The organism is Silvibacterium bohemicum (genome assembly GCF_001006305.1).
GTDB lineage: Bacteria > Acidobacteriota > Terriglobia > Terriglobales > Acidobacteriaceae > Silvibacterium > Silvibacterium bohemicum.
In genome coordinates this window covers 374,017-431,687 of sequence record NZ_LBHJ01000019.1, presented here as the reverse complement: position 1 = coordinate 431,687, position 57,671 = coordinate 374,017, and the positions used below count along the sequence as shown (strand labels likewise).

Below are 57,671 nucleotides of genomic sequence, written 5' to 3'. Positions count from 1 at the left end.
GGGGCGAAGGATGATCAATGCCTACGGCCCCACCGAATCGACCGTCTGTGCGACCATCAGCGAACCCCTATCTGGGAAACAGACTCCACCCATCGGAAAACCGGTGTGGAACACACGCGTCTATCTCCTCGATAAGGCTTTGCAGCCGGTGCCGATCGGCATCGCTGGAGAGTTGTACATCGCAGGCGCGGGACTCGCGCGTGGATACCTGAACCGGCCCGGCCTGACAGCCGATCGCTTTGTGGCTGACCCGCACAGCCTGGCTCCGGGTGGACGCATGTATCGCACCGGAGATATGGCTCGCTGGGGCTCAGACGGCGTGCTTGAATTCGCAGGTCGCGCTGACCAGCAGTTGAAGATTCGCGGCTTTCGCATTGAGCCGGGCGAGATCGAGGCGGCATTACTGGGACATGACCGGGTGCGGGAGGCGCTGGTCGTCGCCGGCGAGAATTCCGGGCAGCTGCTGGCCTATGTGATTGCACGGCAGGAGGATGCCGAGCGGAGGAGCGCGGGACTCTCGCATGTGACACGCTGGCGAGAGCTCTACGAGTCGACGTACGCCGATGGTGTGGATGTAGGCGGCGATTTCGACATCACGGGCTGGCTCAGCAGTTACACGGGCAAGCCTATCCCTCCACGCGAAATGCAGATCTGGGTCGACGAAACCGTGGTCCGGCTGAAGCGCCTGAATCCCTCGCGCGTCGTCGAGGTCGGCTGCGGAACCGGGTTGCTGCTGACTCGGCTCGCGGGTGATTGCCAGAGCTACACGGGGTTGGATTTTTCCGCAGAAGCCCTCGCGAAGGTGGGCAGATACCTCGTAACTCGCCCGGATCTGGAGCATGTGGAGCTGCGGCAGGGCATGGCGCACGATCTGAGCTTCCTTGAAGATGACAGCGTCGACCTGCTCATCCTGAATTCGATCGTGCAGTATTTCCCGGATGCGGGTTATCTGCTCGACGTGCTGCGAGAGGCAGAGCGCGTGACCCGGCGAGGCGGCCACATCTTCGTCGGCGACGTGCGCAGCCTGCCACTGCTGGGCGCTTATCATGCCTCTGTGCAGATGCACAAAGCGGCTGTCACGACCTCATTGCCCGATCTGCGGCAGCGCGTTACTTATCAGCAGCGGCATGAAAACGAACTGGTGTTAGATCCGCAGCTGTTCAGAGAGTTGGCACGTCGCTCTACCAAGTTGGGACGCGTTGATGCTTCCCTGAAGGCGGGTGCTTACGAAAATGAACTAAGCCGGTTCCGTTACGACGTAACGATAAACGTCGGCGATCGAAAAGAAGAGATTGAGGAGCCTCATCTCTGGGTGAGATGGGATGCAGGCGGCGACTGGCGAGAGGCGGTCGAATCGTTGCTGTCCTCCGAGCCTGCAGAGAGTGCAGGACTTCGCGGCGTGCCTGACGGACGTGTCGCGGGAGCGGTGGAAGCGGCGCGTTCTCTGCTTTCTGCAAACTCTGGCTTGGGAACCGCAGGCAAGCTCCGGACTCTGTGCGCGAACCTGCCGGGAGAAGATCCGGATGCGGTCATTCAGTTCGCCGACCAGCTTTGTGTCGATCTGAGCTGGCGTGGATTTGAGAAATCCGGAATCTATGATGCCGTTTTCCGCCCGCAATGGAATCCCGCCGAGAGATTGCCGGTGGCAGAGCGATCGTTCTACCGGCAGTTTGCCAACGCGCCTTCACAGGCGGCTGTCGAAGGCGAACTGGGACGCGAACTTCAGGGCTACCTGCAGGAACGCCTGCCGGATTACATGGTCCCCTCGACTGTTGTTGTGCTTCCTGCGTGGCCGGTAACTCCCAATGGCAAGTTAGACCACAAAGCTCTGCCCATTCCCGGCGCAGCAGAGCGGATGGGAGGCGAAGGCAAAGACTATCGCGAGCCGCGGACGCAGGCGGAGAAGATCCTGTGCCAGTTATTTGCCGAGATGCTTTCGCTCGACCACGTGGGGCTGGATGATAACTTCTTCCGTCTCGGCGGCGACAGTATTCTGTCCATCCAATTGGTCGGTCGTGCGCGCCGCGCAGGATTGGAGTTCTCTCCGCGGGATGTCTTTCAGCAGCCAACCGTCGAAAGCCTGGCTCTGACGGCGAGAGAGCTCACGGCTCTCGAGCTTGCAGCAGCGGAGCGCGAAGCGAACGCCCGAGCCGCCGAACGAATGTCGGGAACTCCGGCCGACGAGCCGAAAAATCAGAGGTCTGGCGATCACTCGCTTTCCGGCTTCGATCTGGTAGCGCTGACACAAGAGCAGCTCGAAGAGCTGAAAGACGCCTATTCCGATATCGAGGAAGTTCTACCCCTGTCGTCATTGCAGGAGGGATTTCTTTTCCGGGCGCTCTACGACGAGAGCGGACCCGATGTTTACACCGTGCAGTTCGCATTGGAGCTCGAAGGGCCGCTCGATGCAATGGGGATGCGCCGCGCGGCGGAAGCCCTTGTTGACCGCCACTCGAATCTGCGCGCGGTGATAGCACATGGAGGCCTGCCGCACCCCGTCCAGGTCATTCCCCGCGGCGTGCCTCTGGCATGGCGTGAGATCGAGTGGCCTGAAAAGTCCGGGGTCAATGGTTTCCTCGATTCAGACCGCAGCGTGCGCCTCGACGTCAGAGAACAACTGCTGCGCTTCACGCTGGTGAAGATGGCAGCGGAGCGCTGGCTGCTGGTGCTGACTCATCATCATCTGCTGCTGGACGGCTGGTCGATGCCCCTGCTGTTCGGTGAATTGATGTCTTTGTATGCCAACGGTGGCGATGCTCGAGCACTGCCCCAGGTCCGTCCGTATCGTGTGTACTTTGAATGGCTCGCAAAACAGGATCGCCCCGCGGCGCTCAACGTATGGCAGGAGTATCTGGCCGGTCTCGCAAGCCCTACGAAGGTGGCGAGCGGAATTTCTTCGAAGTCCTCGCCGATGCGATGGGAAAAAGAGCTGCCGCTCGAGCTGACGGCGCGGTTGCAGGAGACCGCGCGGGATCGCGGTTTGACGCTGAACACAATCTTGCAGGGATTGTGGGCCGTGCTGCTGGGGCGGCTGACCGGTGCGGACGACATAGTCTTCGGGATCGTGGTTTCAGGCCGTCCCGCGGAGCTGGCGGGAGTGGAACAGATGGTAGGGATGTTCCTTAACGCACTTCCGCTGCGGGCAAAACTGAGGCCGGGAGACAGCTTGTCGGCCCTGTGCGCGGAAATACAGACAAAGCAAGGCGATCTTCTCGGGCATCAGCATCTCGGGCTGGCGGAGATCCAGCGAGCGGCTGGACTTGCCGATCTGTTCGACACTCTGGTGGTCTTCGAGAACTATCCGGAATCCACCACAACGTTTGCGCAGGAGGCGGCGGGAGTTCGGGTGGTTGGGGTTGAGATTTCATCGGCCAACCATCACCCCTTGAGCCTGACCGTAGTTCCCGGGCAACAGTTGTATCTGCGAGTCGACTTCGACGCGGCACACTTCGGTGAACGGCGGGGTCAGGCGATCGCGGAGCAATTCGTGCGGCTGCTCGAAGGCGCGGCGGAAGATCCGGACCGCGCGCTGTGGCAGCTCGAAAGCCTGGGGAGCGACGAACAGCGGCAGCTCGACGGCTTTCATGGCGCCACGCACTCGATCTCCCGGAAGACATTGCCGGAGCTCTTCGAGGCGCAGGTGGCTCTGACTCCGGACAGCGTTGCCGTTGTCTACGGCGAAGACCGGCTGACCTATCGCGAACTCAATACGCGAGCGAATCGCCTGGCGAACTACCTCATTGGTCGCGGCATCGGACCGGAGAGTCTCGTTGGGCTGTGCATCGACCGCTCTTTCACCATGCTGGCTGCGATGCTGGGAGTTCTCAAAGCGGGCGCGGCGTATCTTCCGCTCGATCCGGACTATCCGGTGGCGCGTCTTGCGTACATGCTCGAAGACGCGGCTCCGGTGTGCGTGCTAAGTGTGCGTGCACTGCGCAGCAAGCTGCCGGATATCGCGGTGAGGATCGATCTCGATGCTCCCGAGATGGAAACCGTCCTGGCGCGGGAGCTGACGCATAACCCAAGCAACTCCGATCGCACGGCTCTCCTGCTGCAGCAACACCCGGCGTATGTCCTTTACACCTCCGGTTCCAGTGGTCGTCCCAAAGGCGTCGTGGGCACGACTCGCGGTGTGGTGAACCGCCTCGAGTGGGAGTGGAGGGAACATCCCTTTCAAGCCTCCGATGTTTGCTGCAACAGGACCACGCTGGGCTTTGTGGATCATCTCGCGGAGATCTTCGCACCGCTCTTCCGAGGCGTGCCGCTGGTGATGCTGAGTCATGAGCAGGTTCACGACGTGGAGAAGTTCGTCGATCTGCTGATTCGCGAGCGAGTGACCCGAATCATCCTGGTTCCTTCACTCATTGAAGCCATTCTGCAGCAGGATGCGGAGAAACTGCACCAGCTGCGCGTCGATCATTGGGGTTCGAGCGGAGAAGCACTCAACATTCGCCTTGCCGAAGATTTCTATGCAAAATTCCCGGCGGCGACCCTCTACAACCTCTATGGATCAACAGAAGTCTCCGCAGATGCGACGGTGGCCACCATACCTCGAAACATGTTGGCGGAATCAGGTCCGGCGATGGTCAGCATCGGACCGGCGATCTCCAATTGCCGGGTATACATTCTCGATTCTTCGTTGTCGCGGGTGTCCATCGGAATCGCCGGTGAGTTGTACGTTGCCGGCGCAGGAGTGGCGAGAGGTTATCTCAGGCGGCCGGGACTTACAGCCGAACGCTTCGTGGCTAACCCGCATGCCTCTGAACCGGGCGATCGCATGTATCGCACCGGCGATCTTGCCCGCTGGCGGCAGGATGGCGAGATCGAGTACCTGGGACGAGCCGACGATCAGGTAAAGATTCGCGGAATTCGCCTCGAACTCGGCGAAGTCGAGTCCATCCTGCTGGCTGACCCTGCGGTATTCCAGGCGGCGGTCGCGGTGGGAGAGGATTCCACCGGCCAGCACCTGGTGGCATACGTGGTGGCGGCTCCGGGGGGAACTCCGGATACGGAGGCGCTGCGGAATGCGATTGCCGAACGGCTGCCGGACTATATGGTTCCCGCGGGCATTCTCATTCTGGACAGCCTGCCGCGCACCCCCAATCTCAAGCTGGACCGGCGCGCGCTGCCCGCGCCTGTGTGGAAGACCGGCTCGTATCGAGCGGCGCGCACTCCCGAGGAACAGGTGCTTTGCGATGTTTTCGCCGAAGTCCTCAAGCTCCCGCGCGTAGGGATTGACGATAACTTCTTCCATCTGGGCGGCCACTCTCTGCTGGCGACACAAGTAGCGAGCCGGATACGGCGCGCGCTGAGAGTGGATTTGCCGGTTCGAACGGTGTTCGAAGCGCCGACCGTGGCGCAGTTAGCCGACCGCCTGCGCGATCAACGTCCTGCAGGCAAGCCTCTGCTTCGCCAGACGCGGCCGCTGCTTATCCCGCTGTCATTTGCGCAACAGCGACTGTGGTTCATCGACCAATTGCAGGGCGACAGCCCTGAATACAACATGCCGGACTCGATCCGCATGCGCGGCGACCTGAATCTGTCCGCGCTGGAGCGAGCCATTCGGTGCATCGAGGAGCGGCATGAGGTTCTGCGCACCTGTTTTGCCATGGTTGACGGTGTGCCGGCTCAGGTCATCTGGCCATTGCCAAGGGTCCGGATCGCTCTTGAGGACCTGTCCACATTGGATGGCGAGGTAAAGGATCGAACGCTTGCCGCGGCACTCCGCAAGGAAAGAACCGAGCCCTTCAACCTGGCGTCCGGTCCGCTCCTACGGGTGAGATTGCTGAAGCTCAGCGAGCGAGACCATGTTTTGCTCCGCAGCTTTCACCACATCGTCTTCGATGGCTGGTCAATCGGGGTTTTCAATCGCGAACTGGCGGTTTTGTACGAGGCCTTCTGCGCCGGCAAGCAGAATCCGCTGCCTCCGCTCGCCATGCAGTTCGCGGATTTTGCGTTGTGGGAGCAGAAGCGGCTGGATGCAGCGGCGGAGCAGTCGGGACTCGACTACTGGAAGCGGCAACTGGCAGGGATTCCGGAGCGCCTGGAATTGCCTTCAGCCTTGCGCACGCCGGAAACGCCGCTGCTTGAAGCCGGAAAAGTCCACATCTTTGTTCCCTCCGGCCTGACGGCGCAGCTCGAAAACTTCAGCCGGGACCATCAAAGCACCTTGTTCATGACGCTGCTGTCCGCTTTTTTTGCGGTCATGTCGCGTTATTCCGGTCAGGAAGACATCGTGGTGGGGTCGCCCATCGCCAATCGCCGCGATACGCATGTGGAGCAGATGATCGGCTTCTTCGTGAATTCACTTGCGATGCGGGTTCGGGTGAATCCGGCCGAATCGTTCACGGACTTGCTGGCGAGCGTCAGGAACATGACCCTCGACTCCTATCAGCACCAGGACATTCCGTTCGAGCGGGTGGTGGATCATCTCTCCATCGAGCGCAGCCTGAGCCATACACCGGTGTTCCAGGTGGTTTTCGCGCTGCAGAGCGCGCCCGGAGATCCGATGCGCCTCGAGGGCCTGGAACTCGAGCGCATCGTTCCTGATTCCCTCGGTGCGCGGTATGACCTGGAGGTTCACGCGCTGGAGCGTGAGGGGGGACTCGATCTCTTCTGGCTCTACAAGCGGGACCGGCTCGATCTCCGGCTCATCGAGCAGATGACCAGACATCTGGTTGCACTGCTGGAAGCTGTGCCGCACTCTGCGGATCTGGTCCCCAGCCGGCTTCAGATCCTGAGCGAGACGGAACGCCGGGAGTTGCTCGAACAATTCAACGGCGCGCGGCGGGAGAAGCCCCAGGGCACCTTGGCAGGGCTCTTTGAGCGCCACGCCAGAGAGCATCCCGACGCGCCGGCGGTCACATGCGGAACACAGCGGCTGACGTATAGAGAGCTCAATGCGCGGGCCAACCGCGTGGCCCATCATCTCCGGCATCTGGGATTGAAGCGAGGCGATGCGGCTGCGATCCGGATGGAGCGCGGACCGGAGATGATCGTCGCCATGCTCGGGATCATCAAGGCCGGGGGAGCTTATGTGCCTCTGGACCTCGCTTATCCGAACTCACGATTGATGTGGATGATCAGCGAGTGCGAAGCGGAACTGCTGCTGACGACGTCGGATCTCGCCGCATTGTCCGGGAGCGATGCGAAGCCCGTGTTCGTAGATGAGATGTTCGTGGATGAGATCGGAACTGCCCGCGCTGCTGACGAGAACGCCAGCGAAGCGATGGGCTTGAGCGACCTGGCCTACGTCATGTTCACTTCGGGCTCGACCGGCAAGCCGAAGGGGGTTGGAATCACGCAGGGTGGCGTCATCCGGCTGGTGCAGGATTGTGGCTACTTGGAGTGGTTGCCGGGCGACCGGATTGCCCAGGTGGCAAATGCGTCCTTCGATGCCGCGCCGTTTGAGATCTGGGGAGCGCTGTTGAGCGGGGGGAGCCTCACCATCCTGTCGCGCGAAACAACCCTTTCTCCTCCAGCGCTGGCCAGAGCCTTGCGCGAGCACCGCATCGACACCATGCTGCTGACCACAGCGCTCTTCAATGAAATGGCGCGTGAAGCTCCGGCCAGCTTCACGGAGCTGAAGACGCTGTTCCTGGGCGGGGATGTCGCGGATCCGCACTGTGTGCGCGAAGTCGTCGCGGCAAACCCGCGATGCCGGGTGATCAATGCCTACGGCCCCACCGAGAACACCACCTTGGCTACGTGGCATGACGTGAAAAGCGTTGCGGACGAAGAGCTGTCCGTGCCGATCGGTCGAGCGGTAGGGAATACGCAGCTGTATGTGCTGGACGAGGTTTTGAATCTGGTGCCGGTGGGAGTAACGGCGGAGCTGTATGTAAGCGGAGCCGGTCTGGCGCGCGGATATCTGAACCGTGCGGGATTGACTGCGTCGTCATTCGTGGCGAATCCGTATGCGGAAGAGGCGGGTTCACGGATGTATCGCACCGGTGACCGGGCGCGTTGGAGTTCCGAGGGAACGCTGGAGTTTGTAGGCCGAGTCGATGATCAGGTGAAGCTGCGCGGTTTCCGCGTGGAGCCGGGCGAAGTGGAGGCTGTGCTCAAAGGCCATGCCCAGGTGCAGGACGCGCTGGTGAAAGTGCATCAGGAGGGCGAGCGCAAACAGCTCGTAGGCTATTTCATCGCGCGCTCCCGCCGTGCCCTGGAAGAGGATCTGGAGCTGTCGCTACACGACTATCTGCGGCAGCGTCTCCCCGAATACATGGTCCCGTCCGTGCTCCTTCCGCTTGCCGCATGGCCGCTCACACCCAATGGAAAAATCGATCGCGGCGCGCTGCCTTCTCCGGAAAACGCCGAAACACGGCAAGACAACTACCGTGCTCCACGAACCCCGGATGAGCAGACGCTGTGCGAGCTCTTCGCGGGTGTGCTCGGACTGAAGCGGGTGGGACTCGACGACGGTTTCTTCGAACTGGGGGGACATTCGCTCATGGCCACCCAGCTGGTGAGCAGAATCCGTACTGCGCTGGGTCTGGAAGTTTCCTTGCGCGACATATTTCTCTCGGGAACGGTCTCCAGGCTGTCCGTGATCTGTCAGGCGCTGCGCAGCGAATCAGCCCCGCAGTCAGAGCTGTTGACTCCGCAAGATCAGAACGCGGAGGAGCACGAATTGGAGGAGAGATATCTGTGACGGCGCCTGAACTACTCGCTCAAATCTCTGCGGTCGGCGCCAAGGTCTGGTTAGAAGGGGAACGCGTTCGTGTCAGCGCGGCTCGCGGGACCCTCAGCGAAGAAATCTGGGCTGAGCTAAGCGTTCAGAAAGACGACATTCGCCTGCTTCTACAGCGGCAGTGGCAGGGCACAGCAGCGCGTCCTCCTTTGTCGGCAGAGGAAAGACCGGCGCATATTCCGCTGTCCTATGCCCAGCAGCGGCTCTGGTTCATCGACCAGTTGGAGGGATCGAGCGCGGAGTACAACATCCCGGAAGTTCTGCGCCTGCGCGGCGACCTCGACTATCAGGCCTTGGAGCAGACCATCCGGGCGATAGTTGGCCGCCATGAATCTCTGCGGACCCACTTCGAGGAAGTTGATGGCGTGCCCGCGCAGATCATTGCTGAGACTTTCGATATTGCGATTCCGATGGAGGATTTGAGCTTCCTCGACGAAGAGTCGCGGAAGGAAGCGATTGCGGCGGCCCAGAAACAGGAGTGGCAGCGCCCCTTCGACCTCAACCGCGGTCCCGTACTCCGGCTCAAGCTCCTCAAGCTTGCGGCAAACGATCACATTCTGCTGCGATCCTTCCATCACATCGTCTCGGATGGCTGGTCGGTCGGTGTATTCAACCGCGAATTCGCTCTCTTGTACGAGTGCTTCCGCGAGGGCCGGGAGAATCCTCTGCAGCCTCTGGCCGTACAGTATGCCGATTTCGCTATCTGGCAGCGCAAGTGGTTGAGCGACGAATCATTGGGCGGAGGCCTGAAGTACTGGAGGAAGCAGCTGGCGGGAATTCCCGAGCAATTGTCGCTGCCCTCGGACCGTCCGCGGCCTGCCGTTCCCGTCTGGGATGCGGCAAGCTGGAAGACCAGCTTGTCCGTGGATCAGGTAGCGGCGCTGAACAACCTGGGCCGGCACAATGGCAGCACGCTCTACATGACTCTGCTTGCCGCGTTCGCGGTACTGCTGGAGCGCTGGTGCGGTCAGGACGACATCGTTGTGGGATCGCCGGTTGCGAACCGCCAGGACACACAACTCGAAGCGATGATCGGCTTCTTCGTGAATCCGCTGGTCATGCGCGTTCGCGTGAAGCCGGAGGAGACTTTTCGGCAACTGCTCTCCGCCGTCCAACGCACCACGCTCGATGCCTACGAACACCAGGACGTTCCCTTCGAAAAGATCGTGGACGATCTCGCGCCGGAACGGAGCCTGAGCCACACACCCGTCTTTCAAGTCAGCTTTGCCCTCCAAAACGCGCCCATGGGAACGCAGAAGCTCAAGGGCCTGCAAGTGGAACCTCTGGCCACGCAGCACCTGCAGGTTCGCTTCGATCTTGAGTTGCACTGCTTTGAAGAAGACGGCGGCATCGCTCTGTACTGGGTCTACAAGCGGGAGATGTTCGACGGCTGGCGCATCGAGCAGATGGCCAAACATTACATGACGTTGCTGGAGGCGGTAGTAGCCTCGCCCGATTTGCCACTGCGACGGTTGCATATGATCGCAAGCACCGAACGCGGCCTCCTGCTGAAGGCTGCCACGGGGGCTATTCAGCCGGTGCCCCCGGCGCTTCTGCCGAAGTTGTTCGAAGCCCAGGTGGAACGAACACCAACGGCAACCGCAGTAGTGTTCGGCGAGCAATCATCCAGCTATTCGGAAATCAATGTTCGGGCCAATCGGCTCGCGCATTCCTTGATCGCTCGCGGAGCCGGGCCTGAAACCTTCGTCGGCATCTGCGTCGATCGATCGCCGGAGATGATCGTTGCCCTGCTTGCCGTGCTGAAAGCGGGCGCAGCATATATTCCTCTCGATCCGGCCTATCCCGAAGCCAGGCTGCGTTTCATGGTGGACGATGCGGCTCCTCTGCTGGTGATGGCCAGCGAAGCAACCAGATTGGCTTTGCCCTTTGCTGAGAAGTTGCTGTTCATCGAAGCTTCCGAAGAGTTGTCCCAGTTTCCAGAGTGGAACCCGAGAGATGAAGATCGTACGGCAGCGTTGTTTCCTCACCATCCGGCCTATCTGATCTATACCTCGGGATCGACAGGAAAACCAAAGGGCGTGGTTGTCCCGCACGGTGCATTAAGAAGTTATCTAAGCTGGGCCGGCGAGCGGTACGACGCGAGTCAGGGCACCGGTGCGCCGGTCAACACTCCGCTGGCTTTCGACGCAACCGTCACCAGTCTCTATCTGCCGCTGCTCGCGGGGCGGCCGGTGATTCTTCTGCATGAAGAACGGCAACTGGAAGAGTTGGCGGATCTGTTGGCCAGTGGGCAGGAGCTGACTCTAGTCAAACTGACGCCGGCGCACCTAGAGGCTCTCCGGGGCATTCTCGGAGCGCGGGCTTCGGCAGTGCGGGCGAGGGTTTTCGTCGTTGGCGGCGAGGCGCTGCGTGGTTCGGTAGCCGCATTCTGGCGCAGCCATGTTCCGGCGCTTCGCATCGTGAACGAATACGGCCCCACGGAAACCACCGTGGGATGCAGCGTCTATGAATTGCAGCAGGCGCCTGACGCCGATGTGCCCATCGGATCGCCGGTTCCGAACATCCGGACCTACGTTCTCGACAAGCACCTGGAAACATCGAGCGCAGGAGTCGTTGGAGAGCTTTATATCGCGGGGGCTGGCCTGGCGCGCGGCTATCTCAACCGTCCTGGGCTCACCGCAGAGCGGTTTGTTGCCGACCCCTATGCGAGCGAGCCGGGGGAGCGCATGTATCGCACGGGCGATCTGTGCCGCTGGCGGATCGATGGCACGCTCGAGTTTCTGGGACGAGCCGATCAGCAGGTAAAGGTTCGCGGCTTCCGTATCGAATTGGGCGAGATCGAAGCCGAACTTCGCAGGCACGAGCAGGTGCAGGACGCGCTCGCGATCGTGCAGAAGGAGGACGCGGACAACCAGCTGTTGGCATACGTGGTCGGTCGCCCGCGGCTTTCCGATGAGCGCCAGCGCGCGCACCTGGACCATTGGCGGGAGATCTACGAATCGACCTACGCCGAAGCTGGCCGCGATCAGGAGTTCGAAATCTCCGGCTGGAACAGCAGCTACACCGGCGAGGCCATTCCCGAAGCGGAGATGCGCCTCTGGGTCGACGAAACGGTGGCCCGCATCGAAGCTCTGCGACCACGGCGCGTGCTGGAGATCGGGTGCGGCACGGGATTGCTTCTGCTGCGTCTCGCGGCCCGTTGCGAAGCCTATACCGGGATTGACTTCTCGGCCGGGGTCCTCAATCGGCTGGGATCGTTCCTGCGGACCAAGCCGGAGCTGCGCCATGTGGAATTGCGGCCGGGACTAGCTCACGAGTTGAAATTTCTCGAGGATGACAGCGTCGATCTGGTGATCCTCAACTCGGTTGCGCAGTACTTTCCGGATCTCGACTATTTCGATCAGGTAATTACCGAAGCCATCCGTGTCACCCGCCGCGGAGGCAGCATATTTATCGGCGACGTAAGGAGTCTGCCGCTTCTCGAGGCCTATCACACCTCGGTGCAGCTGCATAAAGCTGCCGGAGAGACAAATCTGGAATCGCTTCGACAGCGCATTTTCCTCGCGCAGCGGAATGAAGAAGAGCTGCTTCTCGCGCCGGAATGGTTTGAAGATCTGCCTCGAAGGGTGGAGAAGGCCGGTCGCGTCGAAATGTTTCTCAAGACTGGAGCCTACGATAACGAACTCAGCCGCTTTCGTTACGACGTGACGGTGAGTCTCGGAGACGAGGAACAGCTTGCTGAGCCCGAATCCTGGCTCGACTGGGATGAACGCGGAGAATGGCAGCGCGCGCTCCAGGCCGAGCTTCAGCAAAAGCCGCAGGCCACGATAGCAGTGCGCGGCATCCGCGACGGCCGCGTGCTGCCCGCTATCGAAGCGGTCCGGCTGCTGAACGACGAAGAGGGCAGGATCGCAAGCGCCGCGCAATTGCGTGCCGCGTCGGCTGCCGTCGCCGGGCAGGACCCCGGGACGCTGATCGCTCTGGCCGGATCGCTGGGTGTAGCTTGGACCGCGACCGCCGTTACGGCAGAAGGCATCTATAGTGCGGTTTTCAATCCGCGGTGGATGAAGGCGGCATTCGCAGCAGTAAAAGATACTGCGCAGGCCTTTGCAAATGATCCCGCGCACAGCGCCGGCGACGCCGAGCTTGGTTGGGCGCTGCACGGCCGGCTGCGCCAAGTGCTGCCGGCCTACATGGTGCCCGCGGCGGTTGTGGTATTGCGCGCGTGGCCGCTTACGCCGAATGGCAAAATCGACCGGCGGGCGCTCCCCGCACCGGAGCGGCGCGGCCTGGTAAGCAGCGAATACATCGAGCCGCGCGGGGAAATCGCGAAATTACTGGCTGCCATCTGGTCGGAAATCCTGCACATCGATCGCGCCGGCGAGGAGGATGATTTCTTCGCCCTGGGCGGCCACTCCCTGATGGCGACCCAGGTCATGAGCCGCGTGCGTGAGGTCTTCGGCGTGGGTTTGACGGTGCGAGCGATCTTCGACACGCCGCGCCTGGGAAGTCTGGCACGGGCCATCGAGGACGCGCAACGTGCGGCCAGAAATACCAGGCCCGCGCTGCGTGCGCAGCCGCGTCCGGAATGGATCCCGCTGTCATACGCTCAGCAGCGCCTGTGGTTCATCGACCAGCTGCGGGGAGCGAGTGCGGAATACAACATGCCGGAAGCGCTCCGGCTGCGCGGGGATCTGGATGTCGAAGCTCTGCAGAGGGCCATCGGCGCAATCGTGGAACGCCACGAAAGCCTGCGCACCCACTTTGCCGAGATGGATAGCCAGCCGGTGCAGATCATCGCCGATTCCGCGTCCATAACGGTTGAGCTGGAAGATTTGACCGTCCTTGAGGAAGCGGAGCGGCAGCAAGCGACAGCGGCAATGCTGCGAAAGGAATGGGATGAGCCCTTCGACCTGAGCCGCGGACCGCTGCTGCGAGTGAAGTTGCTACAGCTCGGGCGACGGGAACATATTCTCCTTCTCACTTGTCATCACATCGTCTCCGATGGTTGGTCGGCGGGGGCGCTGGGCGAGGAGGTGGCCCTTCTCTATAGCGCCTTCCATCAGGGAGGTGCGTTTCCGCTCACTCCTCTGCCGGTTCAGTATGCAGACTTCGCGCTGTGGCAGCGCAGCTGGCTGGAAGGAGAGACTCTCGATAAGGGACTTGCCTACTGGAAGAAGCAGCTCGACGGCATCCCGGCGCGCCTGGAGCTGCCTGTCGATCGCCGCCGCCCCGCCGTGCAGACCAACTCCGCAGGACTTTGCACCGGCCGCATCGAGCGCGCCGGTTTGGCAAGGCTGCAGAGGCTGAGCCAGAACAATCGCGCGACGCTTTACATGACATTGCTGGCATCGTTCGCGGTGCTGCTCGATCGCTATACCGGCGGCCAGGGTGATATTGTCGTGGGCTCGCCGATTGCCAACCGCCAGGAGCCGCAGCTCGAACAGCTCATCGGCTTCTTCGTCAACTCCCTGGTGATGCGGGTACGCGTGAGGCGCGAAGCCAGCTTCCGCGAGTTGCTCGGCGAGGTGCGACGGACAACGCTCGACGCCTATCAGCATCAGGACATCCCGTTCGAGCGGCTGGTGGAAGAGTTGGCCCCGGAGCGCAGCCTGAGCGCAACGCCGCTCTTTCAGGTGATGTTCGCGCTGCAGAACGCGCCCACCAGAGCGCGCACGCTGGCCGGACTCGAGATCACGTCTGTCGAAGCCCAGGAGCTGCGCGTGCGATTCGACATCGAGGCACACTGTGTTGAGCGGGATGGCGGCCTCGAGCTGGTATGGATGTACAACCGCGATCTATTCGATGGTTGGCGCATCGCGCAGATGCTTCGTCATTTCACCAGCCTGCTTGAGGCGGTGGCGGCAACGCCGGATCTGCCGTTACGCGACATATCGATGCTTACCGACGCAGATGAGCGACAGGTGCTCAAAGAGTTCAACCCCTCAGGCGAAGTTGAATCCGGGAAGACGCTTTCGCAGCTCTTCGAAGAGCAGGTTGATCGCGATCCGGCCGCGACGGCAATTCTCTACGGGGAGCGCTCGCTCACTTATGCGGAGCTCAACGCCGCTGCCAATGCTGTTGCCTGGCAATTGCAGAGATGCGGGGTTGGCCGGGGCAGTCTGGCAGGCCTGTCCATGGAACGCTGCCCGGAAGAAATGATCGCCATGCTGGGGATCATCAAGGCAGGAGCGGCGTATCTGCCGCTGGACTTCTCTTATCCCAAGACCCGCATTCACTCCATGCTGACCGACAGCCGTGCCGGAATCGTGCTGACGACTGCGCAGCAATGCCAGGAGTTTTCCACCCTGAACGTCGATTGTCTGGCGATCGAAGAGCTCATGAAGGGCGACGAATCTTCGAACCCGCCGCACAGCAATACCTGCGAGGATCTTGCCTATGTCATGTACACGTCGGGATCGACTGGCGCTCCGAAGGGAGCGGCAATTCCGCACCGCGCCATTGTTCGATTGGTCTGCGATACGGACTATGTAGAGCTCGTGCCTGGCACGAGAGTGGCGCAGGCCTCGAACGTATCCTTCGATGCTGCGACGTTCGAGGCGTGGGGCGCGCTCCTTAATGGAGGCGTGGCCGTAATTCTTCCGCGCGAAATCGTTCTGTCTCCCTCGGCCCTGGCCGAAGCATTGCAGGAGTATCGGGTCGACACGCTTTTTCTGACGACATCTCTCTTCAATCAAATGGCGAAGGAGGCGCCGGGATCGTTTGCCGGCGTGCGCGACGTCCTCGTAGGCGGAGAGGCGGCCGATCCGCGGTGCATGCGTTCGGTGTTGCGAGATGGGCCTCCGGGAAGGCTGCTGAATGCATATGGGCCGACCGAGAACACCACCTTCAGCTGCTGGTATCTGCTGCGTTCCATCGCGGAGGATGCGGAGTCGGTATCCATCGGACGTGCAGTTGCGAATTCGCGCGCCTACATTCTCGATGCGGATCTGAAGCCGGTTCCACTGGGTGTCACCGGCGAGCTTTATGTCGCGGGCAGAGGTCTTGCGCGAGGGTATTTCCACCGGCCCGGATTGACGGCCGAACGCTTCGTAGCCAATCCCTACGCCACGCAATCCGGCGAAATCATGTATCGCACCGGAGATCGCGCGCGCTGGAGTGCTGAGGGTCAGATCGAGTTCATTGGACGCGCCGACTTCCAGGTGAAGATCCGGGGCTTTCGCATCGAGTTAGGCGAGATTGAATCAGCGTTGCGAAATCATCCAGATGTCGCAGACGCGTTGCTGACGGTCCACGAGCACACGGGGCAGAAGCAGCTGCTGGCCTATGTCGTCGGACGTCGCGAGCCAGCGGAGCAGACCGGCCTGCACCGGTCGCACGTGACACGCTGGCAGGAACTCTACGAGACGATCTATTCCGAAGGCGCGGCAGAAGACGGCGATTTCGACATCTCAGGATGGCAGAGCAGTTACACCGGGCAGCCCATAGCGCCCGGAGAAATGCGCATCTGGGTCGACGAGACGGTTGCGAGCCTTCGTCGACTGAAGGCTGCGAACGTTGTAGAAGTAGGTTGCGGAACCGGATTGCTGCTCACGCGTCTTGCGACCGGAAGTAAGAGCTATACCGGACTCGATTTCTCCGGCAAGGCTCTGGACAAACTGGGGCGCTATCTCGCCACTCGCCGCGATCTCGCTCATGTGGAGCTTCGGCAGGGGTTGGCGCACGATCTCAGTTTTCTGGCTGACGACAGTGTCGACCTCGTGATCCTGAATTCCATTGTGCAATATTTCCCGGATACCGGGTACCTGATGCAAGTGCTGAACGAGGCATTGCGTGTAACCCGGCGAGGCGGGCATATCTTTGTCGGCGATGTGCGGAGCCTGCCGTTGTTGGGTGCATATCACGCATCCGTGCAGATGCATCAGGCCAGCCCCGAAACCTCACTCTCGGATCTGCGTCAGCGTGTGCTTCGCGCACAGCTTGCCGATAAAGAGCTGCTTCTCAATCCACAGTTGTTCTTCGACCTGGCCAGCCGTGGGGAAAAGGCCGGGCGGTGTGAGGTATCGCTCAAAGCAGGCGCGTATGACAACGAGCTTAGCCGATTCCGTTATGACGTCGCGATCACCGTGGGCGTCAGGGAGGCGATTGAAGAGCCAGTGGTCTGGGTGCAATGGGATGAAGCCGGCATCTGGCGCGAAAAGCTGGAGGAAGCATTCGCGGCGGCGCCGGAGGAGTCCGTTGCAGTTCGCGGCCTGCGCGACCGCCGTATAGCGGGCACAGTACAAATCGCGAGCCTGCTGTCATCGGGAGATTATGACATCCGCGATGTCGCGCAGCTTCGCGCGGCAACTGCGCATGTTTCCGGAGAAGATCCCGATGCCGTGATGCAGCTGGCGCAGAGTCTCGGCGTCGAGGTTTCCTGGCGCGGCTTCAACAGCAGCGGAGTCTATGAAGCCATCTTCCATCCGCGCTGGCATCCTGCAGTTCCGCTGGAGGAGACGCCGGCCGCACACTATCGGCAATTTACCAACGATCCGTCGCGGACCGCAGTCGACAATCAGCTGGGATGGTCGCTGCGGGAATACCTGAAGGATTCTCTGCCCGAATACATGATTCCGGTGTCGGTCGTTGTGCTGCCTGCCTGGCCGCTTACTGCAAATGGCAAGCTGGATCGTGCGGCATTGCCGGTGCCAGGAAGATCCGCGCGCACAACCGGCGAATACCAGGAGCCGCAAGGAGAAACGGCAAGAGTTCTCGCCGCGATCTGGGAATCAGTGCTCGGGCTCGACCTGGTCGGGCACACGGACAACTTCTTCGCACTGGGCGGCCATTCGCTCCTCGCTACTCAAGTAATGAGCCGGGTGCGTGACGCCTTTGGAGTGGAACTTCGGGTGCGAGCTCTCTTCGACGCGCCACGACTGGATGATCTGGCAAAGGTGCTTGAAGAAGCGCGGCGCGGGAAGCCTGAGGCGCGGCCCAGGCTGGAGGCCCGATCGAGGCCGGCTGAGATTCCACTGTCTTATGCGCAGCAGCGGCTGTGGTTTATCGATCGACTGCAGGGTGACAGCCGTGAATACCACATGCCCGAGGCACTCCATCTTAAAGGCGAATTGAATCTCGAAGCGTTGCAGCGCACCGTCCAGACGATTGTGGATCGGCATGAAAGTCTGCGCACCCACTTCTCTGAGAAAGACGGTCAGCCGGTGCAGGTCATCGAAGCCGAACTGCGGATCAGCGTGCCGCTCGAGGATCTGAGTGATTTGGCTGGAGCCCTCCGCGAAGCAGCTGTGATCGACGCGATGCGCCGTGAATCGCACGATCCCTTCCACCTTAGCCGAGGTCCGGTACTGCGCTTCAAGCTGCTGAAGCTGGCAGCGGAAGAACATATTCTGCTCCGCACCTGTCATCACATCGCCTCGGATGGCTGGTCGACGGGCGTCTTCAATCGCGAATTCGGGCAACTCTATGAAGCGTACAGCGAAGGCCTGGAAAATCCGCTGCAACCTCTGGCGGTGCAATACGCCGATTTCACGCTCTGGCAGCGGAGTTGGCTGGAGGGTGGAGCACTGCAGGAGGGCCTCGACTACTGGAAGCGGGAACTGGCGGGCATTCCTGAGAGGTTGGAACTTCCCTTGGATCGCCCGCGTCCTGCCCAGCCGGTGTATGCAGCCGATGTTGTGAGCGTAAGTGTCGCAGCCGAACAAACTGCGAGGCTGAAGGCGCTGAGCCGCGAAAATGGCGCGACGATCTACATGACACTCCTGGCCGCGTTCGCCCTGACGCTCGAACGCCACACCGGTCAGCAGGACATCGTCGCCGGCTCGCCGATAGCCAATCGTCAGGACTCCCAATTGGAAGATCTGATCGGGGTTTTCGTCAACACGCTCGTGATGCGGGTAAAGGTAACGCCTGGGATTAGCTTTCGCCAGCTTCTGAGCGAGGTACGGCGAAGCACGCTCGATGCCTATCAACATCAGGACATCCCATTCGAGCGCTTGGTCGAAGAGCTTTCACCCGAGAGGTCGGTGAACTCGACGCCTATCTTCCAGGTTAGTTTCGCGGTGCAGAATGCGCCCTCACAGAAGAGCCAGCTCAAGGGAATCAAAATCTCGCTGGTGGCGAGCGAAGAGCGCAGCGTGCGCTATGACTTTGAACTGCATTGGTTGGAACAGGGCGAATCGCTGCAGCTCTACTGGCTGTACAAGAAAGATCTCTTCGACGCGTGGCGTATCGAGCAGATGGCGCAACGCTACATGCGCATTCTCGAAAATGTTCTGGAGTCTTCGGAGCAGGCTCTTTCCGCACTCGGTCAGTTATCTGCAGAGGAGCGGGGTCGCGTGTTGGAGGAATTTAACGCGACGGAGTTCGAAGTAGCTGCGGGAACGTTAGTGGATCGCTTCGAAGATCAGGTGGATCCCAGCGGGTCATCAACGGCGTTGTGGTTTGACGGGGAGACGGTGAGCTACGACGAGCTGAATCGGCGAGCGAACCGCGTGGCGCATTTTCTTATCGGCCGCGGAGTGGGTCCGGAGAGCCTAGTTGGCATCTGCATGGAGCGAACGCCTGCGATGGTGGTGGCCATCCTGGGCGCGCTGAAGGCGGGAGCCGGCTATGTGCCGCTCGATCCGGAATATCCATCCGAGCGCCTGCAACAGATGCTGGAGGGAGTCTCTGTGGTGCTGAGCAGCGCGGAGCACCGACCCCATCTTCCGGCATCGATCGATGTGGTTGATCTGGATGAGACCAGTCTGGATCGGGACGGCTTGGGCACTGCGGAGCATAACCCGTCGGACGCGGAGCGGGTGAGTGCTCTGCAGGCAGCGCATACGGCTTATGTGATTTATACGTCGGGCTCGATGGGTACGCCGAAGGGTGTGGTGGTTGAGCATCGTGCGCTGCTGAACCACATGGAGTGGATGTGCGCGCAGTATCCGGTAGACGAGCGAGACACAGTTCTGTTCCGCACCTCGATGAGCTTCGATGCGGCGGTGTGGGAGCTGTTCTTGCCGCTTCTCAGCGGTTCGCGTGTGTGTATGGTGAGTGCGGAGACGTCGCGCGATCCCATGGCGCTGCATGCAGCGATGGAGCGTGCAGGGGTTACCGTTGCACAGTTTGTGCCGACGCTGTTGGAGGCGGTATGCGCGTCGGATATGCACAAGCCGAGCGGTCTGCGCATGGTCTTTTCCGGTGGCGAAGCTCTTTCGAACCAACTGGCACGGAAAGTGGAGCGGAGCTGGGGCGTGCCGCTGGTGAACCTGTACGGTCCGACGGAGACGACGGTGCAGGTGACGCATCATGCGTGCGCCGCTGATTTGCCGGAGGCGGGCGCTGTGCCGATCGGCCGCCCGATCGCGAATACGCGGCTGTATTTGCTAGATGACAACCTTGAACCTGTGCCATTGGGTGTGGCGGGAGAGCTCTATGTGTCGGGGACAAACCTTGCGCGTGGCTATCTGGGGCGTGCGGCGCTGACGGCGGAGCGCTTTGTAGCGAATCCCTACCAGCGTGGAGCGTTGATGTACCGGACCGGCGACAGCGCGCGCTGGAAGCCGGATGGGATCCTGGAGTTTCTGGGCCGTGCCGATCAGCAGATGAAGATACGCGGCTATCGCATCGAGCCCGGTGAGATCGAAGCCGCACTCAAAGATCTCCCCGATATCGCTCACGCCGCCGTCGATCTTCGCGCGAACGATCCGCGCCAGAACGGTCACGGAGCCGCACAGCTGGTGGCCTGGGTGGTTCCAACTGAAGGCCGCACACCCGAACCGGACGCTCTGCGCCGCGCGCTTTCCGATCGTCTTCCCCGCCACATGGTGCCTTCGGCCTTTCTCACATTGGCCGCGCTGCCCCTCACCGTTAACGGCAAGCTGGATCGGCGCAGCCTACCCATGCCGGATCGCAATGGCCACTCGCATCGAATGCCGCGGTCGGTTACCGAGGAGGAGCTGTGCCGGATCTTTGCCGAGGTCCTCTCGATCCCCAAAGTCGGCATCGATGACGACTTCTTCGCGCTGGGCGGACACTCGTTGCTGGTCACACGCGTGGTGAGCCGGGTGAGGAATGCACTCGGTGCGGAGCTATCCATCCGCACGATGTGGGACTCGCCCACGGTCGCGGAACTGGCAGAAAAACTTGCCCTGACGAAAGCCGCGGGCCGATCCGCAGTTCAATACGCAAGGTCTTCCACTGTCGTAAGGAGGCAAACCACCAATGCTTGACGAAGCGATCCTCATCGGAGAAGAAGGCTACGATACCGAAGCTGGCTGCACTGTGTGGTGGGATGGAACGGGGTGGTCCTATACGCGGCCGGTGCAGCCCCTTGCCGCGCAGACACGTCCCTCCCATATCCCTCTTTCGTTCGCGCAGCAACGCCTGTGGTTCCTGAGTCAACTCAGTTCTTCGAGTGTGGAGTACAACATTCCCCAGGCAATGCGCCTTCGCGGCCCCGTGAATGTGACGGCCATGGAAATGGCCGTCAATGCCATCGTCGCGCGTCATGAGAGCCTGCGCACCCGTTTTGTTGACGTAAGCGGCACGCCCGAGCAGATTGTCGACAACTCGCTGCAGATCGCCATCCCCGTAGAGCAGCGGCGTGGACTCGAAGAACATTCGCGGCTCCAGACCATGGCGGAGGCTGCAAGAAAAGAAGCGGGTGAGCCATTCGATCTGAGCCGCGGTCCTCTCCTGCGAGCCAAGTTGCTGGAGCTGGACGATGAGGATCATCTCCTGCTGATCACGCTTCATCACATCGTTTCGGATGGCTGGTCTTCGTCCATTTTGAGCCGGGAATTTGCGCTGCTGTACGAAGCCTTTTGCGAAGGCCGCGAGAACCCGCTGACGCCCCTGCCGGTGCAGTACGCCGATTTCACACTCTGGCAGCGCAATCATCTCGAAGGCGGTGCTCTGGCCTCCGGCCTCGAATATTGGAAAGAGGAACTGGCCGGCATACCGGCGCGCCTTGAGCTTCCTTCGGACCGGCCCCGGCCTCCGGTGCAAACGTTTGCTGCGGGTGTCGGCGTCGCGCATCTTTCCCCTGACCAACTGGCCGCATTCCAACCTATGCTGCAGGCCGGCCATGCGACGCTCTACATGGCGTTGCTCGCATCGTTCGCCGTGCTCCTCGAGCGCTACACCGGCCAGCAGGACATTGTCGTCGGTACGCCGATTGCCAACCGCCTCGACGCGCAACTCGAAGACCTGATCGGCTTCTTCGTGAACTCGCTGGTGATGCGGGTACGCGTCAACCCTGACCTCACCTTCCGCGAGCTGCTCGGCCAGGTAAAGCAGACTACGCTCGACGCATACGACCATCAGGACGTGCCTTTTGAGCGCATCGTGGGCGAGTTGTCTCCGGAGCGAAGTCTCAATGCGAGCCCGCTTTTTCAAGTCGTCTTCGCCCTGCAGAATGCGCCCTCGCGTCCCCAAAGCCTGAAGGGATTGCAGCTCGAGCCCGTGGCGGTTGAGGAGATGCACGCGCGTTTCGACCTGGATGTGAATGCCGTCGAAAGCGAGTCTGGATTAGACATTTACTGGCTCTATAACAGTGATCTTTTCGATGCGTGGCGCATCGAGCAGATGGCACGGCATCATCGAGAGCTCATCGAGAATGTCCTGAGAAGTCCGGATCTCCCGCTGCGGCGCTTTGCCATACTTTCGGACACCGACCAGCGGCGGCTCCTCGACGACTTCAATCCGGCGCCCCGCGAACTTCGCGACACAACCGTGGTGCAGCTGTTCGAGGAGCAGGTAGAGCGCAATCCTGCTGCAGTGGCGCTGGTGCATGGCGAGGAGCGGTTGAGCTATCGCTCGCTGAATGCTCGCGCCAATCGCTTGGCCAACCATCTGATCGCTATGGGTGCGGGGCCTGAGGCATTCATCGGGATTTGCCTGGATCGCTCGATCGAAATGGTGGTGGCCCTGCTCGCCGTATTGAAGGCGGGAGCCGCTTATGTACCGCTCGATCCAGCGTATCCGGAGGCGCGGCTGGAATACATGGTGGCAGACGCTGCACCACTGCTTATCCTGAGTGCAACTGCCGTGCAACGCAGACTTCCCAATGCCGCCCGCATCCTTCCGCTTGATGCTGCCGACACCATGCAGGCCGTATCTGAAGCCTCCGAGCAGAATCCTCTCAACAGGGAGCGCACATTCCCGCTTCTGTCGCGGCATCCGGCCTACATGATGTACACCTCCGGATCCACCGGCAAACCTAAAGGCGTAGTGGTCGAACATCGCAGCATCGTCACCTTCGCGGCCTGGGCAGGAAGCATCTACACCCCCGAGGAGTGGTCCGGGGTGCTGGCCTCTACCTCGATCTGTTTCGATCTTTCTGTCTTTGAACTTCTGTTGACGCCCATTCACGGCGGTACCGTGATCCTTGCTGCTTCAGCTCTCGAGCTGCAGCATCTCGCCGCGCGGGATCAGGTGCGGCTTGTCAATACGGTGCCTTCTGCGGCGCAGACATTGCTTGAATTACGCGCGTTGCCGTCTGGTGTTCGAACAGTGAATCTGTGCGGCGAGATACTCAGAGGCTCCCTGGTCCAGGGACTTTACGGATTCGAGCACATCGAACGTGTCTATAACCTGTACGGCCCGACAGAAGACACAACATATTCGACGATCAGCCTTTGTTCGCGTGACTCCGCGGGAGATCCGGATATCGGAACGCCTCTGTGGAATTCACGCGCGTATGTGCTCGATTCCCAACTGCAGCTTTCTCCCGTTGGCGTGGAGGGTGATCTGTATCTGGCCGGCGACGGTATCGCGCGAGGATATTGGCGACGTGCGCAGCGGACAGCGGAACGTTTTGTTGCCGATCCCCACGGCGCTCCGGCGGAGCGAATGTACCGGACCGGCGATCGCGCCCGCTGGCGTGTGGACGGCAAGCTCGAGTTCCTGGGGCGCGTCGATCACCAAGTGAAGATTCGCGGATTCCGAGTAGAACCAGGTGAGATCGAAGCCGTTCTGCAAGAGCAGCCGGGGATAGCTCAGCAGACCGTGTTGGCCCGCGAAGATGGCCCGGGTGGCAAATATCTGGTTGCATATGTCGTGCTTGAAAAAGGTTTTGATCCGGATATCACTGCACTGCGGCGAGCGCTCGTTGAGCGTCTGCCGGATTACATGATTCCCTCGGCGTTTGAATTCCTGAGCGCTCTCCCCCGCACACCGAACGGAAAACTGGACCGCGCAGCATTGCCGTCGCCGCATCGTCGAGCAACGTTGCCAAAACCAGAGGACGCTGTTTCCGCTTCCGGCATGGAGCAGATGGTGGCGTCCGTATGGCGCCAGGTGCTGGGGATGGAACACATCGGGTTGGAGGAAAACTTTTTCGATCTCGGAGGAGATTCTCTGCTGCTGATCAAGCTGCTATCGCAGCTGCGCGAGAAAGTCAGCTCCGATATCGCCACCATCGATCTGTTCCGTTACCCCAAGATCAGACTCCTCGCCGCATTTCTCGATGGACTCAAGACCTTGAAGCCGATGGCGGCGAAGGAAAGCAGCGGTCCCAGCCTCGAGAGCCCGCGTCCGGAAGATCGTGCTCAAAAGCAGAGAGAGGCCGTGCAGCAGCTGGCTGCACGGCGCACACAACGCAGCAACGGTCGCATGGAGATGAATTCGTGAGCGATTCGTCTGCGCCCGAGCCGCAGGAAATGACGAATGCCATCGCGGTGGTTGGCATTGGCTGCCGTTTTCCCGACGCGATAAATGGAGCTGAATACTGGAACAATCTCGTCTCCGGCCATGAATCGATCCGGGAGCTGACAGATGACGATCTGCGGCTTGCGGGTCAAGATCCGGCGGTTCGAAACCGGCGCGATTTCGTTGGACGGGGCGTAGTCCTCGCGGATGTCGACAAGTTCGACCCTGCATTTTTTGGAATCAATCCGCGTGAGGCCGAAATCATCGATCCCCAGCAGCGCCTCTTTCTCGAGTGTGCGTGGGAGGCGCTCGAGGATGCGGGAATCGATCCGAGCCGGGAAGATGCGCTGATCGGAGTCTTCGGCGGCGCGGATTTGCCGAGCTATCTGTTCAACCTCTACAACAATCCGGCTCTGGTTACAGCGACAGGAATATTTGCGCTTGCAGTGGCAAACGATAAGGACCATCTGACCACCCGCGTCGCATACAAGCTCAATCTTCGCGGTCCTGCTGTCACCGTTCAAACGGCCTGCTCGACATCGTTGGTTGCGGTCTGCCAGGCGTGCCAGAGTCTGCTCCATTACCAGTCCGATATCGCGCTTGCGGGCGGTGTTTCCATCTTTGTGCCGCAAGGCGGCGGCTACTTCTGGACGCAGGGCGGCATCAACTCGAAGGACGGCCATTGCCGCGCCTACGACGCCTCTTCTGACGGCACCGTGGGCGGCGCTGGCGCCGGGATCGTTGTCCTCAAGCGACACGAGGATGCGCTTGCGAACGGAGACCAGATCTATGCGGTGATTCGCGGATTCGGGCTGAGCAACGACGGCGCGGATAAGATCGGCTATACCGCGCCGAGCGTTGATGGGCAGGCGCGCGCCATTAGCGCAGCGCTGGCCATGGCTGGCTTCGACCCCGACAGCATTGGTTATATCGAAGGCCACGGAACGGGCACGGCGTTGGGCGATCCCGTGGAATTGGCCGCGCTCACTCAGGTTTTTCGGATGCAGACCGCGCGCCGGCAATTCTGCGGTCTGGGATCGGTGAAGACCAACCTGGGCCACTTAAGCGTCGCAGCAGGAATCGCTGGCCTGATCAAGACGGTGCTGGCGCTGCAGCACAAAACTTTGCCGCCTAGTCTTCACTATCATTCCCCCAACCCTGGGCTCGATCTCGAAAACAGTCCGTTCTACATCGTGGATCGGCTGCAGCCATGGGAAAGCGCAGGCGGTCCGCGTCGCGCGGGTGTGAGCTCGTTCGGGATTGGTGGCACCAATGCCCACGTCGTTCTCGAGGAACCGTCGCAGGTTGCGAAGTCCATTAGTAACCGCGATTGGCAGTTGTTACCGGTGTCGAACAAAACGCAGGCCGCGCTCGATCAGGCGACGGCCAATCTGGTGCGACACCTGGATCAGCATCCAGATCAGCATCCGGATCAGCATCCCGGCATCAACATCGCGGATGTCTCCTGGACTCTCGGCGTAGGGCGGCAACCGTTCGAGCATCGACGCGCACTGTTGTTGCAGACCAGCAACGTGGCGGAGGCACAATCGGCATGGGAGCGTAGCGATCCCGGCTATGTCATCTCCGGAACGGCTTCGCGGTTGCCTGTGGTCTTTCTCTTTCCCGGCCAGGGCTCCCAGCATGCAGGAATGGGCGGTGAGCTCTCCAGCTCAGAGCCGGTCTTTCGCCGGCATCTCGATGAGTGTCACGCGATTCTGCGGAACTGCACAGGATTGGACTTTGCAAGTCCCGAGGCCCAGAGCGCGATCAATCGAACGGAGATCGCCCAACCGGCGCTGTTCGCAATCGAATACTCGCTGGCGCAGCTCTGGATGCATTGGGGCATCGCTCCATCTGCGATGGCCGGACACAGCATCGGCGAATATGTGGCCGCCTGTCTGGCCGGTGTCCTCTCCCTGCGGGACGCGCTGGAACTGGTGGCGGCGCGAGGCAAGCTTATGCAGGCGCTGCCCGCTGGCGCGATGTTGAGCGTCCCTTTGCCGGAAGAGGAGCTGGGCGATTTTCTTCGCGGTGGCCTCTCGCTTTCTGGGGTCAATGGTCGATCGCTCTCGGTCCTCTCGGGAACAGTGCAGGAAATTGAGCGCGCGGAAACAGAGTTGGCAAGGCGTTCCATAGCTTTCCGCCGTCTACATACCTCGCATGCATTTCACTCTTCGATGATGGATCCCATTGTCGAGCCCTTCGTAGAACGCGTCAGCCAAATTCATCTGCGCGCGCCGATGCTTCCTTATCTCTCCAACCTGACCGGAACATGGATCAGCGCGGAGCAGGCAACCGATCCTGCCTATTGGGGACAACATCTGCGCCGGACCGTCCGCTTCGGACAGAATCTGCAAGCCCTTCACGATGGATCGCGCCGGGCGTTGCTCGAAGTGGGGCCGGGCCGCGTGCTCTCGACGCTGGCCACGTCATTTGCGAATGAAAACGGGCCGCTGGTGCTCGCGTCACTGTCGCGGGCGGAAGATCCAACACCTGCTTCGCAGACCATGATGCGCGCTGCGGCTGCGCTCTGGAGCAATGGCGCTGCTATCGATTGGCGAGGATTTCATGGCGGCGAAAGACGGATGCGGGTTTCACTGCCCACCTATCCTTTCGAGCGGCAGCGTTATTGGGTCGATTCCGTTGCTGCTCCCGCGCGCACTCTCCGCAGCGAGAAGAACGACATCAAGGAGTGGTTTTACAGGCCGGTGTGGAAACATCTGGGCGCACCAGCGGCGGCTGCTCTTCCTTCCGCTCCCTGGGTGATCGTGTGCGGAAATCATGCGCGGGCCATGGAGTTAGCCAGCGCACTCGAGAGCCGCGGCAATCATAAGGTTGTCGTTGCTTCGCCGGCGGAGATTTCTTCGCTCAAAGCTCCGCGATCGATTGTTTATTGGTGGGACCGCAAGGGCGACTCGGCCGAAAAGCCTGACGACGGCTTCTTCGGTCTCCTTGCTCTTGTTCAGGCCATCGCCGGTTCCTCTCAGTCTCAGATCGTGAATCTGTTCGTCGTTACATCCGGGACTGGCAAAGTTTCGCCCGTCGATCAGGTGAGGCCGGAGAACGCGTTGCTGGCGGGTGCGTGCAAAGTCATCGCTCAAGAGCTTCCCCAGTTGCACACGCGATTCATCGATGTTCCTGCAGATGATGCATCGCTGCCGATTCTCATTCAAGAGTTGCTCTCCGGAAGCGAAGAGCGCCAGGTTGCGCTTCGCTCCGATGGGCGATGGGCAATCGACTTTGAAGCTCTACGGCTCGATGCGGCGGATGCCGCGTGCCGCTTCCGGCAGAACGGCGTCTATCTTATCACTGGCGGGCTCGGCGGCATGGGACTCGCACTCGCCGCACATCTTGCGTCGCGATGGCAGGCAAAGCTCGTCCTCATCTCACGTTCAGCCAGCCACCCCGACGCTGGATGGGACATCGAAAAGATTCGCTGGATTCAGGAGATACAGAGCTCCGGCGCCGAGCTGATGATTGAAAGCGCCGACGTCACCGATCCCGTCGCCGTGCGCGAGCTCCGAGGAAAGATTCATCAGCGTTTCGGCGCGATCAATGGCATTCTCCACTGCGCCGGTGTTGCCGGCGGCGGCGTGATTCAGCTCAGAACTGCTGAGCAAGCCAATCGTGTAATGGCCGCAAAGGTTCTGGGGACTCAAATCCTGTGGGACACATTCGGCGGTGACCCGCTGGATTTTTTCCTGATGTCCTCCTCGATCAACGCCGTGATGGGCGGCTTTGGGCAGATAGACTATGCAGCCGCCAACTGCTACCTGGACGCATTTGCCGAAAGCCGCGCCGCCGCTTTTCCTGTGGTCTCCGTGAACTGGGATACATGGGCAGAAGTTGGGATGGCTGTCGAAACGGAAATTCCCGACGCGCTGAAGGCGCAACGGGAGTTGAGCCTGCGAAACGGCATCACTCCGGCCGAAGGCGGCTTGGCCCTGGAATTCGCGTTGAGTGCAAATGCACCCCGCGTTGTAGTTTCGACGACCGGACTTCATGCCCGAATCCGCGATGCGCAGATGCAAGAGCACATGCCGGTGCGCACTGTGCTGCCAAGCGTCTCCCTGTCTCGCCATGCGCGTCCCAACTTACCCAATCCATACGTTGCGCCGAAGGATGCCGCGGAACAGGCCATCGCAGGCATATGGTCGGAGCTGCTTGGGATCGATCAGGTTGGAGCCGACGACGATTTCCTCGCATCCGGCGGCCACTCTTTGCTAGCGATTCAATTGCTGGCGCGCCTTCGAGAGGCTTTCAATGTTGAACTCTCGATAGCGGGGTTCTTCGAGAAGCCGACCGTGCGCGGGCTAGCTATTCAGTTACGTGGAGCGGGCTCGGCGCGCACCGCACTGGTACCGCAATCACGGGTCGGTCGAATCCCACTTTCCTATGCGCAACAGCGCTTGTGGTTTTTGCAACGCCGCGATGGAGTGAGCGCCACCTACAACATCGCCGTTGCCTTCAGGCTGGAGGGCGCACTCGATCAAGCCGCGCTGGAAGCGGCTTTCGCCGACCTGATCGCGCGCCATGAGAGCCTGCGGACCATCTTCCCCGATGAGGATGGCATACCTTACCAGCGTGTGCTCGCAGCCGATGAGACAGCGCTGCGTTGGATCAAGGAAGAGTGCGAAGAGTCGGCGATTGCGGGGCTGCTGGCGGCCGCTTCTTCGACAGGAATCGACATAACTCAAGAGATCCCTCTGCGGGTGTGGTCGTTCACCTTGGGAGCGGACCAGCACGTTCTCTTGATCGTCCTTCATCACATCGCAGGAGATGAGTGGTCGCTGCGGCCTCTCGCCCGTGATCTGGCGCATGCGTATGAAGCGCGAAGCCGAGGCAGTGAGCCGAAGTACGAGCCACTTGGCGTGCAATATGCCGACTACAGCGTGTGGCAGCGGGAGCTGCTGGGCCGGGAGGGTGACGCGGAGAGTGAGCTGGAGCGGCAGTTGTCGTATTGGCGCGGCGCACTCGCGAGTTTGCCTGAGGAGCTTCGGTTGCCTGTGGATCGAGCGCGTCCGTCGGTCCCGAGCTACCGCGGAGGGACGGTAGGGCTGAGCGTCAGCGCGGCGGTGCACGAGCGACTGGTGGAGGTGGCGCGACGCACAGGCGCGAGCCTGTTCATGGTGCTGCAGGCGGGTCTTGCAGCGCTACTGTCGCGCCTGGGCTTGGAGGATGAGATAGCTCTGGGGAGCCCGGTGGCAGGGCGTGGCGAGCGAGCCCTTGAGGATCTGATCGGCTTCTTCGTGAACACGCTGGTTCTGCGCACGGACGTGAGCGGCGATCCGAATTTTGTGGAGCTGGTGCAGCGTGTGCGCCGCTTCAACCTGGAGGCGTACAGCCATCAGGACGTTCCCTTCGAGCGGGTGGTCGAAGCACTGGCCCCGGACCGCTCTCTGGCGCGCCATCCTCTCTTCCAGGTCATGATCGCTCTGCAGAATACGGGCGAGAGCGAATTGCGGATGGCGAACCTCGTGGTGCGTCCGGAGCCGCTGTTGATCGCCATCGCGAAGTTTGACCTGACCTTCATCCTCTCCGAGCGCCGGGGCTCAGGCGGCGAGGCATGGGGATTGGCTGGCGGGTTGGAGTACAGCGAGGATCTCTTCGATCGCGCCACAGCGGAGCGAATCGCTCGCTGGTACGAACGTGTTTTGGAGTGCGCGTCGAAGCATCCTGAGACGCGTCTTCACCAGCTGGAGTTGATCGATGAGGCGGAGCGGCGAAATCTGTTGGATGTGTGGAACGGTGATCGTCGTGAGCGCCCGCAAGGCACGCTGGCAGGGCTATTCGAAGCGCAGGTGCGCCGCGATCCGTTGGCGCTGGCAGTGGAGAGCGGAGAAGAGCGTGTCAGTTACGGAGAGCTGAACGCGCGTGCCAATCAGATTGCGCGGCATCTTCGCGCCTCCGGTCTGCAGCGTGGTGGCTTGGTGGCGCTGCGCATGGAGCGTGGGGCGGAGATGTTGGCGGCCATGCTGGGTGTGATTAAGGCCGGCGGCTGCTATCTTCCGCTGGATCTGAGCTACCCCGCGGCGCGCGTGGAGGCGATGCTTTCCGGAAGCGGCGCGCAGTTCTATGACCTTGCCGCGGGCGCTGACCTTGCCGGTGCGTCCGATGCCAGTGAAGAGGATTTGCAGACATATGCCGGTCCAACAGATCTGGCCTATGTGATGTACACCTCGGGATCGACGGGAACGCCGAAGGGAATCGGGATCACGCAGGAAGCGATTGTGCGCCTGGTGCGGGACAGCGATTACGTGAACCTGCAGCCGGGCGATCGGATCGCGCAGGCGGCCAACGCATCGTTCGACGCGGCGACCTTCGAGATCTGGGGCGCGCTGCTGAACGGGGGCTGCGTAGTGGTGCTGCCTCGCGAGGTGATTCTGTCGCCGGAGACGATGGGCCATGCGCTGCGGGAGCGGCAGATCGACACGTTGTTCCTGACCACGGCCCTGTTCAATCAGATCGCGCGGGAGGCGCCGCAATCCTTCTCCGGGCTGCGCGACCTGCTGTTCGGAGGCGAAGCGGTAGACTCCGCGTGCGTGCGCGAGGTGCTGGCGCACGGCGCGCCCCGCCGTTTCCTTCACGTCTATGGCCCCACGGAAAATACGACATTCAGCACGTGGCACTTGGTAGAGAGCGCAGAAGAGGGAACGGTTCCTATCGGACGACCGGTCGGAAATACCCGAGTCTATGTCCTCGACGCGTGGCTGGAACCGGTTCCTGTTGGAGTGGCGGGTGAGCTGTACGTAGCGGGAGCGGGCCTGGCGCGTGGCTATCAGCAACAGCCAAGTGCAACGGCGGAACGCTTCGTGGCCGATCCCTATAGTGCAGAACCGGGTGCACGGATGTACCGGACCGGCGATCTTGTTCGTTGGACTACAGACCGTTGGACTACTGATCGCTGGACAGCCGAAGGTGCGATCGAGTTCCTGGGCCGCGTGGATCAGCAGGTCAAGATCCGCGGCTTCCGCATCGAGCCGGGCGAGATCGAGGCGTGGCTGCGCGTTCAATCGGGAGTGGAGCAGGCAGTAGTAGTGGTTCGCGAGGACGGGCCCGGCGGCCGGCAGCTGGTGGCGTATGTGAAGGCGGCGGAGGGCGCGGCATTGGACGGCGCAGAGCTTCGTCGATCGCTGAGCGAACGGCTGCCGGACTACATGGTTCCCGAGCACTACGTGATGCTGGACGAGATGCCGCTGACGGCCAACGGCAAGCTCGACCGCAAGGCGCTGCCCGCACCGCAACAGCGCAGTGGAGGCTATCGCGCTCCCCGCACTCCCCAGGAACAGATCCTCTGCGAACTCTTCGCCAGCACACTTAATCTTCAGCAAGTCGGACTCGACGATAACTTCTTCCGCCTCGGCGGCGACAGCATTGTCTCCATACAACTGGTGAGCCGGGCCCGTCGAGCGGGACTGGAGTTGACGCCTCGCGACATCTTCCAGCAGCAGACAGTAGAGAACCTGGCTCTTGTCGCCGGTCGTGCGGCGAAAACGGAACGTCCGCAATGGGATCTCGAAGCTGGAATCGGCGAGCTCCGGCCAACTCCCATCATGCGCTGGTTTGTGGAGCGGGGAGGGTGCTGGGAGCGATTCAGCCAGTCTGTTCTGCTGCGGGTTGGAAAACTGAATCAAGCTGACTTCGCGAAGGCGCTCCAGGCCCTGATCGATACGCACGATGTGCTGCGGATGCGTGTCGAAGAGGGTAGTGAATGGAAACTGCGCATCGAGCCGCGCGGCTCCGCAGACGCCGAAGCACGCGTGCGCAGTGTAAAGCTTGATGGTCTTGCTTCGCACGCCCGTCAATTGCGGATAGAGGACGAAGTCGAACAGGCTGAAGGCCGGCTCGATGCGCACGCAGGACGCATGATCGAGGCCGTGTTTTTCAATGAAGACGAAGCGGGTCAGCTGCTGCTGGTGATCCATCACCTGGCAGTAGATGGCGTATCGTGGCGCATCCTCATCGCCGATCTCGAAGCCGCGTGGAATGCCATCGCTCGCGGAGAAGAGCCTCATCTCGATGCCGTCAGCACTCCGTTTCGAGTGTGGGCCGAATGGCTGGAGGAAACCGCGTCGAGCGAGGCACTCCAGGCGGAATTGCCAGCATGGCAGCGAATCTTAACCGGTGGGGGCGAACTTGTTCCGGATGCGCATCTTGACCCTGCGCGCGATACGGTGGCGAGCGCAGGCCGGTGGCGACAGAATGTGGGATCTGAAACCACCGACGCACTGCTCAAGATCGTTCCAGCAGCATTCCACGCAGGGATCAATAATGTGTTTCTAGCCGCGTTGGCGGTTGCTATCGGGAAGCCGATCTCGGTTGACGTCGAAGGTCATGGGCGCGAGCCAGGAGAGAGCGGTCTCGATCTCTCGCGCACTGTCGGCTGGTTCACCAGCCTCTATCCGGTGAGCCTGGATGTGTCCGGCGAGACCATGTCCGATGCCTTGAAGCAGGCAAAGGAGCAGCTACGCGCGATTCTAGGTAATGGCTTTGGATACGGCCTGCTGCGGTATCTGCGTGCGGATGGAGGGAAAGATTTTCAGCCATACTCCGAGCCACAACTGAGCTTCAACTATTTGGGCCGTTTCGGCGGTGGAGCGGCTGGAGAATTGACTGCGGCCAACGAACAGATGTCCGCCGCAGGTGCCGCACCAGGAATGCCACTGGCCCACTTGATAGAGATCAACGCAGCAATCGTCGAGGGTCTCGACGGACCGGTCTTGTCCGCAACATGGACATGGGCCAGCCGCCTTCTGGGCGAGGACCAGGTGTGCGAGTTGGCCGATCGATGGGAGCAGGCGCTCGAAACTCTCGTACGTGAGGTGAAAGAAGGAGCCGGTGGCCATACGCTGTCGGATTTCCCGCTGGCCCTTCTCTCGCAGCAGCAGCTGGAAGAGTTCGAGCACGCCTACCCAGGGCTCGAAGACGTTCTGCCGCTCTCTCCTTTGCAGGAAGGACTCCTCTTCCACGCGCTCTACGACGAGAGCGCTGCAGATCATTACACAGTGCAATTCGTCCTCGAGCTCGACGGTGAACTGGACGCTGCGCGAATGAGGGAAGCTGCGGAAGCGTTGGTGGCTCGGCATCGGAATCTGGGCGCCGTCATCCGCCACGAAGGTCTGCAGCGGCCGGTTCAATTGATTTCAAGCACTCCTCGCCTGGAGTGGCGGGAGTTCGATACGTCGAATCCTACGGAATTTCTTGAGGCCGACAGACAAGCCCGTTTCGATCCTTTGCTGGGCCTGTTGCGGTTCGGGTTATTGCAGCTGGCAAGAGACCGGCACCTGCTGGTTCTCACCAATCACCACATGCTGCTCGACGGATGGTCGATGCCGCTGCTATTCGGCGAGCTGCTCGCACTTTACGGGCATCAGGTTCTGCCTAGGGTTCGTCCTTATCGGGATTATCTCGACTGGCTCTCGAAACAAGATCGGGAAACCGCATTCGAGGTCTGGCGCGAATATCTCGCCGGTGTTGAACGTCCAACGCGGTTGGCCGAAGGACCGCCATCGAAGCTTCCCCCGCAAAGATGGGAGAGAGAGCTGCCGAATGAATTGACTGGGCGGTTGCAGGCTCTCGCATCCGGGCGCAGACTCACAATGAACACGCTGATGCAGGGTTCGTGGGCCGTCCTCCTTGGACGTCTGACTAGAACGGAAGACGTAATCTTCGGCATAACCGTATCCGGGCGCCCGGCGGAATTGACGGGCGTGGAACAGATGGTCGGTCTGTTCATCAACACTCTGCCCCTGCGGGTAAAGATGCGAGCGCAAGATAAGCTTCTCGACCTCTGCACGGCGATCCAGGAAAGTCAGAGCACGCTGCTCGAATATCAGCATATAGGCCTCGCCGACATCCAGCGCGCGGCGGGATCGAGCGATCTGTTCGATACCCTGTTCGTCTTTGAAAATTATCCTCTCGAAACGAGTTCGCTGACGCAAGGCAACGGCGGCCTGCGCGTGACTGGGTTCAGCGCCCACGACACCACGCATTATCCGCTGAGCATGGTGGTGATGCCCGGCGTGAGGTTCACCCTGCGCATGGACTACGACCTCGGTTGTTTCAGCGAAGGCTTCGGCTCATCGATCGGGGAGTGCTTCTATCACCTTCTGGAATCAGCTGCTGAGCAGCCCGATGCCAACGTGTCGCAGCTACACCTTCTCTCTTCCGAAGAGAAACGCCGGGTGCTCGAAGACTTCAACGCCGCCGCGCCGCCGTTTCCGCAGGCAACCTTGCCTGATCTTTTCGAAAAGCAAGTTGAGCGAAGCGGGAATTTGGTGGCTGTGGTTTCAGGCGGCCGCAGTCTCACGTATCGCGAGTTGAATCGCCACGCCGATCGGCTGGCCCGGCGCCTGAGCGAGCGCGGCGCACATCCCGAGAGCCTGGTCGCCATCTGTCTTGACCGCTCTGCGGAAATGATCGTCGCCATGATCGCTGTTTTGAAATCAGGCGCAGCCTATCTTCCGCTCGATCCGGAGTATCCGATTGAGCGCCTGCGTTCGATGTTGAACGACGCTTCGCCAGTGCTCGTGATCACAACTACCGAGCTGAGCTCACGATTACCCGACGACGAGACAGTGATTTGCCTCGATGGCATGGCGTGGGATGCGGAGGCGGCAAAGAACGCGCCGGACTCGATACCTCATCCGACTTTGCAGCCGGATCATCCCGCTTATGTGATCTACACTTCCGGCTCGACAGGCAAGCCCAAAGGCGTAGTGATTACGCATCGGAATGTAGCCCGCCTGTTTGCGGCTACCGAACGCTGGTTTGACTTCGGCCCTCATCACGTTTGGAGCTTCTTCCACTCCTTTGCCTTCGACTTCTCGGTGTGGGAGGTGTGGGGTGCTCTCCTCTATGGCGGCCGCGTCGTGGTAGTGCCGAAGGCCATCAGCCGCTCGCCTGTAGAGATGCTCGAAATGCTGGCGCAGGAAGGCGTGACCGTACTGAGTCAGACGCCATCGGCTTTTTACCAGTTGATCCAAGCGGAAAAGGAATTCTCGACAACGTCCGGCGCTCTCTCTCTCCGCTATGTCGTCTTCGGCGGAGAGGCGCTCGATGCGAAACGTCTCGAGGAGTGGTATGCGCGTCATGACGACAACGCTCCTTTCCTAGTGAACATGTACGGCATCACGGAAACCACCGTTCATGTGACCTTCCAGCCATTGGATCGAGAACTGGCGCGCAACGCGCACGGCAGCCTGATCGGCGGCAACATTCCGGATCTCCGCGCGTATGTGCTGGACGCGAGTTTGGAGCCGCAGCCGGTGGGTGTCTCTGGCGAGTTGTATATCGCCGGGGCAGGGCTGGCACGAGGATATCTAAACAGGCCGGCGCTTACTGCGGAGCGTTTTATCGCGGACCCGCATGGATCTTTGTCCGGCGTGCGCATGTACCGCACCGGTGATCTGGCCCGCTGGCAAGAGAACGGAAGGCTGGAATTCTTGGGCCGTGCGGATCAGCAGGTGAAGATTCGCGGTTTCCGCATTGAGCTCGGTGAAATCGAAGCGGCGCTGAGGGATGAGCCTGGTGTGGCGCAGGCCGTGGTGCTGGCTCTTAGCGGCGGACCATCCGGACAGCATCTGGTGGCCTGGATCGTACCTGCGGAAGGCGCGGTGCCGGACGAGGAAAGATTGCACCGCGGTTTATCCGGAAGACTGCCGGATTACATGATGCCGTCGGCGTATGTGACGCTGAAGTCGCTGCCTCTCACGACGAATGGAAAGCTCGATCGCCAGGCTCTCCCCGCTCCCGTGCGTCGCATCGAAGGCTATCGCGGCCCGCGAAACAGAACGGAGGAAATCCTCTGTGAACTCATTGCCGAGGTACTTCACCTTGAGCGGGTGGGCGTGGAAGATAACTTCTTCCGGCTGGGCGGCGATAGCATCGTCTCCATTCAATTGGTGAGCCGCGCGCGCCGTGCGGGATTGAAATTTTCTCCGCGGGATGTCTTTTCGCAACAGACAGTCGAAGCCCTGGCCGCAGTTGCAGGAGTGGCGCCGCGCCCGGAGAGCAGCGAAGACGAATTCGCTGGGATCGGAGAGTTCGAGGCCACGCCGATCATGCGATGGATGTGGGAGCGGGGCGGAGATCTGAATCGGTTCAGCCAATCTATGACGCTTCAGGTTCCTGCGAGAGTGGACGAGGAGCGCATGTTGAAAGGCCTGCAGGCGTTGATCGATACGCATGATGTTCTGCGTCTGCGAAGCGAGGGAACGGCGCGGGTTCACATTGAGCCGCGAGGATCCGTGCGGGCAGAGGACTGTCTTACGCGCATCGAAAGAGAACCTGCAGAGGCGCAACTCGAACCGGCCGCGGGAAGAGTGTTCGAGGCGTTGTGGTTCCGCGAAAAAAATCTATTGCGGCTGGTGATCCACCATCTCGCGGTCGACGGCGTCTCGTGGCGAATTCTGCTGCCTGATCTTCACGCAGCATGGAGCGGCGCTCAGCTCGATCCGGTTGCCACACCCTTTCGAACATGGGCGCGGCATCTTGCGCAGGAAGCCTGCAGTGCAGCTGCGGAGTCCGAACTGCCGCTGTGGGAAGGCCTCCTCGAACGCGGAGCTCCGATGCTTCCGGGGCATGTACTCGACGCGGCTCGCGATACCTACGCCACTGCCGGACATCTGCACCAGACTCTCGACGCGAAGCTGACGGCATCTCTGTTGACGGAAGTACCCTCCGCATTCCACGCCGGGATCAACGACGTATTGCTGGCGGCGCTGGCCCACGGAATCAACCGGCCCATCCTGGTGGATGTGGAGGGCCACGGGCGCGAGCCCATGGAGAGCGGACTCGACCTGTCACGCACAGTTGGCTGGTTCACCAGCCTCTATCCGGTCAATCTTCCGGTGTCTGGCGAAGTCGCAGGGACGATGAAGCAGGTCAAGGAGCGGCTGCGGGCGATTCCAGCTAACGGCCTCCGCTACGGACTGCTTCGGTATATGCATCCGCAGCTGGGGGCGCGACTCGAAGCGTTGCCGGTCGCGCAGGTCGGTTTCAATTATCTGGGCCGCTTCGCGAGGAGTGAAGAAACAGGGTCCGGAGAACTGGGCGCGGCTGCAGACCCCGGCATGTCCCTGGCGCACATTCTCGAGATCAACGCGGTCACCGTCGACGGCCCAGAAGGTCCAGTCTTGTCGGCGACGTGGACCTGGGCTGGGCGGCATCTGGACGAAGACGATGTGAAAGAAATTGCCGGCGGCTGGAAGGCATCGCTCGAAGCCTTGGCGCAGGCTGTTGAAAGAGGCGAAGGCGGTCATACTCCGTCGGACTTCCCGTTGGTGGATCTAGCTCAGGAGCAGGTGGAAGCGCTCGAGGAGATGCACTCAGACATAGAAGATGTCCTGCCTCTTTCGCCGCTGCAGGAAGGTTTGCTCTTCCATGCGCTGTACGATGCCGACAGTCCGGACGTATACACCGTGCAGTTCGTCATGGAGCTTGAAGGTCCGCTCGACGCAAGACGAATGCGCAGCGCAACGGAAGCCTTGCTGCTGCGGCATCCCAATCTGCGCGTGATGATCTGGGAACAGAAGCTGCAGATTGTTCCACGAGGCGCTCAGCTGGAATGGCGGGAGGAATTCTTGCCCGACTCATCGGGCGTGGATGAGTTTTTGGAAGCAGATCGAAGGGAGCGCCTCGATGTAGGGAAAGCGCTGTTGCGGGTCGCACTGATTGGCCGCGATCGCGACCGGTACCTGCTCGTATGGACCAATCACCACCTGCTTCTCGATGGCTGGTCCATGCCCCTGTTATTTAGCGAATTGCTGGCGCTCTATGGCGATCAGTCTTTGCCGGCGGTGCGACCCTATCGCGATTACCTCGCCTGGCTCGCACGACAGGATAAAGATGCGGCTCTCGATGTCTGGCGCGAACATCTGAGTGGCATCGATAGTGCAACACGAATCGCAGCGGGACCATCGTCGGAGCGCTCGTCGCAGCGATGGGAATATCACCTCTCTGAGGAGTTGACCGCACGGCTGCATGATGTGGCACGGCATCGCGGCCTCACCTTGAACACGCTCATTCAGGGATTGTGGGCAGTGCTCCTGGGACGGTTCACGGGCCGCGACGATGTCGTCTTCGGGATCACCGTGTCCGGCCGGCCGCCGGAGTTGGCTGGAGTGGAGCGCATGATTGGGCTCTTCATCAACACGCTTCCACTGCGCGTCAGGTTGATGCCGAGCGAGAAGCTGGAGGATCTCTGGAAAGGCATTCAGCGAAGCCAAGGAAGCTTACTGGATCATCAACACATCGGGCTCTCGGATATCCATCGGGCCGCCGGTGTCGAAGAACTGTTCGACACGCTGCTGGTTTTCGAAAACTATCCCATGGATGCAAGCCAGGTGACCCAGTGGGTCGATGGAGTGCGTGCAGTGGGACTCACAGGGCATGACGCAACCCACTATCCGTTGACGCTGATCGTCGCGCCCTGGAAGCAGCTTTACCTGCGGATCGATTACGCTGCGGAACGTATTGCGGAGGGCTGGACGATTGGAGAACGATTCGTCCGGCTGCTGGAAACCGCTGCGGAGCATCCGGAAGCAATGCTTTCCCGCCTGGAGATTGTGTCGCCGCAGGAGCGCAGCCTTCTGCTCTCGACATTTAATCCTGAGGAAAGAGTGCTCCGTGAGTTGACCTTGCAGGAGCTCTTCGAGGCGCAGGTGTCCCGGACCCCGGACGCGATAGCGGTGGTCTGCTGCGAGCGATCTCTCAGCTATGCCGAAGTGAATCGATATGCCAACCAGCTGGCGCACTCTCTTCTCGAGCGGGGGATAGGTCCGGAGAGCGTCGTGGGAGTGTACCTGGAGCGTTCTCTGGAATTGATTGTGGCCTTGCTTGCAATTGTGAAGACCGGAGCAGCTTATCTTCCGCTGGATAGGGAGTATCCTGCAGAGCGCCTCCGTTCCATGCTGGAAGATGCAGCGCCAGCCCTGGTGCTAAGCAGCGATCTGTTGCGCGCAGAGCTATCGCCCGATGTCGAAACCTGCACTGTCGAACTGACCGGCGGCAGTTACGGCAACCCGCGGAATACGCATCCCCTACCGCAGCATGCGGCATACATCATCTACACGTCTGGGTCGACGGGCCGGCCCAAGGCAATCGTTCAGACACAGGCGACGCTGTTAAACCTGTTGCTGTGGCAGGAGCAAACGCCCAACTCCGGGCGGGTCGCGCAATTTACCTCTATCAGCTTCGATGTCTCGCTCCAGGAAATCTTTGGCGCGTTGCTGTTTGGGAAAACGCTTGTCGTTCTGGATCCGCAAACGCGGCTGGACCTCGACAAGTATCCGGACTTCCTTCGAACCAATGAAATCTCTGATCTCTTCCTGCCCAACGTCGTGCTTGAGAACCTCGCGCGAGTCGCGCTGGAGACCGGTTGCGCTCTGCCGACGCTGCGCAACATTCACCAGGCCGGTGAAGCGCTCACCGTGACTTCTGCATTGAGGCATTTTTTTGCACGGCATCCGCATTGCCGGCTGCACAATCACTATGGCCCGGCGGAGACCCACGTTGCGACCGCGGTAACGCTCACTTCTGAGACGGAGGAATGGACGCTGGCCCCGTCCATTGGCTCTCCGGTCTGGAACAGCTGTGCCTACGTGCTGGATAACGGATTGCAACTTGCTCCTATCGGCGTTGCAGGGGAACTCTATCTTGCCGGTGCGGGTCTGGCGCGCGGATATCTCAAGCGACCGGCACTTACCTCCGAACGCTTCGTTGCCAATCCGTACTCGGATGAAAGCGGAGCGCGAATGTATCGCACCGGCGACCTGGCACGGTGGCGGGCGGATGGAACGCTCGAATTTCTGGGCCGCGCCGATCAGCAAGTCAAGATTCGCGGTTTCCGCGTGGAGCCCGGGGAGATTGAAGCGGCGCTCACCAGCCTGGACGCTGTCCAGCAGGCGGTTGTTGTGGTTCGCGACGAAGGCGCAGGAGGCAAACAACTGGTCGCGTATCTGGTCCTTGCGCCCGATGCTGTTTTCGATGCGGCAGCTCTGCGCGATGCACTGGGCGACACGCTTCCGGGATGGATGATTCCATCCGCGTTTGTCGTGCTCGACGCGATACCGCTTTCACCCAATAAGAAGATCGATCGCGCGTCTCTGCCCTCCCCGCGCGATCCGGAACTGCGCCACTTCGAGCCGCCATCCGGAGCAGTGGAGGAACGCGTCGCTGAAGCCTGGGCCAGCCTACTGCAGGTGGAGCGTATCTCTAGGGACGACGATTTCTTTTCGCTCGGAGGGCACTCCCTCCTCGGCATGCGCCTGGTATCACGCATGCGTCAAGCATTCCATGTGGAACTCTCTCTACGCGACGTCTTCGCGGCCAGGACCCTCCGCGAACTTGGGGTCGTGATTCAGGCGTTATTAATTGCATCGGGCCAAAGTCGGTCCGTATCGGTCTCCGAAGTTCAAGAGTACGAAGAGCTGGAGCTATGACTGCCGCACAACTACTTTCTCATCTCTATGCCCTTGGCACCCGTGTCTGGATCGAAGACGAACGAGTCCGCATCAGTGCTCCCGCCGGTGTTATAACCGATGCGCTGCGCCGCGAGATCAAAGAGCATCGCGAGGCGCTCCGTGGTTGGCTGGAGCGCGGAAGCCAGATAGATCGTCCGCCGCTGGTTCGCCAGCAGCGGCCCGAGCGCATTCCTCTCTCCTTCGCTCAACTTCGCTTGTGGTTCCTCGATCAGATGGAGGGCGCGGGCGCGACGTACAACATCCCGGAAGCGCTGCGCATGGAAGGCGATCTGAACACGCATGCTCTGCAGTCGGCATTGCAGGATGTCGTTGCGCGTCATGAGATTCTCCGCACCGTTTTTCCGGCTCACGACGGTTCGCCATACCAGTCGATCTTGCCGGTTGATCAAGCCCGCATCGTCCTCCGCTGCGAAACCGCCACGGAGGAATCGCTCCCGCTGCAATTGGCCGAAGCCGCAAGCACCGGATTCAATCTCGGCTCCGAGCTGCCACTGGGCGCTCTGCTGTTTGAGCTGGCGCCTCGCCGCCACGTTCTTCTGCTGGTGCTGCATCACATCGCCGGTGACGGCTGGTCGATCGGCAGTCTCTTCAAGGATCTGGCGGCGGCATACGAGGCTCGCTGTCTCGGCCTGATCCCCGATCTGCCTGAGCTCGCTGTGCAGTATGCGGATTTCACGCTCTGGCAGCGGCAGTTGCTTGGAGAAGAGAACGATCCTCAGAGTTTTATCTCGCAAAAACTTGCGTTCTGGCGCGCCGCTCTGAATGGATCTCCCGATGAGCTGGATCTTCCGGTTGACAGCAAGCGTCCGCCGGTTCCGAGCCATCGGGGAAGGGTTACGCCTCTGCGCATCCACCCTGTGCTGCATCGACGTCTGGTCGAAATCGCACAAACCAGCGGTGCAACGTTGTTCATGGTACTGCAAGCAGGTCTGGCCGTGCTTCTTCGTTCTCTCGGCGGAGGCGAGGACATTCCCATCGGCAGTCCCATCGCAGGTCGCGGAGAGCCGGCGCTCGAAGAACTGGTCGGCTTGTTTCTCAACACCCTGGTGCTGCGCGCCGATGTCTCCGGCAATCCAAGCTTCCGCGAATTGCTCGCACGAGTGCGTGCCTTCGACCTTGATGCTTACGAGCATCAGGATGTTCCCTTCGAGCGGATCGTCGAGGCTTTGCAGCCGCAGCGTTCTCTGGCGCGACATCCCATCTTCCAGGTCATGGTGGTGTTGCAGAATGCGCCCTCCGAAGCGTTGGCCCTGCAGGGTTTGACGATTCGTTCCGAGCCTGTCCCCAGCGGCGTCTCCAAATTCGATCTGGGCTTCGGCCTCACCGAGCAGTTCCGCGCCAGCGGCGAGCTCGCGGGAATTTACGGGGGATTGGAATACAGCCTCGATCTGTTTTCACCTTCGACGGCGGAACGAATTGCAGCGAAGTTTCTCCGCGTTCTGGAACAGGCCGCCGAAGATCCCGACGCGCCTCTGGACTTTCTCGAGCGCGGAGAGAGAGAGCGGCTGCTCGAAGAGTTCAATCGCACCGAACACTTCCTCCCCGATCAGACTCTGGTGGATCTGTTTGAAGCGCAGGTAGAGCGCACTCCCGATGCTGTCGCTGTAGTCTTCGGCGCTGACTCGCTCACCTACTCGCAATTGAATACGCGAGCCAATCAATGGGCTCACTACCTCATCGCGCAAGGCGTCGGTCCCGAACGTATGGTGGGTATTGCCGTTGATCGCTCGCCCGAAATGGTTGCAGTGCTGTGGGCTACGCTGAAGACTGGCGCTGCGTACCTTCCGCTGGATCCGAATTATCCAGCGGCTCGTGTGATGCGCATGCTTTCCGACGCGCGTCCGGTGCTGGTTGTATCCTCAAACGATTTCTGCACCGGATTGCCGGAAGACACATGCACCGTCATTCCGGGAGCACCCGAGGTTGAGGCGCAGCTCTCTCGCTGCTCGACGCATAACCCATCGGATACGGAGCGGATCGTCCCGCTTCTGCCCCGGCATCCCGCCTACATCATCTACACCTCGGGCTCGACAGGCGTGCCCAAGGGCGTGGTTATCGAACACCGCAGCACTGTCACGTTTTCCCATTGGGCAGGAAGTGTGTATACCGCCGACGAGTGGGCGGGCGTGCTTGCCTCCACGTCGATCTGCTTCGATCTGTCGGTGTTCGAGCTGCTGGTGGCCTTGATTCACGGAGGCACGGCAATCCTGGTGGAGTCCGCTCTGGAGCTGCCATGGATTCCAGCCCGGGACCGCGTCAGGCTGGTCAACACGGTGCCATCGATCGCCCGCGCGTTGGTGGATTCGCAGAATTTTCCTCCTGAAGTAAGCACGATCAACCTCGCAGGTGAAATGCTGCCGGGTTATCTACTTCGCGACCTTTATACCGCCACTGCTCTGGAGCGCGTTTACAACCTCTACGGCCCGTCGGAAGATACAACGTATTCCACCGGTCAGATCTGTGCGCGAGGCTCGGATAAAGATCCGGCGATCGGCGGTCCGCTCTGGAATACAAGCGTCTACGTGCTTGACCGGGGACTGGAGCCGACTCCCACCGGTGTCAAGGGCGAGGTGTATATCGCAGGAGCGGGACTTGCGCGTGGATATTTGAACAGGCCCGGTCTTACTTCGGAGCGGTTCGTCGCGGACCCGCATGGTCATGAAGCGGGCGGGCGAATGTATCGCACCGGCGACCTCGGCTGCTGGCGCGATGACGGGACGCTCGAGTTTCTCGGGCGAGCGGATCAGCAGGTCAAGATACGTGGATTCCGCATTGAGCTGGGTGAAGTTGAAGCGGCTCTCATGCTGCAGCCGAATGTGAAGCAGGCCGCGGTCGTGGCGCGCGATGGCAAACAGCTGGTCGCGTATTTTGTGGCTGAGGATGGTTCGCTTCCGGAGGAAGACGCGCTCCGCCGCGGCTTGAGCGAGCGGCTGCCGGATTACATGCTGCCTTCGGCGTATGTCCGATTGAACGCGTTCCCGCTTACGCCGAATGGAAAGCTCGACAGGAAGGCGCTGCCTGCACCTGAATTGCGCAGGGACGGTCATCGCGGGCCGCGCACCAAGACCGAGGAGATTCTTTGCGGATTGTTTCGCGAAGTACTGCGGCTCGAACATGTGGGCGTCGAGGATAATTTCTTCCGTCTCGGCGGCGACAGCATCGTCTCCATTCAGCTGGTAAGCCGCGCGCGCCGCGCAGGCCTCGAACTGACGCCGCGCGACGTCTTTCAGCAGCAGACCGTCGAAGCGCTGGCCGCCCTGGCAGAGCGGGCGGAGAGCCGGGAACTCCTCCGCCCTGACAGTGACGAAGGAATCGGAGAGTTTGAAGCCACGCCGATCATGCGCTGGATGTGGGAGCGTGGTGGCCCCACCGATCGCTTCAGCCAATCCATCACGCTGCAGGTGCCAGACGACCTCACCGAAACAGAGATGCTGGGGGCGCTGCAGGCTCTGATCGATACGCATGATGTTCTCCGCATGCGCGTAGAACATGGGACGCGGTTGAGCATCTCGCCTCGCGGCGCCATCCGTGCGCAAGCTGTATTGACGCGCGTGCAGGCCAGCGTTGACGGAACAGAAGCAGCGAAGGCAGCAGAAGAAGCGGAAGGTCGTCTGGATCCGGCTGCGGGACGCGTCTTTCAAGCAGTGTGGTTTACCGGCGGAGACAAGGCTCTCCTGTTTCTGGTGATCCATCACCTGGCGGTGGATGGAGTGTCATGGCGAATCCTGCTGGGAGATCTTGAGGCGGCATGGCACGGAATCGATCTTGATCCTGTGGGAACGCCCTATCGGACCTGGGCGCGGCATTTGGAGAGCCATGCCTCCGCTTCGTCCATAGAAGCAGAACTGCCGGCATGGCGGCGCATTGTCGAAGCAGGACGGCCGCTGCTGCCCGGCCGCGTGCTTGATCCATCGTTGGATACCTATGCGAGCGCGGGTCATCTGCAACAGATACTCAGCGGGGACTTGACTGCTGCTCTGATTGCGAAGGTCTCAGCGGCCTTTCACTCCGGGATGAACGATGTGTTGCTCGCGGCGTTGGCGATCGCGATTGACCGCCCCGTTCTCGTCGACGTGGAAGGCCATGGACGCGAATCGGCAAACACTCGTTTCGATCTGTCGCGCACGGTTGGCTGGTTCACCAGCCTCTATCCAGTGAGTGTGCATGCGTCAGAGGGAAGCGCAGGAGCCACGCTCAAGCAGGTGAAGGAACAGCTCCGCACGATTCCCGGAAACGGCCTTGGCTTCGGGCTTCTGCGTTATCTGCATCCCGAAATCAGCGAGCAGTTGAGGCGCTTCGAGAAGGCACAAGTAGGGTTCAACTATCTTGGCCGCCTGGCTACCGATGGCATGACAGCGAGCGCGAAGTTGGGCGCCGGGCCGGATGATCGAATGGGCCTGGCGTACATGTTGGAGCTAAACGCCATCGTGCTGGATGGTCCGACCGACCCTGTCGTTTCCGCTGCCTGGACATGGGCCGGTCGGCATCTTGCAGAAGATGAGGTGCATGCGCTCGCGAGCCGATGGCAGCTGGCATTGGAGTCGATGGTGCGGGAGGTCGAATCCGGTGCGGGTGGACATACGCCTTCGGATTTCCCGCTAGTAGCCGTCTCGCAGCAGCAGGTGGAAGAGCTGGAAGGAGCGTATCCAGAGCTCGAAGACATACTCCCCTTGACGCCGCTGCAGGAAGGCCTGTTGTTCCATGCGCTATATGACGAGAGCGCACCGGATATCTACACCGTACAGTTTGTCCTGGAGCTGGAAGGCAAATTGGATGCCGTCCGCATGAAGAAGGCTGCGGAAACTCTGGTGCGGAGACACGCAAATCTGCGCTCGGCGATCCGCTTCGAAAAGCTGCAGGTGATCGCGCGCAATGCGCCCATCGCATGGCGCGAAGTGGATTTGCCTGAAGTGGCGTTGTCAGAACAGCCGGATGCGCGCCGATTCCTCGAAGCCGATCAACGCGAGCGCTTCGATCTGTCACAAGGACTGTTACGATTCGCTCTGGTCAGGCTCAGCAGCTACCGGCATCTATTGGTTCTCACCAACCATCACATCCTGCTCGACGGCTGGTCGATGCCATTGTTGTTCGGCGAGCTGATCGAACTTTACTCCGGCAATCTCTCCCTGCCGCGTGTGCGGCCTTATCGCGATTATCTCGAATGGCACGCTCGTCAGAATCGCGAAGGCGCGCTCGAAGCATGGTGCGAATATCTGGCCGGCATCGAAGAGCCCACTCGGATAGCAAGGGGAGCTGCTTCGAAGCGAAAGACGGAGCGATGGGAGCAGCGCCTGCCTGCGGAACTGACCATGCGGCTGCATGAGGTCGCACGGCAGCACGGTCTCACGCTGAATACCATGCTGCAGGGATTGTGGGGGGTGCTGCTCGGACGGCTGACCGGTCGCGACGACGTGACCTTCGGGATCACCGTTTCCGGACGCCCCGCGGAGCTCGCTGGAGTGGAGCAGATGATCGGCCTGTTCATCAACACGCTCCCGCTGCGGATAAAACTGAGCGCCCAGGAAAAGCTGTCCGATCTCTGGAGCCAGATTCAGGAGAGCCAGGCTGGCCTGCTTGCTCACCAGCACGTAGGGCTTGCGGAAATTCAGCGGGCTCTCGGTGTCGGAGAGCTATTCGACACTTTGCTGGTATTCGAAAACTACCCGATGGACACGAGCCAGGTGGCCCAGCGCGTCGATGGCTTGCGTGCAACCGGCCTTACCGGGAAAGACGCCACGCACTATCCGCTGACGCTGATCGTAGCGCCCTTCAGTGAACTGCTCCTGCGCCTCGATTACCAGCCGGATCTCGTCGGAGATGGAACAGCAATCGGCGAACGGCTCGTGCGGCTGTTAACGGCAGCAGTGGAGTCTTCGGAGCAAGCACTTTCCGCACTGGGTCAGTTGTCTGTAGAGGAGCGGGGTCGCGTGTTGGAGGAATTTAACGCGACGGAGTTCGAAGTAGCTGCAGGAACGTTAGTGGATCGCTTCGAAGATCAGGTGGATCGCAGCGGGTCATCAACGGCGTTGTGGTTTGACGGGGAGACGGTGAGCTACGACGAGCTGAATCGAAGAGCGAACCGCGTGGCGCATTTTCTTATCGGCCGCAGAGTGGGTCCGGAGAGCCTGGTTGGCATCTGCATGGAGCGAACGCCTGCGATGGTGGTGGCGATCCTGGGCGCGCTGAAGGCGGGAGCCGGCTATGTTCCGCTCGATCCGGAATATCCGTCCGAGCGCCTGCAGCAGATGCTGGAAGGAGTCTCTGTGGTGCTGAGCCGCGCGGGACAGCGTCGGAATCTACCGGCATCGATCGATGTGGTTGATCTGGATGAGGCCAGTCTGGATCGCGACGGCTTGGGCAGCGCGGAGCATAACCCGTCGGATGAGGATCGGATAAGTAGACTGCAGGCCTCGCATGCGGCCTACGTGATCTACACGTCGGGCTCGATGGGCAAGCCGAAGGGTGTGGTGGTGGAGCACCGCGCGCTGCTGAACCACATGGAGTGGATGTGCGCGGCGTATCCGGTAGACGAGCGAGACACGGTGTTGTTCCGCACCTCGATGAGCTTCGATGCGGCGGTGTGGGAGTTGTTTTTGCCCCTTCTTAGCGGAGCTCGTGTGTGTCTCGTTGGTTCGGAGGTCTCGCGTGATCCTGTGGCTCTGCATGCAGCGATGGAGCGTGCGGAGGTGACCGTTGCACAGTTCGTGCCGACGCTGTTGGAGGCGGTATGCGCGTCGGATACGCCTAAGCCGAGGGGTTTGCGGATGATCTTTTCCGGCGGCGAGGCTCTCTCCAATCAACTAGCGCGCAGAGTGGAGCAGAGCTGGGGCGTGCCGCTGGTGAACCTGTACGGTCCGACGGAGACGACGGTGCAGGTGGCGCATCATGCATGCGCTGCGGAGATATCGGAGACGGGCGCCGTGCCGATCGGCCGTCCGATCGCGAATACGCGGCTGTATTTGCTAGATGACAACCTTGAACCTGTGCCATTGGGTGTGGCGGGAGAGCTCTATGTGTCGGGGGCAAATCTGGCGCGCGGCTATCTGGGGCGTGCGGCGCTGACGGCGGAGCGTTTTGTAGCGAATCCCTACCAGCGTGGAGCGCTGATGTACCGGACCGGCGACAGGGCGCGCTGGAAGCCGGATGGCAGCCTGGAGTTTCTGGGCCGCGCCGATCAACAGATGAAGATACGCGGCTATCGCATTGAGCCCGGTGAGATCGAAGCCGCACTCAAAGACCTCCCAGATGTCGCTCTCGCCGCCGTCGATCTCCGCGAGGGTAAGCAACTGGTGGCATACGTCGTAGCCGCGGAAGGCGCAACGCTTGATCAGGAGGTGCTGCGTCGTCGCTTGCGTGATCGACTGCCTGACTATCTGATTCCAGCCGCGATCGAGATGTTGAACGCGTTGCCGATGATGCCGAACGGCAAGATCGATCGAAAGGCGCTCCCGGCTCCGCGCGATCGCGCAGAGGGTTATCGGCGGCCGCGAACTTGGGCGGAGGAGATTCTCTGTGAAGTCTTCAGGGAAGTGCTGGGGCTGGAACAGGTCGGGATAGGAGATAACTTCTTCCGGCTGGGTGGCGACAGCATTGTGTCGATCCAACTGGTGAGCCGGGCGCGCCGTGCCGGACTCTCGCTGACGCCGCGCGATGTCTTCCAGCGGCAGACGGTAGAGGCGCTGGCCGCAGTGGCGCAAAAAGCGGAGAGCCGGGCACACGCCTTGCGGGATGGCGAAGACGCAATAGGAGTGTTCGAAGCTACGCCCATCATGCGTTGGATGTGGGAGCGAGGCGGGGCTTGGAATCGTTTCAGCCAGTCCGTGACCTTGATGGTTCCTGCTGGATTGACTCAACAGCAGATGCAGCAGGCTCTCCAGGCGCTGATCGATACGCATGATGTGCTGCGGCTGAGAGTGGAAGACGGGATGCGGTTGCGCATCGAGCCTCGTGGCGCAGTGCGCGCCGAGAGCTGCTGGACGCGTGTGGATACCAGCGCCGCCGGGCCCGAAGCTGCCCAGATCGCGACAGAGGCAGAACGGAGACTCGATCCCGCCTCTGGGCGCATCTTCCAGGCAGTGCGGTTTACCGGTGGAGAACAGGAGTATCTGTTTCTCACCATCCACCATCTTGCCGTCGACGGAGTGTCCTGGCGAATCCTGCTGCCGGATCTTGAGTCGGCATGGCGCGAAACCAGCCTCGATGCTGTGCAAACGCCCTACAGAACATGGGCGCGTCACCTGAATCGAGAGGTCATGAGTGAGGCCACGGAGGCCGAGCTGCCGTTCTGGGAAGGCATCCTAAAAAACGGCAAGCCGTTGCTTCCGGGTAGCACGCTCGATCCGAGCCACGATACCTATGCGAGCGCAGGCCATCTGCACTATGTATTCAGCGCCGAGTTGACCTCTGCTTTGCTTTCGCGAATACCGGCGGCCTTTCACGCCGGCATGAATGACATCCTGCTCTCCGCTCTGGCGAGGGCGATGGGGGGAAGCATCCTGATCAATGTCGAAGGCCATGGGCGCGAGTCGAAGAATGAGGGCTTCGATCTCTCGCGCACGGTTGGCTGGTTCACGACTCTGTATCCGGTGAGCCTTCATGCCTCCGGAGGAAGCGCAGCATCCGCGCTCAAGAAAACGAAGGAGCAGCTGAGAGCCATTCCCCGCAACGGATTGGGCTATGGATTACTACGCCATCTTCATCCCACCGCAGCCGCGCGCCTGAAAGAATTCGAGCCCGTCCAGATAGGCTTCAACTACCTCGGCCGTTTCGGAACAGAACGTCTCTCCCAGGAGTTCAATCTCGGCACGGGCGCTGACCCAGCGATGCCTCTCGCCCATTTCCTTGAGGTCAACGCCGTCACCGTGGACAGTCCCGCGGGACCGTTGCTTTCTGCTACCTGGACATGGGCAGGTAGGCACCTGTCTGAGCCGGCGGTGCAAGAGTTCGCTGGCGCCTGGGAGCAAGCGCTGCGCGATCTCGCCACGGAAGTCGAAAAGGGTGCGGAAGGACACACGCCATCCGACTTCCCATTAGTTGATTTGTCGCAAGAGCAGATCGACGAGTTCGAAGCAGCCTATCCGGGCCTTGAAGAGATTCTGCCCCTGTCGCCACTTCAGGAGGGCCTGTTATTCCATGCGCTGTATGACCAGGGCGCGTCAGACATTTACATGGTGCAGTTCGGTCTGGAGTTTGAGGGCGATCTCGACGCGGGACGAATGCGCCGCGCCGTCGAGGCTTTAAGCCGCCGTCACGGAAATCTCCGCGCAGTTATCCGGCATGAAGGACTACCGCGTCCTGTCCAGATCATCGCGCGAAGTGTGGGTCTGACGTGGCGGGAGGAAACTCTGGCCGGACTTCCAGACCGCGAAGAATTCCTCGCGAGCGATCGCAAAGATCGCTTCTCTCTTGCCGGCGGCCCACTGCTGCGCTGTCAGCTCCTGTGGCTCGGGCCGCAGCGGAATCTTCTGCTCTTCACCGCACATCATCTTTTGCTGGATGGCTGGTCGATGCCGACATTGATCGGCGAGCTGCTCGCGTTATATCGGACCGCCGGAGATACCGGTGCGCTTCCGCATGTGCGGCCGTACCGCGACTATCTCGCATGGCTGGCCGAGCAGGATGAAAAAGCCGCTCTCGATGCCTGGCGTGACCATCTCGCAGATTACGAAGGACCGGCACAGTTAGGCGCGTCGTCGGCGCGGCCCGCGCCGCCAAAGCGTTGCGACGGCGTCCTCGACAGAGCGTCGACCGCACGCCTGCAGGCTTTCGCGCGCGAAAGAGGCCTCACCCAGAGCGTTTTGCTCCAGGGAATGTGGTCGTTATTGCTGGGCCGCCTCACGAATCGCGATGATGTGGCTTTTGGTGTAGCCGTGTCCGGGCGTCCCGCCGATCTGCCTGGTGTCGAAAGCATGGTAGGGCTGTTCATCAACACGCTGCCGCTGCGAGTGAAGCTTCACGCCGGGCAATCCATCGCGATGCTGCTGGACCAGATTCAGGAGAGCCAGTCGATCCTGATGGCCTATCAATATGTCGGACTCGCAGCGATCCAACGAGCGGCAGGCCAGGAAGAGCTATTCAACACACTCTTCGTATTTGAAAACTATCCGATCGATGGCGTGGCAGTTGCGGGCTCGTTGGAGGATCTTCGCATCGTCGGCGTCGAGGGGCACGATGCAGCCCACTATCCTCTGACTCTCGTCGTGCTGCCCGGAGACGAGCTGCGCATTCGCCTGGACTACGATCCGGATCGATTCAGCGAAACCGAGGCGTCGTCGATCGTAAAGCATCTGATCCGCTTCCTGAACCGTGCGTTGGACTATCCCGACGCTTCGCTGCAAAGCATGGAGTTGCTGGACAGCGCTGAACGCAAGCGGTTGCTCGAAGAGTTCAATCCGTCGCCACGGCCGCTGCCGGAAGGCACTATGGCCGAGTTCTTTGAACGGCATGTGCTGAACAATCCGGACGCTCCGGCTGTGGTCTTCGGCGACCAAGGCCTCACGTATGCCGAACTGAATGGCCGCGCAAACTTTGTCGCGCATCGCCTGATCGCGGCGGGCATTGGTCCGGAATCCCTCGTGGCGATTTGCGTCGAACGCTCTCTGGAGCTGGTGGTGGCCCTTCTCGGCATCGTCAAAGCGGGTGCCTGCTATGTGCCGATTGATCCGGAATTGCCTCAGGCGCGCCGCGAAGCACTCGCGGCAGATGCCGGTATCGCTCTCACGATTACCAGCCTCGACATGACGGGCGAATCGGATGAGCAAAATCCGTGTGTGCCGGTCGAGCCGCAGCGGCCAGCTTATGTGAATTACACGTCGGGTTCGACGGGTCGCCCCAAGGGTGTTCTTGTACCGCAGATCGCAGTGATTCGTCTCGTCTGCAATGCAGACTACGTAGAGCTGGGAAGCTCGTCCCGGGTGCTGCACCTCGCGCCATTGAGCTTCGATGCTGCCACGTTTGAACTCTGGGGCGCGCTGCTGAATGGCGGCTGCGTGGTCATGGCGCCGCCGGGAGTTCTCAAGCCTGAGGAAATTACCGCCATCGTGTCACAGCGCGAGGTCGACACCCTATGGCTGACCGCCGGCTTGTTCCAGCAGGTGGTGGAACAGGCATTGCCGGGGCTGCATGAAGTGAAGCAGTTGCTCGCTGGCGGAGATGTTCTTTCGGTTGAGCATGTGAATAAATTCCGATCGGCGCACCCCGCATGCGCGGTGATCAATGGCTACGGTCCGACGGAGAACACCACTTTCACCGCGTGCCATCGTATCGAGATTCTAGAGGGGCACACGATTCCGATCGGGCGGCCCATCGGACATACACGCGTGTATGTTCTCGATAGCTGGCTCGATCCTGTACCTGTCGGCGTTATCGGCGAACTCTACGCGGCAGGATTGGGCCTGGCTCGCGGCTACCGCAATCAGGCTGCGCAAACCGCGGAACGCTTTGTAGCAAACCCCTATGGCGAACCCGGAGAACGGATCTACCGCACCGGCGATCGAGTGAAGTGGCGTGCCGACGGAAGACTGGAATTTCTTGGCCGCGCCGATCAACAGGTAAAGATTCGAGGATTCCGTATCGAGCCGGGAGAGATCGAAGCGGAGCTTCATCTGCTGCCGGGCATAGAACAGGCTGCGGTGCTGGTTCACCACTCGGCGGCCGGCGGCAAGCAGCTGGTGGCATACATGAAGGCCGCAGCAGGAGCGGTGCTGGACGACGCTGCGTTGCATCGCGAGTTGAGCAGGAAGCTGCCCGACTACATGGTTCCATCCGTGTATATGGCGCTTGCGGAGATGCCGTTGACCGCGAACGGCAAACTCGACCGCAAGGCCCTCCCCGCTCCCCAGAGACATTCTGCCGGTTACCGCGAACCGCACACGCCCGCACAACAGATGCTTTGCGCCATCTTTGCGGAAGTCTTGAAGCTGGATCGCGTCGGATTGGACGATAACTTCTTTCACCTGGGCGGCCATTCGCTGCTGGCCATGAGGCTGATAAGCCGTATTCGTGCTGCCTGGCGAACCGAGTTGCCGATCCGCGCTGTCTTCGAGGCTCCTACGGTGGCGAAACTTGCCCTCATTCTCCGCGCTGGCGATGGGATACGGGAAGCCCTGGTTCCGCAGCTGAGACCGGCGCGAATCCCGCTGTCTTACGCGCAGCAGCGCCTGTGGTTTCTCCATCGCATGGAGGAGCTGCAGGGAAACTACAACATCGTGGTGGCCCTGCGATTGGAAGGCGAACTCGATGCTGACGCGCTCGAGGAGGCGATGGCCGACGTATGCGCGAGGCACGAAAGCCTGCGCACGATTTTTGTAGAAGCGGACGGAACGCCTTGGCAACAAATCCTACCTGGGGATGAAGGCCGTCCCCGTTTCCTCCGCGAAGAGACCAGCGAAGCCCAACTGGGCTCGCGTCTGGCAGAGGCCGCCGGCAGTGCAATCGATCTGAGCCGTGAAACTCCGCTGCGGGCGTGGCTCTTCCGCAGCGCCGCGGATCGCCATGTCTTACTGCTGGTGGTACACCACATCGCTGGCGACGGTTGGTCCATGGGCCTGCTGGCGGCGGATTTGAGACGTGCTTATGAGGCGAGGCTGAGTGGGAAAGCTCCCGGCTTTGCAGCCCTGCCGGTGCAGTATGCCGACTATACCTTGTGGCAGCGGAATTTGCTGGGCGCCGAAGAGGATCCGCAGAGCCTGCTCTCGCAGCAACTCAACTTCTGGCGCAGCCGGTTGGCTGGTCTTCCGGAAGAATTAAGTCTTCCTGTTGATCATCTGCGCCCGGCTGTCATGAGCTATCGCGGCGGCAGAGTACCTTTGCGGATCGGCCAGCAAGTGCATCGTGGTCTGCTGGAGTTGACGCAGAGCAGCGGAGCCAGCCTGTTCATGGTTCTCCAGGCTGCACTGGCGGCTTTGCTCACACGGCTGGGCTGCGGCGAAGATATCCCCATCGGAACTCCGATAGCCGCGCGCGGCGAGCAGGCATTAGAAGAGTTAGTCGGTTTCTTGGTAAATACGTTGGTGCTGCGAACGGATGTCAGCGGTGATCCTCGCTTTCTGGATCTGCTCGAACGCGTCAAAGCTTTCGATCTCGACGCATACGGACATCAGGATGTGCCGTTCGAGCGCGTAGTGGAAGCGCTCAGGCCGAAGCGTTCGCTGGCCAGGCATCCTCTATTTCAAGTGATGTTGGCTCTGCAGAACACGCCGCAAGCAGAGCTGCAGATGCCAGGATTGGTATTGCTCCCGCAGCCGATAGCCATGGATGTTGCGAAGTTCGATCTCACCTTTACATTGTGGGAGCGCCGCGGAGTATCCGGGCAGGCCGAGGGTATCGAGGGAGAGCTGGAGTACAGCCGCGACTTGTTCGAGCCCGCGACGGCGGAAGCGATCGCTGGTTGGTATGAGCGACTGCTCGCAGAGGTGGCAGAAGAGCCTGCGTTGCGCCTGCATAGCATCAACTTAGTAAGCGCAACGGATCGGTCGAAGATCCTCAAAGGCTTCAACGGAGAACGGCGCTTACAGCCGGCAGGAACACTCTCTGGGCTCTTCGAAGAGCAGGTGGAGCGAAGTCCGCATGCGGCCGCGGTGGAGGGCGACGGTGTCACTCTCACCTACGGTGAGTTGAATGCGCGCGCCAATCGGCTGGCCTGGAAGCTCAAGGAGTCGGGTGTCGAACGCGGCGGCCTGGTGGCGGTGCCCCTGGAACGCAGTGCGAAGATGATCGTCGCCATCCTCGCGATCGTGAAAGCTGGGATGGCTTATCTGCCGCTGGACCCCGCTTATCCCCGGCAGCGTGTGGACTCAATGCTGCGCGATAGTGGCGCAAGTGTGCTCGATCTCGAGCGCATGAGCACGAACGAAGATAACCTTGGGGAGCCGGCAAGTTCAGAGGACCTGGCTTATGTGATGTACACCTCCGGATCGACTGGCAAGCCCAAGGGCATCGCCATTCCTCATAAGGCGATCATCCGGTTAGTGCACGACAGCGGATACGTCGATCTCAAGCCCGAAGACCGGATCGCGCATGTGGCCAATACCTCGTTTGACGCGGCTACCTTCGAGATCTGGGGCGCTCTGCTGAATGGAGGTTGCGTCGTCATTCTTCCGAGAGAGACAACACTCTCGACCGATGCGATAAGCCGCGCGCTGCGAGAACTTAGAATCGATTCGCTCTTTCTGACCACAGCCCTGTTCAACCAGATCGCGCGGGAGACACCGCAAGCTTTCTCCGGGCTGCGCGACTTGTTGTTCGGAGGCGAAGCGGTGGACCCCGCCTGCGTGCGCGAGGTGCTGGCGCACGGTGCGCCTCGCCGTTTGCTCCACGTCTACGGCCCCACGGAAAATACGACGTTCAGCACCTGGCATTTGGTAGAAGGCGCAGAAGATGTAACGGTGCCCATCGGACGACCGGTCGGAAATACCCGCGTCTACGTTCTCGACGACTGGCTGGAGCCGGTTCCGGTTGGCGTCGCAGGTGAACTCTATGTTGCCGGGGCCGGCTTGGCTCGCGGTTACCAGCGGCGCCCTGCTCAGAGCGCGGAACGCTTCGTCGCAGATCCGTGGAGCGCTCACTCCGGGGAGCGGATGTACCGCACCGGCGATCGCGTGCGTTGGAATGCAAACGGAGAGCTCGAATTTCTGGGACGAGCCGATGGGCAGGTGAAGATACGCGGTTTCCGGATTGAGCCGGGAGAGATCGAAGCATGCCTGCGCAGTTTGCCGGCGGTTGAACAGGCCGTGGTGCTGGTTCGGGAGGCCGGTCCCGGCGGCAAACAGTTAGTTGCCTATGTGAAGGCGAGACACGGCTCAACACTCGAAGAGGAAACGCTCCGTCAGGGGCTGAACGAGAGGTTGCCGGAATATATGGTTCCAGCCGTCTACGTTATCTTGGACGAAATCCCTCTGACGGCGAATGGCAAACTCGACACCAAAGCTCTCCCGGCGCCCGAACGGCGCGTTACTGGCTATCGCGCCCCGCGTACACCTGAAGAGGAAATCCTGTGCGGCATCTTCGCCGAAGTTTTGAAACTCGACCGGGTGGGTCTGGACGATAACTTCTTCCGGCTCGGCGGCCATTCTCTGCTGGCGACCCGGCTGGTAAGCCGCATTCGCGTAAACCTGGGAGTGGAGCTTCCCATCCGCGCCTTGTTTGAAGCTGCAACGGTCGCCGAGCTCGCTCTTCGGCTCCACATCGGGGCCCGCGCGCGCGCACCGCTCGTGAAGCAGTCGAGGCCGGAAAGAATACCGCTGTCCTATGCACAGCAGCGTTTGTGGTTCCTCGATCGAATGGAAGGCCCGAACGGAACGTACAACATACCTGCGGCGCTGCGGCTGGAAGGCGAGCTCAATGCCGGCGCGCTCGAGCAAGCACTTCAGGACTTGATCACGCGCCACGAAAGCCTGCGGACTATCTTCGTGGAACTGGAGGGAATACCGCATCAACAGATCCTGTTATCCGCGCAATGTGGTTTCAAGCTCATCCGGGAGCAGGTCGATGAGGCTGATCTGAGCGCGAGGCTGGCAGAAGCAGCGAGCACCCCTTTCGATCTGAGCTGGGAAACTCCGCTGCGGACGTGGCTGTTCCAGCTGGAGAGTAATCTCCACATCCTGCTCATCGTGATGCATCACATCGCGGGCGACGGATGGTCGATGGGACCGCTTGCGAAGGATCTGAATATCGCCTACGCGGCTCGGAGTCGAGGCAGTGAGCCGAAGTACGAGCCACTCGGCGTGCAATATGCCGACTACAGCGTGTGGCAGCGGGAGCTGCTGGGCCGGGAGGGTGACGCGGAGAGTGAGCTGGAGCGGCAGCTGTCGTATTGGCGTGGCGCACTAGCAGCGTTGCCGGAAGAGCTTCGGTTGCCTGTGGACCGAGCACGTCCGTCGGTTCCAAGCTACCGTGGCGGGACGGTAGGGCTAAGCGTCAGCGCGGCGGTGCACGAGCGACTGGTGGAGGTGGCGCGAAGCACAGGCGCGAGCCTGTTCATGGTGTTGCAGGCGGGTCTTGCAGCGCTGCTGTCGCGCCTGGGGTCGGAGGATGAGATAGCTCTGGGAAGCCCGGTGGCAGGGCGTGGCGAGCGAGCGCTTGAAGATCTAATCGGCTTCTTCGTGAACACGCTGGTTCTGCGCACGGACGTGAGCGGCGATCCGGATTTTGTGGAGCTGGTGCAGCGTGTGCGCCGCTTCAACCTGGAGGCGTACAGCCATCAGGACGTTCCCTTCGAGCGGGTGGTCGAAGCACTGGCCCCGGACCGCTCCTTGGCGCGCCACCCGCTCTTCCAGGTCATGATCGCTTTGCAGAATACGCCAGGCGGTGAGCTCGAGATGCGCGGTTTGGTGGTGCGGCCCGAACCTGTCTCTATGAATGTTGCGAAATTCGATTTGTCCTTGGGCATGTGGGAGCGCCGGGGCTCAGGCGGCGAGGCATTGGGATTGGCTGGCGGGTTGGAGTACAGCGAGGATCTCTTCGATCGTGAGACAGCGGAGCGGATAGCTCGCTGGTATGAGCGTGTTTTGGAGAGCGCATCGAAGCATCCTGAGACGCGTCTCCACCAGCTGGAGCTGATTGATGAGGCGGAGCGGCGAAATCTGCTTGAGGTGTGGAACGGTGATCGTCGTTCGCGCCCGCAAGGCACGCTGGCAGGGCTGTTCGAAGCGCAGGTGCGACGCAATCCGTTGGCGTTGGCAGTGGAGAGCGGCGAAGAGCGTGTCAGTTACGGAGAGCTGAAAGCGCGTGCCAATCAGATTGCGCGGCATCTTCGGGCCTCGGGTCTGCAGCGCGGTGGCTTGGTGGCGCTGCGCATGGAGCGCGGGGCGGAGATGTTGGCGGCCATGCTGGGTGTGATCAAAGCCGGTGGCTGCTATCTGCCGCTGGATCTGAGCTACCCCGCGGCGCGCGTGGAGGCGATGCTTTCCGGAAGCGGCGCGCAGCTCTACGACCTC

The 57,671-nt window shown here is 61.0% G+C and carries 5 protein-coding genes (1 of these 5 running past the window's edge); all 5 read left to right on the top strand.

Going from position 1 to position 57,671, the window contains the following annotated elements:
- A protein-coding gene (locus XX99_RS23020; protein ID WP_331386726.1) for an amino acid adenylation domain-containing protein crosses the window boundary here: on the top strand, positions 1 to 8,653 show its 3' portion. It extends 2,297 nt beyond the left edge of the window; the window shows 8,653 of its 10,950 coding nt (coding positions 2,298-10,950); its start codon lies off the left edge, out of view; it ends in the stop codon at positions 8,651 to 8,653.
- Positions 8,650 to 20,832 (top strand): non-ribosomal peptide synthetase, encoded by a 12,183-nt coding sequence (locus tag XX99_RS23015; RefSeq protein ID WP_050061743.1) that lies wholly within the window; start codon positions 8,650 to 8,652, stop codon positions 20,830 to 20,832. The genes XX99_RS23020 and XX99_RS23015 overlap by 4 nt, the downstream gene beginning before the upstream one ends.
- A complete protein-coding gene (locus XX99_RS23010; RefSeq protein WP_050061742.1) occupies positions 20,825 to 24,235 on the top strand; it encodes a non-ribosomal peptide synthetase in 3,411 nt (1,136 codons plus the stop codon). The genes XX99_RS23015 and XX99_RS23010 overlap by 8 nt, the downstream gene beginning before the upstream one ends.
- Complete coding sequence (locus XX99_RS23005; RefSeq protein WP_050061741.1) at positions 24,232 to 40,695, top strand: hybrid non-ribosomal peptide synthetase/type I polyketide synthase; 16,464 nt, start codon at positions 24,232 to 24,234, stop codon at positions 40,693 to 40,695. The genes XX99_RS23010 and XX99_RS23005 overlap by 4 nt, the downstream gene beginning before the upstream one ends.
- On the top strand, positions 40,692 to 57,671 hold a 16,980-nt coding region (locus tag XX99_RS23000), incomplete at its 3' end, for a non-ribosomal peptide synthase/polyketide synthase (RefSeq protein WP_197081938.1). The genes XX99_RS23005 and XX99_RS23000, both read left to right, overlap by 4 nt.

Coding starts and splice junctions, on each gene's coding strand:
- XX99_RS23010 (WP_050061742.1), top strand. CDS start 20,825: ATGCTTGACGAAGCGATCCTCATCGGAGAAGAAGGCTACGATACCGAA.